The 57,671-nt window shown below is 33.5% G+C and carries 61 protein-coding genes and 3 pseudogenes (2 of these 64 running past the window's edge); 49 read left to right on the forward strand and 15 right to left on the reverse strand.

The window, feature by feature from the left end; all coding sequences use genetic code 11:
• The 20 genes and pseudogenes from essC to MHB74_RS10545 form a co-directional block, all read left to right on the forward strand.
• Nucleotides 1-4,433, forward strand: the 3' portion of a protein-coding gene (essC, locus tag MHB74_RS10455) for a type VII secretion protein EssC (protein ID WP_061678624.1). 79 nt of this gene lie to the left of the window's left edge; 4,433 of the gene's 4,512 nt are visible here — the last part of the coding sequence; its start codon lies off the left edge, out of view; the stop codon is at nt 4,431-4,433.
• A gap of 12 nt (nt 4,434-4,445) precedes the next feature.
• A complete protein-coding gene (locus tag MHB74_RS10460; protein WP_061678623.1) occupies nt 4,446-4,868 on the forward strand; it encodes a YwqH-like family protein in 423 nt (140 codons plus the stop codon).
• Between the two features lie 3 nt (nt 4,869-4,871).
• Nucleotides 4,872-5,174: a TIGR04197 family type VII secretion effector gene (locus MHB74_RS10465; protein WP_000503890.1), complete on the forward strand. Its 303-nt coding sequence runs from the start codon at nt 4,872-4,874 to the stop codon at nt 5,172-5,174.
• A gap of 17 nt (nt 5,175-5,191) precedes the next feature.
• A complete protein-coding gene (locus MHB74_RS10470; protein WP_061678622.1) occupies nt 5,192-6,772 on the forward strand; it encodes a T7SS effector LXG polymorphic toxin in 1,581 nt (526 codons plus the stop codon).
• 33 nt (nt 6,773-6,805) lie between these two features.
• Complete coding sequence (locus MHB74_RS10475) at nt 6,806-7,600, forward strand: hypothetical protein (RefSeq protein ID WP_048538776.1); 795 nt, start codon at nt 6,806-6,808, stop codon at nt 7,598-7,600.
• Nucleotides 7,601-7,687: 87 nt separating this feature from the next.
• Nucleotides 7,688-8,152 (forward strand): DUF5085 family protein, encoded by a 465-nt coding sequence (locus MHB74_RS10480; protein ID WP_046959244.1) that lies wholly within the window; start codon nt 7,688-7,690, stop codon nt 8,150-8,152.
• The gene (locus MHB74_RS10485) at nt 8,146-8,592 is read left to right on the forward strand and encodes a DUF5085 family protein (protein ID WP_046953662.1); all 447 of its coding nucleotides are present in this window, start codon (nt 8,146-8,148) and stop codon (nt 8,590-8,592) included. Before MHB74_RS10480 ends, MHB74_RS10485 begins: the two co-directional genes overlap by 7 nt.
• Before the next feature lie 289 nt (nt 8,593-8,881).
• A complete protein-coding gene (locus MHB74_RS10490; RefSeq protein WP_017657489.1) occupies nt 8,882-9,127 on the forward strand; it encodes a hypothetical protein in 246 nt (81 codons plus the stop codon).
• Between the two features lie 179 nt (nt 9,128-9,306).
• Entirely contained in the window at nt 9,307-10,101 is a 795-nt protein-coding gene (locus MHB74_RS10495) for a hypothetical protein (protein WP_061678621.1), read from the forward strand.
• Between the two features lie 27 nt (nt 10,102-10,128).
• Nucleotides 10,129-10,926, forward strand: coding sequence for a hypothetical protein (locus MHB74_RS10500; protein ID WP_061678620.1), 798 nt, complete (start codon nt 10,129-10,131; stop codon nt 10,924-10,926).
• A gap of 87 nt (nt 10,927-11,013) precedes the next feature.
• Nucleotides 11,014-11,292, forward strand: coding sequence for a hypothetical protein (locus tag MHB74_RS10505; protein ID WP_046959248.1), 279 nt, complete (start codon nt 11,014-11,016; stop codon nt 11,290-11,292).
• 92 nt (nt 11,293-11,384) lie between these two features.
• Nucleotides 11,385-12,173 carry a hypothetical protein gene (locus MHB74_RS10510; protein WP_061678619.1) on the forward strand — a complete coding sequence of 263 codons (789 nt, stop codon included), beginning with the start codon at nt 11,385-11,387 and terminating at the stop codon, nt 12,171-12,173.
• A 32-nt stretch (nt 12,174-12,205) separates the two neighbouring features.
• A complete protein-coding gene (locus MHB74_RS10515; RefSeq protein ID WP_061678618.1) occupies nt 12,206-13,003 on the forward strand; it encodes a hypothetical protein in 798 nt (265 codons plus the stop codon).
• Nucleotides 13,004-13,097: 94 nt separating this feature from the next.
• Nucleotides 13,098-13,376: a hypothetical protein gene (locus tag MHB74_RS10520; RefSeq protein WP_061678617.1), complete on the forward strand. Its 279-nt coding sequence runs from the start codon at nt 13,098-13,100 to the stop codon at nt 13,374-13,376.
• A 92-nt stretch (nt 13,377-13,468) separates the two neighbouring features.
• A pseudogene (locus MHB74_RS10525) lies at nt 13,469-14,263 on the forward strand (hypothetical protein).
• Between the two features lie 199 nt (nt 14,264-14,462).
• A pseudogene (locus tag MHB74_RS29200) lies at nt 14,463-14,534 on the forward strand (DUF3952 domain-containing protein); the annotation flags it as partial.
• A gap of 127 nt (nt 14,535-14,661) precedes the next feature.
• The gene (locus MHB74_RS10530; RefSeq protein WP_061678616.1) at nt 14,662-15,423 is read left to right on the forward strand and encodes a hypothetical protein; all 762 of its coding nucleotides are present in this window, start codon (nt 14,662-14,664) and stop codon (nt 15,421-15,423) included.
• 62 nt (nt 15,424-15,485) lie between these two features.
• Nucleotides 15,486-16,244, forward strand: coding sequence for a hypothetical protein (locus MHB74_RS10535; protein ID WP_061678615.1), 759 nt, complete (start codon nt 15,486-15,488; stop codon nt 16,242-16,244).
• A 61-nt stretch (nt 16,245-16,305) separates the two neighbouring features.
• Nucleotides 16,306-17,082, forward strand: a complete 777-nt coding sequence (locus MHB74_RS10540) for a hypothetical protein (RefSeq protein WP_061678614.1) — start codon at nt 16,306-16,308, stop codon at nt 17,080-17,082.
• A 141-nt stretch (nt 17,083-17,223) separates the two neighbouring features.
• Complete coding sequence (locus MHB74_RS10545) at nt 17,224-18,018, forward strand: DUF3952 domain-containing protein (RefSeq protein ID WP_081110288.1); 795 nt, start codon at nt 17,224-17,226, stop codon at nt 18,016-18,018.
• 286 nt (nt 18,019-18,304) lie between these two features.
• Here MHB74_RS10545 and MHB74_RS10550 read toward each other — a convergent pair whose 3' ends face one another.
• The gene (locus MHB74_RS10550) at nt 18,305-19,090 is read right to left on the reverse strand and encodes a GNAT family N-acetyltransferase (protein WP_061678613.1); all 786 of its coding nucleotides are present in this window, start codon (nt 19,088-19,090) and stop codon (nt 18,305-18,307) included.
• Nucleotides 19,091-19,222: 132 nt separating this feature from the next.
• Between MHB74_RS10550 and ytfJ the strand changes: the two genes are divergently transcribed.
• The 4 genes from ytfJ (at nt 19,223) to MHB74_RS10570 (ending at nt 21,239) form a co-directional block, all read left to right on the forward strand.
• Entirely contained in the window at nt 19,223-19,648 is a 426-nt protein-coding gene (ytfJ, locus tag MHB74_RS10555; RefSeq protein WP_000349987.1) for a GerW family sporulation protein, read from the forward strand.
• Nucleotides 19,649-19,808: 160 nt separating this feature from the next.
• Complete coding sequence (locus MHB74_RS10560; protein WP_061678612.1) at nt 19,809-20,585, forward strand: hypothetical protein; 777 nt, start codon at nt 19,809-19,811, stop codon at nt 20,583-20,585.
• Nucleotides 20,586-20,636: 51 nt separating this feature from the next.
• Nucleotides 20,637-20,957, forward strand: coding sequence for a hypothetical protein (locus MHB74_RS10565; protein ID WP_061678611.1), 321 nt, complete (start codon nt 20,637-20,639; stop codon nt 20,955-20,957).
• 69 nt (nt 20,958-21,026) lie between these two features.
• The gene (locus MHB74_RS10570; protein ID WP_000798748.1) at nt 21,027-21,239 is read left to right on the forward strand and encodes a hypothetical protein; all 213 of its coding nucleotides are present in this window, start codon (nt 21,027-21,029) and stop codon (nt 21,237-21,239) included.
• A gap of 31 nt (nt 21,240-21,270) precedes the next feature.
• On the opposite strand, the gene MHB74_RS10575 is transcribed toward MHB74_RS10570, so the two are convergent.
• Nucleotides 21,271-21,609 carry a hypothetical protein gene (locus MHB74_RS10575; RefSeq protein WP_001253201.1) on the reverse strand — a complete coding sequence of 113 codons (339 nt, stop codon included), beginning with the start codon at nt 21,607-21,609 and terminating at the stop codon, nt 21,271-21,273.
• Nucleotides 21,610-21,795: 186 nt separating this feature from the next.
• Between MHB74_RS10575 and MHB74_RS10580 the strand changes: the two genes are divergently transcribed.
• The 5 genes from MHB74_RS10580 to MHB74_RS10600 all read left to right on the forward strand — a co-directional run bounded on the left by MHB74_RS10580 (nt 21,796) and on the right by MHB74_RS10600 (nt 26,590).
• Complete coding sequence (locus MHB74_RS10580) at nt 21,796-22,494, forward strand: class I SAM-dependent methyltransferase (RefSeq protein ID WP_141658066.1); 699 nt, start codon at nt 21,796-21,798, stop codon at nt 22,492-22,494.
• Between the two features lie 94 nt (nt 22,495-22,588).
• Nucleotides 22,589-24,277 carry a formate--tetrahydrofolate ligase gene (locus MHB74_RS10585; protein WP_012644371.1) on the forward strand — a complete coding sequence of 563 codons (1,689 nt, stop codon included), beginning with the start codon at nt 22,589-22,591 and terminating at the stop codon, nt 24,275-24,277.
• Nucleotides 24,278-24,367: 90 nt separating this feature from the next.
• The gene (locus MHB74_RS10590; protein ID WP_061678609.1) at nt 24,368-24,895 is read left to right on the forward strand and encodes a hypothetical protein; all 528 of its coding nucleotides are present in this window, start codon (nt 24,368-24,370) and stop codon (nt 24,893-24,895) included.
• 19 nt (nt 24,896-24,914) lie between these two features.
• On the forward strand, nt 24,915-26,084 hold the full coding sequence (locus MHB74_RS10595) for a DEAD/DEAH box helicase (RefSeq protein ID WP_061678608.1): 1,170 nt from the start codon (nt 24,915-24,917) through the stop codon (nt 26,082-26,084).
• A gap of 122 nt (nt 26,085-26,206) precedes the next feature.
• Nucleotides 26,207-26,590, forward strand: a complete 384-nt coding sequence (locus MHB74_RS10600; protein WP_061678607.1) for a VOC family protein — start codon at nt 26,207-26,209, stop codon at nt 26,588-26,590.
• A gap of 44 nt (nt 26,591-26,634) precedes the next feature.
• Here the strand turns inward: MHB74_RS10600 and MHB74_RS10605 are convergent, their stop codons facing one another.
• On the reverse strand, nt 26,635-27,273 hold the full coding sequence (locus tag MHB74_RS10605; RefSeq protein ID WP_061678606.1) for a zinc dependent phospholipase C family protein: 639 nt from the start codon (nt 27,271-27,273) through the stop codon (nt 26,635-26,637).
• Between the two features lie 29 nt (nt 27,274-27,302).
• Nucleotides 27,303-28,289 (reverse strand): quinone oxidoreductase family protein, encoded by a 987-nt coding sequence (locus tag MHB74_RS10610; RefSeq protein ID WP_061678605.1) that lies wholly within the window; start codon nt 28,287-28,289, stop codon nt 27,303-27,305.
• Between the two features lie 208 nt (nt 28,290-28,497).
• On the opposite strand from MHB74_RS10610, the gene MHB74_RS10615 reads away from it, so the two are divergent.
• On the forward strand, nt 28,498-29,076 hold the full coding sequence (locus MHB74_RS10615) for a sigma-70 family RNA polymerase sigma factor (protein ID WP_061678604.1): 579 nt from the start codon (nt 28,498-28,500) through the stop codon (nt 29,074-29,076).
• Nucleotides 29,073-29,753 (forward strand): DUF3600 domain-containing protein, encoded by a 681-nt coding sequence (locus MHB74_RS10620; protein WP_061678603.1) that lies wholly within the window; start codon nt 29,073-29,075, stop codon nt 29,751-29,753. The genes MHB74_RS10615 and MHB74_RS10620 overlap by 4 nt, the downstream gene beginning before the upstream one ends.
• 43 nt (nt 29,754-29,796) lie before the next feature.
• Here the strand turns inward: MHB74_RS10620 and MHB74_RS10625 are convergent, their stop codons facing one another.
• The 4 genes from MHB74_RS10625 to MHB74_RS10640 all read right to left on the reverse strand — a co-directional run bounded on the left by MHB74_RS10625 (nt 29,797) and on the right by MHB74_RS10640 (nt 32,033).
• Entirely contained in the window at nt 29,797-30,042 is a 246-nt protein-coding gene (locus MHB74_RS10625; RefSeq protein WP_061678602.1) for a hypothetical protein, read from the reverse strand.
• A 193-nt stretch (nt 30,043-30,235) separates the two neighbouring features.
• Nucleotides 30,236-30,670 carry a hypothetical protein gene (locus tag MHB74_RS10630; protein ID WP_061678601.1) on the reverse strand — a complete coding sequence of 145 codons (435 nt, stop codon included), beginning with the start codon at nt 30,668-30,670 and terminating at the stop codon, nt 30,236-30,238.
• Between the two features lie 85 nt (nt 30,671-30,755).
• Nucleotides 30,756-31,727: an MBL fold metallo-hydrolase gene (locus tag MHB74_RS10635; RefSeq protein WP_061678600.1), complete on the reverse strand. Its 972-nt coding sequence runs from the start codon at nt 31,725-31,727 to the stop codon at nt 30,756-30,758.
• Between the two features lie 96 nt (nt 31,728-31,823).
• Entirely contained in the window at nt 31,824-32,033 is a 210-nt protein-coding gene (locus tag MHB74_RS10640; protein ID WP_002127081.1) for a DUF3925 family protein, read from the reverse strand.
• A 223-nt stretch (nt 32,034-32,256) separates the two neighbouring features.
• Here MHB74_RS10640 and bsaA point away from each other — a divergent pair, with 223 nt between their 5' ends.
• The gene (gene bsaA / locus MHB74_RS10645) at nt 32,257-32,736 is read left to right on the forward strand and encodes a glutathione peroxidase (RefSeq protein WP_061678599.1); all 480 of its coding nucleotides are present in this window, start codon (nt 32,257-32,259) and stop codon (nt 32,734-32,736) included.
• Nucleotides 32,737-32,974: 238 nt separating this feature from the next.
• On the opposite strand, the gene MHB74_RS10650 is transcribed toward bsaA, so the two are convergent.
• From MHB74_RS10650 to MHB74_RS10670, 5 genes are all read right to left on the reverse strand, one after another.
• Nucleotides 32,975-35,203: a transglutaminase TgpA family protein gene (locus tag MHB74_RS10650; RefSeq protein ID WP_061678598.1), complete on the reverse strand. Its 2,229-nt coding sequence runs from the start codon at nt 35,201-35,203 to the stop codon at nt 32,975-32,977.
• Nucleotides 35,200-36,414 carry a DUF58 domain-containing protein gene (locus tag MHB74_RS10655; protein WP_061678597.1) on the reverse strand — a complete coding sequence of 405 codons (1,215 nt, stop codon included), beginning with the start codon at nt 36,412-36,414 and terminating at the stop codon, nt 35,200-35,202. Before MHB74_RS10655 ends, MHB74_RS10650 begins: the two co-directional genes overlap by 4 nt.
• Complete coding sequence (locus MHB74_RS10660) at nt 36,414-37,376, reverse strand: AAA family ATPase (RefSeq protein WP_000553993.1); 963 nt, start codon at nt 37,374-37,376, stop codon at nt 36,414-36,416. Before MHB74_RS10660 ends, MHB74_RS10655 begins: the two co-directional genes overlap by 1 nt.
• A 379-nt stretch (nt 37,377-37,755) precedes the next feature.
• Nucleotides 37,756-38,463 (reverse strand): iron-sulfur cluster repair di-iron protein, encoded by a 708-nt coding sequence (gene ric / locus MHB74_RS10665; protein WP_061678596.1) that lies wholly within the window; start codon nt 38,461-38,463, stop codon nt 37,756-37,758.
• A gap of 202 nt (nt 38,464-38,665) precedes the next feature.
• Nucleotides 38,666-39,622: an excalibur calcium-binding domain-containing protein gene (locus MHB74_RS10670; RefSeq protein ID WP_061678595.1), complete on the reverse strand. Its 957-nt coding sequence runs from the start codon at nt 39,620-39,622 to the stop codon at nt 38,666-38,668.
• Nucleotides 39,623-39,830: 208 nt separating this feature from the next.
• Between MHB74_RS10670 and exsG the strand changes: the two genes are divergently transcribed.
• From exsG to MHB74_RS10685, 3 genes are all read left to right on the forward strand, one after another.
• Nucleotides 39,831-39,983 (forward strand): exosporium protein ExsG, encoded by a 153-nt coding sequence (gene exsG, locus MHB74_RS10675; RefSeq protein ID WP_000395675.1) that lies wholly within the window; start codon nt 39,831-39,833, stop codon nt 39,981-39,983.
• 162 nt (nt 39,984-40,145) lie between these two features.
• The gene (locus tag MHB74_RS10680) at nt 40,146-40,355 is read left to right on the forward strand and encodes a hypothetical protein (RefSeq protein WP_061678594.1); all 210 of its coding nucleotides are present in this window, start codon (nt 40,146-40,148) and stop codon (nt 40,353-40,355) included.
• A gap of 237 nt (nt 40,356-40,592) precedes the next feature.
• Nucleotides 40,593-42,176 (forward strand): esterase/lipase family protein, encoded by a 1,584-nt coding sequence (locus tag MHB74_RS10685; protein WP_374702079.1) that lies wholly within the window; start codon nt 40,593-40,595, stop codon nt 42,174-42,176.
• 164 nt (nt 42,177-42,340) lie between these two features.
• Here MHB74_RS10685 and MHB74_RS10690 read toward each other — a convergent pair whose 3' ends face one another.
• Nucleotides 42,341-42,898: a hypothetical protein gene (locus MHB74_RS10690; RefSeq protein WP_061678592.1), complete on the reverse strand. Its 558-nt coding sequence runs from the start codon at nt 42,896-42,898 to the stop codon at nt 42,341-42,343.
• A 483-nt stretch (nt 42,899-43,381) separates the two neighbouring features.
• Here MHB74_RS10690 and spoVS point away from each other — a divergent pair, with 483 nt between their 5' ends.
• The 5 genes and pseudogenes from spoVS (at nt 43,382) to MHB74_RS10720 (ending at nt 47,942) form a co-directional block, all read left to right on the forward strand.
• Complete coding sequence (spoVS, locus tag MHB74_RS10695; protein ID WP_061678591.1) at nt 43,382-43,654, forward strand: stage V sporulation protein SpoVS; 273 nt, start codon at nt 43,382-43,384, stop codon at nt 43,652-43,654.
• Nucleotides 43,655-44,187: 533 nt separating this feature from the next.
• Entirely contained in the window at nt 44,188-45,594 is a 1,407-nt protein-coding gene (locus MHB74_RS10700) for an SMEK domain-containing protein (protein WP_061678590.1), read from the forward strand.
• A gap of 746 nt (nt 45,595-46,340) precedes the next feature.
• Nucleotides 46,341-46,565 carry a hypothetical protein gene (locus MHB74_RS10710; protein WP_061678589.1) on the forward strand — a complete coding sequence of 75 codons (225 nt, stop codon included), beginning with the start codon at nt 46,341-46,343 and terminating at the stop codon, nt 46,563-46,565.
• 391 nt (nt 46,566-46,956) lie between these two features.
• Nucleotides 46,957-47,391, forward strand: a pseudogene (locus MHB74_RS10715) (YfbU family protein); the annotation flags it as partial.
• Complete coding sequence (locus tag MHB74_RS10720; protein WP_061678587.1) at nt 47,391-47,942, forward strand: hypothetical protein; 552 nt, start codon at nt 47,391-47,393, stop codon at nt 47,940-47,942. The pseudogene MHB74_RS10715 and the gene MHB74_RS10720, both read left to right, overlap by 1 nt.
• Nucleotides 47,943-48,368: 426 nt before the next feature.
• On the opposite strand, the gene MHB74_RS10725 is transcribed toward MHB74_RS10720, so the two are convergent.
• Entirely contained in the window at nt 48,369-49,145 is a 777-nt protein-coding gene (locus MHB74_RS10725) for a hypothetical protein (protein ID WP_061679545.1), read from the reverse strand.
• A 109-nt stretch (nt 49,146-49,254) separates the two neighbouring features.
• On the opposite strand from MHB74_RS10725, the gene MHB74_RS10730 reads away from it, so the two are divergent.
• From MHB74_RS10730 to MHB74_RS10770, 9 genes are all read left to right on the forward strand, one after another.
• The gene (locus MHB74_RS10730; RefSeq protein WP_061679546.1) at nt 49,255-49,902 is read left to right on the forward strand and encodes an HD domain-containing protein; all 648 of its coding nucleotides are present in this window, start codon (nt 49,255-49,257) and stop codon (nt 49,900-49,902) included.
• Complete coding sequence (locus MHB74_RS10735; protein WP_061679547.1) at nt 49,899-51,794, forward strand: ABC-F family ATP-binding cassette domain-containing protein; 1,896 nt, start codon at nt 49,899-49,901, stop codon at nt 51,792-51,794. Before MHB74_RS10730 ends, MHB74_RS10735 begins: the two co-directional genes overlap by 4 nt.
• A 75-nt stretch (nt 51,795-51,869) precedes the next feature.
• Nucleotides 51,870-52,601 carry a Bax inhibitor-1/YccA family protein gene (locus MHB74_RS10740; protein WP_001260655.1) on the forward strand — a complete coding sequence of 244 codons (732 nt, stop codon included), beginning with the start codon at nt 51,870-51,872 and terminating at the stop codon, nt 52,599-52,601.
• 156 nt (nt 52,602-52,757) lie between these two features.
• Nucleotides 52,758-54,821, forward strand: a complete 2,064-nt coding sequence (locus tag MHB74_RS10745) for a hypothetical protein (protein WP_061679548.1) — start codon at nt 52,758-52,760, stop codon at nt 54,819-54,821.
• 238 nt (nt 54,822-55,059) lie between these two features.
• Nucleotides 55,060-55,395, forward strand: coding sequence for a single-stranded DNA-binding protein (locus MHB74_RS10750; protein ID WP_061679549.1), 336 nt, complete (start codon nt 55,060-55,062; stop codon nt 55,393-55,395).
• Between the two features lie 132 nt (nt 55,396-55,527).
• Nucleotides 55,528-56,655 carry a conserved virulence factor C family protein gene (locus MHB74_RS10755; protein ID WP_061679550.1) on the forward strand — a complete coding sequence of 376 codons (1,128 nt, stop codon included), beginning with the start codon at nt 55,528-55,530 and terminating at the stop codon, nt 56,653-56,655.
• A gap of 3 nt (nt 56,656-56,658) precedes the next feature.
• On the forward strand, nt 56,659-57,042 hold the full coding sequence (locus MHB74_RS10760) for a thiol-disulfide oxidoreductase DCC family protein (RefSeq protein WP_061679551.1): 384 nt from the start codon (nt 56,659-56,661) through the stop codon (nt 57,040-57,042).
• An 83-nt stretch (nt 57,043-57,125) separates the two neighbouring features.
• Nucleotides 57,126-57,560, forward strand: a complete 435-nt coding sequence (locus tag MHB74_RS10765; protein WP_061679552.1) for a BrxA/BrxB family bacilliredoxin — start codon at nt 57,126-57,128, stop codon at nt 57,558-57,560.
• Nucleotides 57,561-57,609: 49 nt separating this feature from the next.
• Nucleotides 57,610-57,671 carry the beginning of a class I SAM-dependent methyltransferase gene (locus tag MHB74_RS10770; RefSeq protein ID WP_061679553.1) on the forward strand. It continues 715 nt past the right edge of the window, so the window shows 62 of its 777 coding nt (coding positions 1-62); the start codon lies at nt 57,610-57,612; its stop codon lies beyond the right edge, outside the window.

Consider the following 57,671-nt stretch of genomic DNA (forward strand, 5'->3'; position numbering starts at 1 on the left):
CGATTGGAAAAGAGTGGACAAATGATATTACGAATCCAAGTTTAGAACAAGAAGTAGAGTTAAAGTGGAATAATGAAGTAAACGCTTGGATGGTACAAAATCAATTAATAGAGTTCAATAAGGAATTTGAGATTGAAAAAACTAAAGATGCGAGCTTGAAAATCTTTATATCTATTATTGGTACAACTAAAGTGTTTGATATCGGAACGAAACATTCTCTTACATTGAGTCAAAACAGTTATGATGATATTTCTATTACTGGGACAAATGTAGATTTAATGCTATCTCGTGAAACGTTGTACGATTCTTTTAAAGTGAACGTATATGACGGAGATGTATTTCATAATTATACGAAGATAAAAGATAGCGTTATGTTAGAAGCTGGAGACGTATTATATTTTGATGGTGTTTTAGTAGAAATAGGCAGTGAAGATATTCAAGTATTGTCTTCAGAAGAGAACCTTAAATCTACGTTACCTATTTTAGTAGAATCAGAAACAAATTATCAAAGTGGTTATCCAGACTATCATCGTTCACCACGTATTATTTACCGTGAACCAGAAGAGAAAATGACAATTGCAAAACCTTCAAGTATGCCGTCAAAACCGACTGAGCATTTGGCAAGAATCATTGCACCATCTCTTGTCATGATTGTCGTAACAGTATTACTTGCTATCTTTATGAAATATGGAATGTTTATTATTGCATCGATTGCGATGACATTAGTAACGATTATTGTTTCTGTCACATCTTATATAAAAAATTTAAAGCAATATAAAATTGACATAGTTGAACGTGATAAAAGTTATAGAGAGTATATAAAACAAAAAACGAAAGACTTACATGCAGAAAGTGAAAAACAGCGTCATGCATTACAATATCATAATCCAAATGTTGAAGTGATACGTAATATGGCTGTGCAAGTAAATCCACGTATTTATGAAAAAACAATGCTACATCATGATTTCTTAACATTTAGCGTTGGGACAGGACAAGCTAATACGAGTTTTGAAATCCAATTTAATGAAGAAGAATTTAGTCAAACGAAAGATGAATTAATTGATATAGCACGTGAACTAAGACAGCGTTATCTTACTTTGGAAGATGTACCCGTTGTAACAGATTTAATTAATGGACCGGTTGGCTATATTGGACAACGCTCTTTAGTGTTAGAACAATTACAATTATTAGTTGTACAAACCGCGTTATTCCATAGTTATTATGACTTGCAGTTTATTACTATTTTTCCTGAAGAAGAAAAAGAAAAATGGGATTGGATGCGCTGGTTACCTCATGGAAGTGTTCGCGATATAAATGTACGTGGATTTGTGTATCATGATCGTAGCCGTGATCAAGTGTTAAATAGTTTGTATCAAATATTGAAAGAACGAAAATTAAAACTAGATGAAAAAAGTTCAACGAATGAAAAAATGTACTTTGCACCGCACTACGTCGTTCTCATTACGGATGAAAAACTAATACTAGACCATGTTGTTATGGAATTCTTTAATGATGATCCGAGTCAATTAGGTGTATCACTTGTATTTGTACAAGATGTTATGCAAAGTTTACCGGAGCATGTGAAAACGGTAATTGATATAAGAGATGCAAAACAAGGGAACATCATCTTAGAACAAGGAGAGCTTGTTAACCGTCAATTTAAACTCAATCACGTACCGAAAGGGTTCAATTTAGAAGATGTTTCACGAGCATTAGCACCGTTAAATCATTTGCAAAACTTAAAAAATAGTATCCCAGAAAGTGTAACATTTTTAGAAATGTACGGTGTTGAGAAAGTAAAAGAACTGAATATCACAAGTCGCTGGGAAAAAAATGCAGCGCATAAATCTTTAGCTGTACCACTTGGATTACGTGGTAAAGAAGATATCGTAAACTTAAACTTACACGAAAAAGCACACGGACCACACGGGTTAATAGCAGGTACAACAGGTTCAGGTAAGTCGGAAATTATACAATCGTATATTTTATCTCTAGCAGTCAATTTCCATCCTTACGAAGTAGCCTTTTTACTAATTGACTATAAAGGCGGCGGTATGGCGAATTTATTCAAAAACTTACCGCATTTATTAGGAACAATTACGAACTTAGATGGAGCGCAAAGTATGAGAGCGCTCGCATCAATTAAAGCTGAATTACAAAAAAGACAACGATTATTTGGGGAAAATGATGTAAACCATATTAATCAGTATCAAAAACTGTATAAAGAAGGTTTAGTAAGTGAACCGATGCCACATCTATTTTTAATTAGTGATGAATTCGCGGAACTGAAGTCAGAACAACCAGAATTTATGAAAGAGTTAGTTTCAACAGCACGTATCGGTCGTTCACTCGGAATCCATTTAATATTAGCTACGCAAAAACCGAGTGGTGTTGTAGATGATCAAATTTGGAGTAACTCGAAATTCAAACTAGCATTAAAAGTTCAAAATACGTCAGATAGTAATGAAATTTTAAAAACGCCAGATGCTGCTGAAATTACATTACCAGGACGTGCTTACTTACAAGTTGGGAATAATGAAATTTATGAACTATTCCAATCAGCTTGGAGCGGAGCAGACTATGTAGAAAACAAAGAGGATAAAGAACATTTAGACGCAACAATCTATGCAATAAATGATCTAGGACAATATGAAATATTAAGTGAAGACTTAAGTGGACTTGGTAGCAGTAAAGAAGTAATAAGCGTACCATCTGAACTGGATGCTGTTATTGACTACATTCACGATTACGCAGAAATAAATGAAATTGAAGCGTTAGCTAGACCGTGGTTACCACCACTTCCAGAAAGCGTATATTTACAAGATTTACACGCTATTCAGTTCAAAGAATCATGGACGAAAGAAAAGAAACCATTAAAAGCAACAGTTGGTCTATTAGATCAGCCTGAATTACAATCACAAACACCGTTAACATTAGATATTAGTAAAGACGGGCACGTAGCAGTCTTCTCAAGTCCAGGTTACGGAAAGTCAACATTCTTACAATCAGTCATTATGGATGTAGCTCGTCAGCATAGTCCGGAGCATCTGCATGTGTATTTATTAGATTTCGGAACAAATGGTTTAATGCCATTAAAATCTTTACCGCATGTGGCAGACATCATTACATTAGACCAAGTTGAAAAATGCGAGAAATTTCTTCGTCGCATAGAAGACGTATTAAAAGATAGAAAGCAATTGCTAAGTAAATATGGCGTTGCAAGTCTTGAAATGTATGAGAGAGCTAGTAAAGAAGTATTACCAACAATATTAATTACGTTAGATAATTATGATGCTGTTAGAGAAGCTGGATTTGTCGAAGACTTTGAACGCATTATTGCACAAATTGTACGTGAAGGGGCAGCGGTAGGAATTCATTTAATGCTTACGGCTACACGTCAAAATGCATTGAGAGTACAAGTAAATACAAATATTAAACTACAAATTGCTCTATATATGATAGATGAGGCAGAATCTAGAGCGATTGTAGGAAGAACAGAGTTAAAAATTGAAGAATTAGCAGGCCGTGGTTTAGTTAAAATTGACGAACCAACAATCTTCCAAACAGCTTTACCGACAAATGGAGAAGATGTCCTTACTCGAATTGAAAATATACAAGCTGAAGGAAAAGAGATGGATTCCTTCTGGGATGGAGAAAGACCGAAAGCAATCCCTATGGTACCTGAAGTTCTGGAATACAAGGAATTCATTGCATGGCCAGAAACAAGAAAAATTATTGAAGCGGGCAAACTAACATTTGGTGTAGAGACAGAAAACGTTACGCCTCTCGAATTAGATTTAACGGAAGCGTCTAATATTGTTGTAGGGGGAATCAAGAAAGATGAAGTTGAAAATGTAGTTCATCAATTCCTTCAACAGTTAGCTGACAGTGGACACTTTGACCTAGGTTTAATTGATACAAGAACACGCAATTTCTCAAACTATAGAGAGAGTGCTGCTTTATATGTAGCTGAAAAAACAGGAATTGAGAAAACGATTAAACAAGTTACAAATGCTTATAAATCGAGAGAATCAGCGTTTAAAGAGGAGCAGGAAGCATCAAGTGAAACAGTGAACCCGGCAGAATTTATTAAGAAATTTAAGCCGATTGTAATCGTAATTGCAGATGTAAATGATATTTTAAGTAATTTAGAAGATAGCGATATATATAGTTTAGCGGAATTAATAACAAATGGTGCATTTATGGGCATCCACTTCGTAATTGGCTGTGATGTTGATTCAATTGACAGTCGATACGATTTAGTTTCAAAAACAATAAAAACGCAATCTCATGTTATTTTACTTAGAAAATCATCAGGCCAAATGGTCTTTGATGTATCTAATAAAGATTTAAGTAGTACCAAATTAAATCCATTTGAAGGGTATTTTGTTGAAAATCGTTTTGCTACTAGAATTAAAGTGCCAACTATTTAAGGGGGGATTTGCATGGGGATAGAGGAATTAAATAGTCAAAAATCTGGTTTATTAAGTAGTATAAGTCATCAACAAGGGCAATTGGCTGAACTACAAATGAAACTAAGAAGGCTAATAACTGCTAAGGGGAAATTTGTAAATAATCTTGAAGCAATTAAACAAAATCAAGAGCAGTTTAAGTCTTTAGAAATAAACGAGAGTAGTTGGAAAGGGCAAAGAGCAACTACTTTTAAAGAAACGTATGAACAACAAGTCATTTCTAATTTAGGGAGATTTATTGGAGAACTAGGGAGAGTGCAAGAAGACATCGATCAAGCTATACGGCGACTTGAAAGAGAAATCGCTACATGTGAGTCTAGTATTCTTGCTCTAAGTAGAAGTGTTTCAATGGTTGACGCTAGTATTCAAGTAGAAGTACAGAAGGCGGGGAAATGATAAATGGGGGAAATTAAATTAAATAAAGGGGTATTTGACGCGAAAGTAAGTGATTTGAAAAGTGGTGCTAGTGATTTAGGTAAGACTAAATTTAATGGTATGCAGTTGAGTCGCACGAATTTGACTAGGCTGATTCAATATTGTGAAGCAATTGAAAAGTTATCTCAAAAGGTGCAGCAATACGAACAGATATTGGAAAATGACTTAAATAAAATACAACAAACTGGGGAGAAAATAGTCGAAAAAGACGAACAACTTGAGAAGCAATTAAGGATCGGTTCAATTCATCATGCTATGAAAAATTAAAATAGGGTGGGAGAAGCGTGGATAAAAATATAGAGTTACAAGAAGTAAAAGAACTTCAAAATAGATTTCAAGCAAGTGCCACTGAGTTGAATCTACAATTTGAATGTTTGATGCAAAAAATACTTGATTTTACAGAGATTAACTCTTTTCAAGGGAAAGCTGCTTCTGATATTAAAAATTATTTATCTACAGTTCATGGAAATGTTATTTTTAAGTATATGGAAGCAGTGGAATTATTAAAAGAACAATTTCAAAAAAGTATTAATGATTTCAATAGTACTGTTGACAGTGATGCTGATACGAAAATTTATGGAATTTACTTGGATGATGTAAAGAAAAAAATTAATGGGTATAGTGAAGGATTTAATCTATCTAATGACCAAGCAAGACAAACTGTAGGGTCTGTTAGCGACATCATCGCAATTCAATATCCATCATCAGCAGGGATCATGGAAGGGTCTATAAAAAGCCAAAAGGAAATTAGTGACACTTTAGAAAAATTAGAAGCTTATAATAGTAACCAAAGTGATCTACAAACGTTTCAAGAAATGATACGTGAGTTAGAGGATGGAATGAATCGAGTACAAGCTTATGGCGGGGATTTTTCTAGTGATTCAATAGAAAAAATAATGCCCGAAGAATGGGTAGCAGCAACAGTTGTGACTTCGAAAGCTTGGATAGGCGGTTTTAATAAAGGAAATAAATGGGGAAAAGGAGTGGTATCTTCATTTTTGCGCTACCATTATATGAAAAAAGTTTTAGGGTTTGGTACGCAGTTTGACATTATAGATGGTGAGGGACAATATTTATTAAAAACAACCAAACCGAAACAAATGGTAGAAGCTCTTGAATTTTTAAAGGCTGATAAGAACGAGGATCATATTTTTAAATTTCTTAAAGGTAGAGTAGAAGAGTATTTAACTGGTTGGATGAGGCCAACTGATCCAAAAGTAACCGATAGAGAAGTAAGAATAGCGAAAAGAGAGATTATGGAATTACCGGAATTCAAAGCGTATAAAGATTTCAAACTAGACTGGAAGAGTAATGGGCTTGTAAAAGCTGTTGGGAACAAATCTTGGAGTTCACTCAAAACAGAACTTGGAAAAGGTGTTACTGATTTGAAGCCTTGGAAATGGAAGGATACACTTAAAGAATTAGGTGGAGTAGGGAAAACGATGAAAAGTTTTGGAATAGCTGGATCTGTTCTTTCCGTTGCAAATAATGTTGTAGAGGCTAGTAACGATGGGTGGCAATTACATGACGTTTGGGACATTGCAACAGATTCAGCGGTAGATGTAGGGGCAACTGCTGGAGCAGCTGCAACTGGTGCTGTAGTAGGTTCATTTTTCCTTCCGCCTATTGGTACTGCAGTTGGAGCGGGTGTTGGGATACTTGCTTCGGAAGCATTGAACTACAAAGCGGATATGTTTGGAGGAGAAAGTATAGTTAGCGGTACAAAAAAAGGCATAAAATCGGTGACTAGGAAACTTGAATCTGAGGTTGTGAAACTTGGATCTGTGGCTAAGGAACAAATTGAATCTGCGGCTAAGGAACAATTGGGATCTGTGACTAAGAAACTTGGATCCTTGTTCTGGTAATATAATAATTCAAAGTGAAGGTGAAGCAATCAAATGTGGAAAATTAAAGAAGATGATTTAGGAGAATTTAAAATTACATGTAGAAATCGCTTAAGCCCAGAAGATTCTATGGGGTTTATGTTTGGAGGAATAGTTTATAGCTCATTATTCATGCTTTTTATTTTGGTAGCATTAATTAAGCTTGGCTGGGGTTACTATCCAACTCTCTTTGACAAAATAATTGTTAGTATTGAATTAGTGTTATATGGTTTGCAAGTAATCTTTTTCATTCTATATCTAATTCCAAAAGCTCGTTTCAAATATCAAAAGTTGCAAGCACTTGTGATATTATTATTTGCATTCCAGCTAGGAACTATAGGATTCACATTATTTATACTTCCAGCAATTTCGAATTACTCTATTGATCAAATTACATTATTGTATGTGGGTTTATTGTTTCTAGGAGCAGTTTTTGTTCATCTGGTGACAACAATTGATACCTTTAAACAAGCAGAGAGTGGAGCCTTTAGTACCGATGAAAGAGCAACTTCATTTTTTAGTAAAATAAAAAACAATACAATGATTGGTATTACGATATATGTACTAACCCTTCTTATTTTAATTTATTTTCATAATAATTATGAAACAGGGGTTTTAGTGGGGTATATGGCAGGAACCCTTGTAATGTACGCAGTAGCCATAGGTGCAGCAGAGTTCCAATTATTAGCCTATTGTAGATTCAAATTCCCATCATTTTACATTTCGTGGGAAGAACATGAAAGAGAACGCCAGGAATTCTTAAAGCGTTATAAAGAGAGAGAGAAAGAGAAAGAGAAAGAAATAAAATAATTTGAAAATTGTTCAAATCTTAATAGGATATATGTTATAAACTTGATGACTATTTATGAATCCACAAGTTGAAAAGGGGGAGATTTTGTGAAAGTTCAGCATAAAGCATTGTCACTTTTAAATTTAATAAGCATTACTCAAATTGTAAAAAAAGAAGATTGGTTGTTACCCGCAAGAGCACTTAGAAATCAAGTAGTTCGTAATGGGATATATGCAGTAGGACCTGTTCTATATAAATATTCACAGTTAGAAAATGAACCAGAATATGGGGAATATACGTATTGTATTCCTGTCAACGGAAGAGTTGATTTAGGTGAGAGCTCTGCATATGAGTATTATGATGCTTTAATTATTAAGAGTGCTCTATGTGTGCGATTTACAGATGAAGATGGTGATATTGAGGAGGCTTATAACCTAATACGTGAGGTTGCAGAGCAGCATCATATGAAATTAGATAGTAGTTTTTATCACGTATGTTTAGATGTATATGGTGATACATGGTTAGATATTTATGCTCCTATTATAGAAGTAGGTGAAACAGTGAAATGCTAATTGAAAAACAAAGTATTGCATATACAAATGTTGTTTCAAGAGAATACATTTTTCATTACCCAGATATGAAAGAAGCAATTGAAGATTTTATGTCAGAAATTTCAAAAGCGAATTTAACGATAAAAGGTCCTATGTTTTACGCTTTGAAAAATATACCGTCTGATGGAAATATGTATATTGAATTATTTATGCCGGTAAATGAAGATAAAATTCCAACGTCAGAAACACTTCAATTTAGGAGCTATTATTATGTTGATGAGATGCTCATGAAACGATATACGGGAGATTATGAAAAATTAACAGAGCAGGTATATGGTGAAATGCTCCAATATATGGAGGATAATAATCTGAATTTAGCTTCGCCAATTTATCATGTGTTTAGCGGTGATGAGTCTTTACAGTATGTTGAAGTGAAAATCGCGGTATATAGTGAAGTATAATATTTGAAGCTTGAGATTTTTAAAATATGGAAGCATCATGAAATATCTTAAAAGAGATAGTTTTGAATAGTATATGGGGATGTGACATAAATAAAACCTTCTCTTCTCGTTAGAATGAGGAGGTTTTTCGTTCTCAAATCTATATATAATTAACTTAATATTTCGACATGTGATTTTCAGTTAGATTATTCTGAATTGGTAGTAGTTACGTTCTATAGTTTACTTTGTTGCTATTTTGAAGGAGAAAGTTTATTCAAAAGTCAATTTGTAAAGAGAGGAAGGTGTTACTTTGAATAAGGAGCAGAATGTTTTGAAAACAGAGAAAAGTTGTTTTGAGAGGACAATAGTATCTATATATAAAGCGTTAGAATTTATAATGAAATATACAATGATTCTAATAATAATAATGTCAATATTTGTGATAATTGCTGCTGTTTATTTTAAAATATATGAGGGTATAGGGGCAGGTGTATTCCTCTTAATCTCGTCATTATTTGCATATTTGGTGTTTTTTAAGAAAAATAAAAATGTCTAAATTAATAGCGGAAATAAAATTTCAAAGATTAACTATAATACGTTATTTGAAGAGGGAAAGCTTTAAATATGGCATGAATGTATAACAGCAAGAAAACCTTCTCTTTTCGTTAAAATGAGAAGGTTTTTATATTTAATCTACATGATTTAAGTAAAGGTAGTTAAAGGTGGGAAACTTGGATGTGGGATATAAAAGAAAAAGATTTAGATGAATTTAAAATAACATGTAGAAATCGTTTAAGTCCTGAGGCTGCTGTAGGTTTTATGTTAGGTTCAATCATATACACCTCATTAATAATGTTAGGTGTAATTTATGGTTTGGTGAAATTTGGTTGGTCCGTATATCCTAGTTTACTAGAGGAAACAATTATTAAAATAGAGTTATTTTTGTATAGCTTACAAATCATTTTTCTTATTGTATATTTATTTCCCAAAGCCCGTTTTAAATTTCAAAAGTTACAAGCTATAGTTATATTGCTATATGCACTTCAACTTGCGACTATAGGATTTGTAACAGTAGTTGTTTCGAGTATTTTCAGTTATTCAAATGATCGTGTTACATTGACTTATGTAGTCTTATTGTTGTTAGGAGCCTTTATTATTCATATTTTTACAACAATTAATACCTTTAAGCAAGCTAGCGAAGGCGCATTTAGTAAGTGGAAAAATTCAGTTTCATTTTTTAGTAAGACAAAAGATTTTTTTATGATTGCTTCTATATTATATGTATTAACTCTCCTAATCTTAATTTATATTAATAATGATTATACGATGGAGCAAATAGGTTGGTATGCCGTATTGACCCTTATACTATATTCGGTAGCCATAGGTGCAGCAGAGTTCCAATTATTAGCCTATTGTAGATTTAAATTTCCATCATTTTATATTTCGTGGGAGGAACACGAAACGGAGCGTCAGGAATTCTTAAAGCGTTATAAAGAGAGAGAAGAAAAGAAAGAAAAAGAAATAAAATAAGTTTTGCATCGAAATGAGGAAAGATGAATGCTTAAAATAAAGGAAGAAGATTTAGGTTTTTTCAAAATTGCAAATAAAAATGGATTAAGTCCGGATTATATAAGAATCTTTTATGTAGGAGTTTTTGCATATACTTCTATACCCATGCTCATCATGTTTTTAGGTGTTTTGCTGAACGGTGATAAGATTTCTTTAACACCATTTGAAACATTTTTGGTACGATCTGAGGTAAAGTTATACATTTTGGAGTTGATTTTTTTAATAATTTTCATGTCTTCAAAGGTTGCTTTTAAATTACAGAAACTCCAAGCCATCGTGACTTTATTTTATTCTTTTCAATTAGCAACATTACCATTTATCGTTATGATGGTTGAAGGAATGTTTGATTTTCCAAGTAATAATAAAACGTTAGTTTATATTGGTTTAATAATGCTAGGGGCGCTTTGTACTCACATTGTAACTACAATTGATGTTTTTATAAAGGCAAAACATGGAGGATATAAATCGGAAGGACCAGCTGTCTCATTTTTTACTAACGCAAAATTATATTTATCGATTGGAATGACAATTAGTGTAATGGTTCTACTTATATTAATTTTTCTAAATCTTAATTATACATTTAGCCAAATGGCAATTTATGTTGTACAAACAATAATATTATATATATTCGCTGTAGTATCAGCAGAATTCGTCCTATTGGTGTATTGTCGCTTTAAATTTCCATCATTTAATATTACGTGGGAACAACATGAAAAGGAACGCCAAGAATTTATAGCAAATAGAAAAAGAATCAGAGAGAAAGAACAAAAGAGAAATAAAAACTGAAATGAAAGTTGTAAATGATACTCGTAAACTTATATAGAATAAATGCATTATTCATAAGTTAACTAGTAAAGGGAGGGATGTAATATCTTGAATAAAGATCCCAAAACTGTAAAAGCAGAAAAAGGTTTATTTGAAAGTGTAATAGCACCTATTATCGTTGGGATTATGTTTATCTTTTTAATTCTATATAAAGTAGCAGAGTTTCTAGGGAAGTGGATTGTTATCTTTGGAATAATATTTTTTATTGGTAGTATATTTCTTTGCATATATCTAGAAGAATATGGAGGGGTGTTGGGCGGCGGGATAGGGTTAATATCGATGTTATTGTTATATTTTATGTTTATTAGAAAAAGTAAAAAAGACTAGTTTAATATGAAATACTAAAAACATTTATTTACTCTCAGTTTGTCTACAAAAATAGAGTTATTACATGTTTTTAGAAAAGGTGGTGTAATTATATGTGGAACATAAAAGAAGAAGATTTAGATGAATTTAAAATAACATGTAAAAATCGCTTAAGCCCAGAACGCTCCATGGTGTTTATACTTGGCGCAACTGTTTATAGTTCATTATTCATGCTTTTTATTTTGGGAGCATTAGTTAAATTTGGCTGGGGTTATTATCCAAATCTCTTTGACAAAATAATTGTTAGTATTGAATTAGTGTTATATGGTTTGCAAGTAATTTTTTTCATTCTATATCTATTTCCAAAAGTTCGTTTTAAATGTCAAAAGTTGCAAGCGCTTGTGATATTATTATGTACATTTCAGCTAGGAACTATAGGATTCACATTATTTATACTTCCAGCAATTTCAAATTATTCGATTGATCAAATTACATTATTGTATCTAGGTTTATTGTTTCTAGGAGCAGTTTTTGTTCATCTGGTGACAACGATTGATACCTTTAAACAAGCAGAGAGTGGAGCATTTAGTATGGATGAAAGGGCAGCTTCATTTTTTAGTAAAACAAAAAACAACGTAATGATTGGTGTTACGGTATATGTACTAACCCTACTTATTTTAATTTATTTTCATAATGATTATGAAACAGAGATATTAGTAGGGTATATAGCAGGAACTCTTGTAATGTATGCGGTAGCCATAGGTGCAGCTGAATTCAAATTATTAGCCTATTGTAGATTTAAGTTTCCGTCATTTTATATTTCGTGGGAGGAACATGAAAGAGAACGTCAGAAAAGACTAAAGCTTTATGAAGAGAAGGAAAAAAGAAAACTAAAGAAATAAAATAAGTTTTGTGTCGAAATGAGGAAAGATGAATGCTTAAAATAAAGGAAGAAGATTTAGATTTTTTCAAAATTACAAATAAAAACCGATTAAGTCCTGATGGTGTAATGGCCTTTTTAGTTGGAGTTTTTGTATACGCTTCATTACCGATGTTTTTTATTGTTTTGGGTTTTTTACAACTTGGTTGGGAGGCTTATCCAAAATCTTTTGAACGAATATTTGTTTCTGTAGAGTCAGTATTATATATTCTGCAAATCCTTTTTTTGATTATCTATTCATTTCCGAAATTAAGATTTAAATTACAAAAGTTACAAGCCATTGTAATTGTGTTTAACTCGTTTCAGGTTGCAACGGTAGGGTATGCTTATGTATTAATTGAAGCGATATTTGGATATACTTGTGAAAATCTAACCGTATGTTATATAGGTCTATTATTATTAGGAGCGATTACTACTCATATTGTAATTACAATCCATACTTTTAAAAAAGCAAAATATGGAGGTTATAAGTTGGAAGGGGAATCAGTCTCATTTTTTACTAATACAAAACTCTGGATGTTAATTGGAATGGTAATTTATATAGTTGTCCTATTGATATTAATCTTTGCAAGTATTCGTTTTGCGCTAAAGCCGATGGTGTTTTATTTTTTACAAACAATTATATTATATGTATTTGCCGTTGCATCAGCAGAATTCGTCCTGTTAGTGTATTGTCGCTTCAAATTCCCATCATTTAATATTACGTGGGAACAACATGAAAAGCAACGCCAAGAATTTATGGCAAATAGAAAAAGAATAAGAGAGAAAGAACAAAAGCGAAACAAAAACTGAAATGAAAGTTGTAAATGATACTTGTAAACTTATATTGAAGATAGAATGAATACATTATTCATAAATTAACTAGTAAAGAGAGGGATGTAATGTCTTGAATAAAGATTCAAAAACTGTAAAAAAAGAAAAAGGTTTTTTTGAAGGTGTAATAGCACCTATTATTGTTGGGAGTATGTTTATCTTTTTACTTCTATATAAAGTAGCAGAGTTTCTGGGGAAGTGGCTCATTATTTTGTCAATACCGAGCTATATTGTTACTATGTTTATTTTTTTATACCAGAAAGAATATGGAGGTGTATTGGTTTGTGGAATAGGCTTAATACTAATGCTATCGCTGTATTTTGTGTTTGTTAAAAAAAGTAAAAAAGGCTAGTTTAATATGAAATACTAAAAACATTTATTTACTCTCAGTTTGTCTACAAAAATAGAGTTATTACATGATTTTAGAAAAGATGGTGTAATTATATGTGGAATATAAAAGAAGAAGGTTTAAATGAATTTAAAAGTACTTGTAAGAACCGCTTAAGTCCCGACTGGGCTACAGGGTTTATGTTTGGAACGATGTTTTTTATTTCATTAATAATGTTTTTTCTTATTGTAGGGTTAATAAGGTTTGGTTGGAGTTATTACCCGACTCTCTTTGATAAAATAATTGTTAGCCTTGAGTTAGTACTTTATAGTCTTCAAGTAATTTTTTTAATTATTTATCTGTTTCCTAAGATGCCATTTAAATTACAGAAACTACAAACACTTGTGGTACTATTATATGCATTTCAGCTAGGCACTATAACATTTACAATGTTGATAATTCCAGGAATGTAAAATTATTCAATTGATCAAAGTACATTAATGTATGTTGGGTTATTATTTTTAGGTGCAGTCATTTTACATATTTTAGCGACTATTGATACTTTTAGACAGGCAAGTAAAGGGGCATTTAATAAGGGAGAAGAATCCTCTTCATTTTTTAGTAAAACAAAGAGGATTACAATAAAGTGTGCTGTAATTTATGTGCTAATTCTTCTCATTTCAATTTATGTGCATAATGATTATACACTGAAGATTTTAGGATTGTATGCGGGAGGAACTCTAATCATGTACGCGGTAGCCATAGGTGCAGCAGAGTTCCAATTATTAGCCTATTGCAGATTTAAATTTCCATCATTTTATATTTCATGGGAGGAACATGATAGGGAACGGCAGGAATTCTTAAAGCGTTATAAAGAGAGAGAGGAAAAGAAAGCGAAAGAAATAAAATAAGTTTCGGATTCTGAAAATTCGAACAGAACATATAAGCAATTAAGGATTGTATATAAATCAATGCTATTAAAAATTAAAGCATCTTCAATATAATCTGTATGAGTAAATAAATAGCAGTAAGTAAAGGTGAAATGTATTACTTTCCAAAAAGGAACATAATGAACTTAAAAATGCCTAGAGAAATCAACGGGGTGTCAGTATGAAGTTAAAGAAGAAAGCTAAGATGATGATAGTTCTGTCAATAGTATCAAGTTTATTAAGTGGATGTGGTAATAATATACCTAAAAGATTATCTGAATTTAGTTGTACAAAGATCTATGTATTTAAAAATGTTAAGAATGTAATGGGATTTTAGTGCCTGAAAATTATTTAAACTGTATAGAAGGTGAAAAGTCAGGATGTGGAATATAAAAGAGGAAGATTTAGAAGCATTTCGGATGACATGCAGAAGCCGTTTAAGTCCAGAAGGTGCCGCGGGTTTTATGCTTGGAACAATATTTTATATTTCAATATTTATGTTTATTATTTTTGTAGGGGATTTGAATTACTACAATAATTTTTTTGATAGAACTATTGTTAAAACTGAAATTGTGTTATTTATTATTCAAATTATATTTTTAATTATATATCTATTTCCGAAAGCATGTTTTAAATTTCAAAAGTTACAAACGCTCGTTATATTATTATATGCGTTTCAGCTTGGAACGATATTATTTGTAGTTTCGATTGTTTCTGAAATGGCTGACAATTCAATTGGTAGGATGTATACTGGGCTACTATTTGTAGGAGCAGTTATTATTCATATTGTAGCAACGCTAGATACATTTAAACAAGCAAGTGAAGGTGCATTTAATGGTGATGAAAGATCCACCTCGTTTTTTAGTAAGACAAAAGGAGCTATGATAAAGGGGGCTATAATATATATATTCATACTACTTATTTTAATGTATTTTCAAAATGATTATTCAATTGATTTTTTTGTTATGTATGGAGTAGGAACTGTTTTAATGTATGCGGTTGCAATCGGAGCGGCAGAATTTCAACTATTGGTGTACTGTAGATTTAAATTCAAGTCATTTCATATGTCATGGGAAGAGAATGAGAGAATGCGTGGGAGAATTCGAAAGCGAAATATAAAATCCAAATCGAAAAGTAAATAAGAGTGAAATAGAATTGAAGTGAATGAAAATTATTTAAACTGTATAGAAGGTGAAATGTCAGGGTGTGGAATATAAAAGAAGAAGATCTAGGTAAGTTTCGAATGACATGTCAAGGGCGTTTAAGTCCTGAAGGTGCTGCGGGTTTTATGCTCGGAACAATATTTTATACTTCATTGTTCATGATTATAATTCTTTTTGGGGGAATAGATTATTATACCACTGTGTTTGATAAAGTAATTGTTAGGGTTGAATTAGTGTTATATGGTTTGCAAGTAATGTTTTTAATACTATATTTATTCCCTAAAGCTCGTTATAAATTTCAAAAATTACAAACGCTCGTGATATTATTATATGCATTTCAACTTGGAACTATCGGATGCACGTTATTTGTTCTTTCTGGGATGATAGAGCATTCAATTGATCTCCATACACGTGTTTATGTAGGTCTATTAGTATTAGGTGGAATTATTGTTCATATTGTGACAACAGTTGATACATTTAAACAAGCAAGCGAAGGTGCATTTAGTAGTGGAAACAAATCAGATTCGTTTTTTAGTAAAACAAAGGGACATGTTATACAAGGTGCTGTAATTTATGTGTTAATTCTTCTTGTTTTGATTTATATAAATAATAATTACTCATTAAACACAATGTTTGGTTATGGTATGTGTAATGTTGTTATGTATGCGGTAGCAATCGGAGCAGCTGAATTCCAGCTCTTAGTGTACTGTAGATTCAAATTCAAGTCATTTCATATGACGTGGGAAGAGAATGAGAGAATTCGAAAGCGAAATAAGAAATTCAAAACGAAAAATAAATAATATATTAATAGAATTTTAGTGCTCGAAAAATAATTGAAACGTATAGAAGGTGAAAAACTGGATGTGGAATATAAAAGAAGAAGATTTAGATAAGTTTAGGATGACATGTAATGATCGTTTAAGTCCTGAGGGTGCTACAGGTTTTATGTTTGGAGGAATACTTTATAGTTCAATAGCCGTTTTTTCTATTATTGTATCAGGTGATTGGGATTACTGTATGGTTCTCCTTAATATAGGAATTGTTAAGTTGGAAGTGTTGTTATATGCTCTGCAAGTAATTTTTTTCATTCTATATTTATTTCCAAAAGCTCAATTTAAATTTCAAAAGCTACAAACACTTGTTGTATTATTAAATGCATTTCAAATGGCAATAATCTTACTCGTAGTTTTGATTGGTACTAAAATGGCTAATAATTCAATTGACCAGATTACATTACTGTATGCAGGATTGTTATTTTTAGGAGCAGTAATTTTTCATGTTTTGACAACAATTGATACGTTTAAACAAGCGAGTGAAGGTGCGTTTAGTATGGATGAGAGGTCTGCTTCTTTCTTTAGTAAAACAAAAGGGAAGATGATGAAGTGGGCTACACTATACGCAGTAACTATTCTTATTTTGCTATATTTTCATAACGATTATGGGTTTGATGATTTATTTATGTATGTAGTAGGGACCTTTTTAATGTATACGATAGCAATCGGTGCAGCTGAATTTCAGCTATTAGCATATTGCAGATTTAAATTTCCATCATTTAATAAAACGTGGGAGCAACATAAAAGAGAGACTCCAAGATATCGAAAGAAAAATAAAAAAGGTAAATCGAAACGTAAGGCATAAAGAAAGTGTGTATTGTAAGTTTTGATGGTGAAAAGAGTAGTGGTTTAAATGAGAGTATTTTAACTACTGAAAAAATTCAAATTATGTAATGTGATTAAAAGATTATCTGGTTGAAAATGTAGAGAGTAGTGTGATGATGAAATGAATAAAAAAAGGGTTTCTAAAATAATTCCGATCATAATAGCAATCAGCCTATTACAAGCATGTAGTTTTTTTGAAGAAAAGATAGAGTATGAGCCATTTGTTAAGGCATTGGATGAAGGTGACATGAAAAAGGTTATGTCTGCGAGTGATGATGGGTATGCTTTTGTGGCACAAAGAGGCATATATAGTACATATGAACAAAAAGAAGATGGAGAGCATAGAAAAACAATCTACCAAACTTCGATAGGCGTATATAATATAAAAGATAAAAGTTTATATGGGAATACAACACAAGAAATTACCTCAGAAGTAGATGATAAAAATTATAAAGAAAAAGTTAATTATAGTACAAATATTATGTATAAAAATGAAAAGGTGCAAAGTCCGGATTCAAATCTAGATGTTTCATACGTGAACTTAATTGTAGATCGTTTAAAAGGGATAGGGAAACTAAAGATGAAGCCCGGGGATGATATAAAAAAGTTTGATCAACCTAGTACAGTTGGATATAAACTAAATGAATTAGAGTTTCAGAGTATCGTTAATGATAAGTTGAAAATACAATATGATGAGTATGATGGTGGATCGATTGTACTGCATATTGATTCTAAAAATGGTTCAAAGCAGATATTGGAAGTAAGTATTGTAGTGGATTATAAGAAGAGAAATGATGAGGGCAAGTTAGTAAAATATATATCACAAATACATACATCTTTTGATAGTCACCAAGGTAATAATCAGGACGCGAAACAGGAATATATTGATTTTAAAGCACAGTATAATAAGAAGTAGTAATATTAAGAAAGGAATTTGCACGTAAAGATAATAGCGACATAAGTGTGATAAATGTTTCATAAATATAGTGGAAAGAATTTGAGGATAAATGCCCCAATTGCTGGAGTAGATGCAACAATTGGGGCGTTTATCTATCTAAATTTAGCTTGAATACATAACATGTTTTAGTTAGAGTCATTGCTTCGCAAGTAGCTTCTTTATCTTCATAATAACAGTATGAAATTGTGTATAATCTGCTTTTATTGTTAAGTTATAACTATTTCTGCTTATAAAGTACCTCTTATTACCGATACATCGTCCACATCCCAATGTCTTTAAACCCTAGACGTTTATAAATTCGTCCAGCAGCTGGATTGTTATAAAATAAACAAAGTGTTCGGCCTTCTTTCGTAAAGTCTTGAATCATTTTTTGTAGTATGAGTGAAGCGTAGCCATTTCCACGATAATTCGGGTGTGTACATACACCAACTACCATAGCGGATAATGAATTTTCAGCGGAAGTAGAGGCGGATGCGATGATTGCACCGTCTTTTTCAATATAATATGTACGTCCTGTATTTGTTTCGATAGATTGTCGTAAAATTTTTTCTGATTCATGAGCAGTTCGGAATTCAGTGATGTTACTTCGTAAGTGCATAATTCTCTCTACATCATCTAGTGTGGCAAGTTTAATGGTTTCTTGGGCAGGCGTACTAGGTAAGTTGTCGGCATCTAGACATTCACAAAAATGCATTTCATTTTTAGTACCTAGTTGTATACTTGAAACGGTTTCAAATCGTTCAACAATAGTTGACTTACCAGAGAGTTTCAGCGGCTTATATGCGGAAAGAAGTGCCTCATAATCAGTGGTAACAAATTCTTCTTTACTATAGGGTATAAATGAATCGTAGAATCGGAGTAGAATTGATTTTAATGTTCCATCCTCTTTAAATACTCCCCATAATTCTTGAAAATCTGTGTCATAACCGAAAGCTTCAATATCTCCAATAATAAATAAGTTAAGGGCTGCTTCTTCTTTTAGGTAAGCGAATACTTGTTCATGATCTTTCTTTGTTAATTTTCGCATCATAACGAATCGACCTCTTTTTTTATTTTTCTAAATATTACAACTTAATTTTTTTGAAATCAATATAAAATTTTATGTTTAGTTCACAAACTTTCGGAAAAACTAGGAAAGATATGACAAAGGAGGTTATGAACGGTGGATCATCCAATTCAAGGGTTAATGAAAGCAGCAATGGAAAATTTAAAAGAAATGGTCGATGTAAACACGATTGTTGGAGAGCCTGTTCAAACGGCTGACGGTGGTGTGGTGTTAACGGTTTCTAAAGTAGCGTTCGGGTTTGGAGCAGGAGGTTCTGATTTCCAAACGAATGATGGACAAAGAGCGAACGGTAACCCTGCATTTGGTGGCGGTAGCGCGGGTGGTGTTTCTATTACACCAGTGGCATTTCTTGTAGTGAATAAAGATGGAGTAAATATTCTTCATTTACAAAATGCGACACATTTAGCAGAAAAAATGATTGAATTAGCTCCACAAACAATTGATAAGATTCAATCGATGTTCCAAAAAGATGAAAAGAAAGAGGGAAATCATCATCCTCAAAATCCAGATGAAATCCTTTAAAAACGCCTGCTTACGAGCAGGCGTTTTTTCTTGTAATCACTATGTAATAAAACACATGAAATTGTAAATAGTTTTTGAATTTTTTTCTATGTTTCTAAAATTTTTCATGTTAAAATATGCTATAGAATTGAAACATATAAAACGAAGGTGGCTAGGTGCTTTGTCTGGAGGATCTGACCAAGTAAAGAATATGATATATATTAATGGTAATCGTCGAGGTCATTGTTTTATTACATCAGGAATTACGTTTAAAGAGTTTGCAAGTAACATCCCTTCACCGCTTCATCAAGTGTTGCTTTTAAAGCATAATTTTGAATGGACAGATTTTCACTATCATACTTTATTTGAATATGTTGAGGAAGAAAATATACATAAGTTAATTCAAGCAGAGATTGATGAATTTGATGAATTTTGTTGGGTAGATTTTGATGATGCAAGCGATTTAGATGAACTAGAGCCAAAAGAAATTGCAGAGCTTTTATATTTGGCTCACAAAAAAGAACCACTTGCAAGAACATTCTTTCCGCTATTGAAAAATAGATTTGTTTATTTTTCACATGATGACGGATGGTACAACAAAGTGTATTATCGCAGAATTGCTGACTTTGTAGGGATGTTAAGTAAAGTCATTCCTTATAAACTCGGTGCTTTCGGTAAGAAACGTTTTTCTTTGTTCCAAAAATCAAAAATTTTCCCAGCAATTTCAAAAGAATTGATCATGGGGCTTATTCCATTAATGGAAGATGGTCTTTATATTGATCTAGCAGGGAAAATTGAGTCAAGAAGGGGTCTTGAAATTCCGGTATATGTAGTGGGTTCGTATGAAAGTACGGATGAGGTACTAGATAATATCGATGAATTGAAAGAAGAAGCAACAGAGACAGGTTGGCTCATTTTTGATAAGAAAGAACAAGAATGGCAATGGGTTGTGGACTAAGAAAACTTGGCGCATGAAGTCAAGTTTTCTTGTCATTTGAAAGGAGTACAAATGAAGAAATATTATACAATTGTGGGTATTGTAAGTATTATTCTCGTGGCGATTTTACTTATTACTTGTCCGAAAGAATCAGATTTTAAAGTGTATGTAGAGGATAAGTATGCATTGAAATGTGATGAGAGTAGTTTTGAATGCACACAAAATGTAGATGGTAAAAAAGAAAAGTTAAAATTTGAAAGTACAGATGCACGAAATGGTGTATTCTTTATGACTGTAAAGCAAACATTTAAAACAGAAGCTGATGTTACGAAAGAATATAGCGGAGTAGGAATGTTTGGTACATTTCTTTTTGTTTCAGAGAAGACTTTCTAGTAATAGAAGGTCTTTTTCTTATGCTTATGTTCATATAGATGAAGTAAGACAAGCATAGGAGGGGTAGTAATGAAGAATACATGTATCGTTTGCGGTGGTGAGGAGTTTTTTTCCTCCACTTTGTATGCACGTACGAAACAAGATTGGGCATATGCACAAAATATGTATCGATTTGAAAAGGTGTTTATTGAGCATCGGGATGAAGAGAATTATCCCGTGTTTCAAGAAATTACAGCGAAACATTGCTGTGGATGCGGTCATATTATGTTGTATCACGAATGAACACACCAAGTATAACTTGGTGTGTTTTTTTTTAAAACGCTGACAAAGCAAGCGGATAGAGTAAAGTAAATAAAACAGAAAAACTTCCAAAACCAATTGCAGTATATCCAAGTGTTCTTGCTCCGAAATTGACAGCTAATAAGCCGACTAAAATCGCAAGAGAGCCGAGTGTAACCGGATAAAATGCAATTGAGAAAAGCGAAAGAAATAAAGCGACATAGCCTACCATTGCACCGGTATTTGTACCTTCTATTTCATTTGCAATTTCTTTACGCTTATGTCTAATCGGAATGCCAGCTGGTGATATTTCAGCTGCATACTCTTCGTTTTTTTCACCACTTTTAAAATGATGATTTCTCTTTCTTCGCATATACATCCCTCTCTTTCAATTGGGTGTACCTATAGTATCTTACATAAAGAGAAGAACATGAGTATGAGTTAAACCCAAGTAAAGCAAAAATTGGAGAATAAAGATTCCATTATTAGCTTGTACATCTCCTAATGAAGATAAACAGGAATTTTGGAAAATGATGTAGAATGAAATGAGTGATAAAACGTGAAGGCAGGGGAATGTATGACGAAATTTAATTGGCATGAATCAGCAGAGAAAAAATGGGATAGTAGTGCAGAATTTTGGACTCAGAATAGTCAGGAGATGTGGGACAGTGGGAGTAGGAGTACGATTATTCCATTTTTTGAACAATACGTGAAGAAAGAAGCCAAGGTGCTTGACGTTGGTTGTGGAGATGGATATGGTACATATAAATTAAGTCGCGCAGGCTATAAAGCAGTTGGAGTGGATTTATCAGAAGTGATGATTCAAAAAGGGAAGGAGCACGGAGAAGGACCGGATTTATCCTTTATAAAAGGAGATCTTTCTTCCTTACCATTTGAAAATGAGCAATTTGAATCAATTATGGCAATTAACTCTTTAGAATGGACCGAGGAGCCATTACGAGCATTAAATGAGATAAAGCGCGTTTTAAAAAGCGATGGGTATGCATGTATTGCAATTTTAGGACCGACAGCAAAGCCTCGAGAGAATAGCTATCCTCGTTTATACGGCAAAGACGTTGTTTGTAATACGATGATGCCATGGGAATTTGAACAGCTAGCGAAAGAACAAGGTTTTGAAGTGGTAGATGGCATCGGTGTATATAAGCGCGGAGTAAATGAGAAGATGCTAGGTCAACTACCTATCGAGTTACAACAATCGTTAACCTTCTTATGGGTATTTATGTTAAAAAACGCATAAAGAAATGAAAGAATTTTTAGGAGGTAAATAAGTGCAGAAAATACAAAAAACTGATACAATATCATCAGAACCAATTAAAGGGGGACTAGGGTATATGACAACTACTACAACAGTTAAATCCGACATTGAAATCGCACAAGAAGCGAGTATGAAGAAGATTCAAGAAATTGCAGCTGAATTAAATATTTTAGAAGATGAATTAGAGCCATATGGGCATTATAAAGGTAAGTTATCTCTTGACATTTTTAAGCGCTTACAGAACGAGAAAGACGGTAAAGTTGTTTTAGTAACAGCGATTAACCCAACTCCAGCTGGAGAAGGTAAATCAACAGTAACAGTTGGTTTAGGTCAAGCTTTTAATAAAATTGGTAAGAAAACAGTAATTGCACTTCGCGAACCATCTCTTGGACCAACGATGGGACTAAAAGGCGGGGCAGCAGGTGGTGGTTTTTCACAGGTAGTACCTATGGAAGACATTAACCTTCACTTTACTGGAGATATCCATGCGATCACAACTGCCAATAACGCGTTAGCGGCGTTTATTGATAATCATATCCAACAAGGAAACACACTTGGAATTGATACACGTAAAATCGTTTGGAAACGCTGTGTTGACTTAAATGATCGTGCCCTTCGTAACGTAGTAATTGGTCTTGGTGGACCAGTTCAAGGTGTACCACGTGAAGACGGTTTTGATATTACAGTAGCATCTGAAATTATGGCGGTATTCTGCCTTGCAACAGATATTCAAGATTTAAAAGCGCGTCTATCTCGCATCGTAGTTGCTTATAACTTTGCAAATCAACCTGTAACGGTTAAAGATTTAGGTGTAGAAGGTGCGTTAACATTATTATTAAAAGATGCATTAAAGCCAAACTTAGTACAAACGTTAGAAAATACACCAGCTATCATTCACGGCGGACCATTTGCGAATATTGCTCACGGTTGTAACAGTGTTATCGCTACAACAATGGCAGCAAAATTAGGTGATTATGTTATTACAGAAGCTGGATTCGGTGCTGATTTAGGTGCAGAGAAGTTTTTAGATATTAAAGCTCGTGCAGCTGGCATTAAACCAGAAGCAGTTGTTATTGTTGCGACTATTCGTGCGCTTAAAATGCATGGTGGCGTAGCAAAAGATCAATTAAAAGAAGAAAATGTAGACGCATTAGCAAAAGGTATGGAAAACTTACAGAAGCATGTTGAAACAATTCAAAGCTTCGGTGTGCCTTTCGTAATTGCAATTAATAAATTCATTACAGATACAGATGCAGAAGTTGCATACTTACAAGAGTGGTGCAATGAGCGTGGCTATGCAGTATCCTTAACGGAAGTTTGGGAGAAGGGTGGCCAAGGCGGAGTTGACCTTGCTGAAAAAGTGTTAAAAGAAATCGAAAAAGGTGAGAACAACTACGCACCACTTTATGAATTAGAATTACCATTAGAAGAAAAAATCCGTACAATTGCTCAAAAAGTGTACGGCGCAAAAGATATTGAATTTGCTCCGAAAGCACGTAAGCAATTAGCTCAATATGAAGGAGAAGGATGGAGTAACCTACCAATTTGTATGGCGAAAACACAATACTCTCTTTCTGACGATGCAACAAAATTAGGTCGTCCATCAGACTTTATCGTTACAATTCGTGAGCTGAAACCATCAATTGGTGCAGGATTTATCGTTGCGTTAACAGGAACAATGCTAACAATGCCAGGCCTTCCAAAACAGCCAGCAGCACTACAAATGGACGTAAATGAAGATGGAAAAGCAGTAGGTTTATTCTAAAAGGTTGTAATTCATCTCGTTTATCTGTAAACTATATATACATCAAGTGGCGCCTTTCCATCGAAAGGCGCCTGTTTTTTGGAGGAAATTATGTTTGATCCAACTGCTTTTGATAATTTAAAAGTAATCGTAGAAGGTGCTGTATATGATTTTGATTTACATGGAGATATTCTTGTAACAGATCGAAAAGATATGATGGACCTTGCCTCATTAAGTCGTATATACAATATTTCATTTCAATTAACAGAGCCGTTCGAACAGTTAGTAGAAGCAACATTTTCACTATCTGTAGATGCAAAGAACTTATCTGGTGAAATATTGGAAGTACCACAATTTACACCAGGTTGTGAAATGAAATTAGCATTTTCATTCCCGATAGAAAAGCCAGAGGTAGTGTGCGAAGAAATTGAAACTTTCATGCATTCTATATGGGGAAAAGAAAGAATGATTACGCAAAAACTTTCATACGAATATAATAAGCAAGCGATTTCATATCATAATAAGGTAGAGGTTCTATTTCAAAAAGCGATTACAGAAGACCATGTTGATGATTTAATAGCTGTTATTTCACACATGATAGAAACGGTGCGAACAATACAACATTTTCTTCAAAAATAGAGATAAAGGAGAAAAACAAATGATAAAAGATATGCAACCATTTTTACAACAAGCTTGGGAGAAGGCTGGTTTTAAAGAATTAACTGAAATTCAAAAACAAGCGATTCCAACTATTTTAGAAGGACAAGACGTTATAGCTGAATCTCCAACTGGAACAGGAAAAACATTAGCGTACTTATTACCCCTTTTACATAAAATTAATCCTGAAGTAAAACAACCACAAGTTGTTGTTTTAGCGCCAACACGTGAGCTTGTTATGCAAATTCACGAAGAGGTTCAAAAGTTTACAGCAGGGACTGAAATTTCAGGTGCATCTTTAATTGGTGGTGCAGATATTAAGCGTCAAGTTGAAAAATTAAAGAAACATCCGAGAGTAATTGTCGGTTCACCAGGACGTATTTTAGAATTAATTCGTATGAAAAAGCTAAAAATGCATGAAGTGAAAACAATTGTATTTGATGAATTTGATCAAATTGTAAAACAAAAGATGATGGGCGCAGTACAAGATGTAATTAAATCAACGATGCGCGACCGTCAATTAGTATTCTTCTCAGCGACAATTACCAAAGCTGCGGAAGACGCGGCACGTGATTTAGCAGTTGAACCACAAGTGGTACGTGTAACACGTGCAGAGTCAAAAAGCTTAGTTGAGCATACGTATATCATTTGTGAGCGACGCGAAAAAAATGATTACGTAAGAAGAATTATGCATATGGGCGATGTAAAAGCAGTTGCTTTCTTAAATGACCCATTCCGTTTAGATGAAATTACTCAGAAATTGCAGTTCCGTAAAATGAAAGCAGCAGCTCTTCATGCAGAAGCAGGTAAGCAAGAGCGTGAAGCAACGATGCGTGCTTTCCGCGGCGGGAAATTAGAAATTCTACTTGCTACTGATATTGCAGCACGCGGTATTGATATTGATGATTTAACACATGTAATCCATTTGGAGTTACCAGACACAGTAGACCAATATATTCACCGCTCAGGACGTACAGGACGTATGGGTAAAGAAGGAACAGTCGTTTCTCTTGTAACACAACAAGAAGAGCGTAAATTACTTCAATTTGCAAAAAAACTAGGTATCGTATTTACGAAGCAAGAAATGTTCAACGGATCATTTGTAGAAACGAAACCAAAAGCACCAAAGAAAAAGAAACCAGCGTTTACTGGGAAGAAAAAGCCTAGATAAAGAATGGGAAAGACGTAACTATTTGTAGTTACGTCTTTTTGATTGTAATTGAATGAAAAAGGAATAATAATAGTACCTGTAGAAACCTACATAGAATATAAAAACCATTAGGGGGAAATACAATGATTCATAAAGTCGGACAAATTATGTTATATGTAAACAATCAAGATGAGGCGGTCAATTTTTGGACTGAAAAGGTAGGGTTTCATGTAGTAGCAGAAGAAGATAATAAGCAAGGAATGAGATGGATTGAAATCGCTCCGAAAAGCGGTGCAGAAACGAGCATTATATTACATAATAAAGAAGTGATTTCTAAGATGAGCCCAGAATTAAATCTTGGTACACCGTCCCTAATGTTCTTCTCAGAAAATCTTGATCAATTATATACAGATTTAAAAAATAAAAATGTTACTGTTGGAGAAATGGTAACTATGCCTTTTGGTAAAGTGTTTAACTTTGCTGATAGTGAAGGGAATTATTTTGCGGTTATGGAAAAGAACAAATAATAATATTGCTATGTGAAAATCCCCCTCAAATATATTGAGGGGGATTACATGTTCGAAGGGGATTTTTCATTAGAGAGTTGATTAATATAAAATACGCCTTTTTCAATAGCTGTCTCAATATAACCAACGATTTGATTAAACGTAAATACTTGTAAGTCTTCATGCAAATGTTGCTCTGGATATAACATATCTTCAAAAAGATACTTTCGAAAAGCTAGTACGTTTTCTTTAGAAACCTCTTCAATATCCATAATGTGAACCTCTTGATTGAGAAGGAAGAAGAGTTGTTGTTCTTTATCGTAATGATGAAGCAACTTTGCATTTAACAATTTAAAATCGTTATAGTACATAGGTGCGATAGTTTCGTCATTTTCTATTCTATTTTTTAGCCAAGGTAGAAAAAAGCCACTTAGCCAATTATCATCGGCAATGAGATGGGTGTAATAACCTAAGAGAAAAGGGGAATCCATATGAACTTTATATTTTTGAAAAAAAGAATTGAAATCTATCCTTCTCGTATAGTTTTTCGTTGTGCCAGCGTAAAAGTGTGAAGCGCCTTTTTCTTCTGCTGAATGAACAGCATCAGGGGCTACACCTCCAAGTATGAAAGAAGTTTTATCTTGAATACATAATTTCTCGGCAATCCTGTTAGCGATAATAGCATGCATAATTCGTGATCCCATGAATGACACCTCGGTTTCAAGTATTCATTTCAGGAAGAGGACTGGACAGTTAGTATTACTTTCCCTGTACTTTTTCTACTTTCGACCCATTCATGTGCTTTCCCTGCATCTTGAAGTGGAAAAGATTTCGTAGCCTTAATTTGCAAACGTTCGTCACGTAAATAACGGAAAACTTTATTTGCAGTTTCTTGGAGTAGTTCGGGACGTTTTTTTCGTGTAGTACCAAAGCTAAAACCGAGTATAGAGCGACAACTTGCGTGTAAATCTTTCGTTTGAAAGTTACCAATTTTACCGCTTGCATTTCCGAAATGAACGAGGCGACCATAATAAGCAAGACATTTTAAACTGTTTTCCGAAACTGTTCCAGAAATAGAATCTAAAATTACATCGACCCCTTCACCATTTGTCAGCTCATTGACTTTCTCTACAAAATCTTCATCTTGATGACAAATAACATAGTCAGCTCCAGCATATAAAGCAATTTCTTTTTTTGCTTCACTTCCGACAGTACCGATGACTTTTCCAGCCCCTAATAGTTTTGCAAGTTGAATCGCTGTAGTGCCAATTCCGCCAGCTGCTGCATGAATGAGTACAGACTCACCTTGTTGAACCCTTGCAACATTTGCGAGTAAATTATAGCTTGTAAAAGATACGATAGGGCAAGCAGCTGCAGTTTGGAAATCAACTTCATCAGGTAATACGAAAGTAAGATTTTCATTTGCAACAACATATTCAGCGTAAGATCCATTTTGAGGAAAAGCGATGACACGCTGTCCAGGATGAATATTCGTAATTTGAGAACCGACACGTTCTACAATACCAGCAGCATCTATACCTGGGATAAAGGGAAATGCTTTATTTCCTTTTTTACCATAACGGGATTTAATATCGGCGAAATTTATACTAGTAGCAACAACGCGAATCAAAACTTGATCCTCTGAAATAGCGGGCATATCCACATCTGTATATTTCATCACTTCAGGACCACCAAACGACGTTACAACGATAGCTTTCATCATATATCCTCCTAAATTTGACTATATAAATCATTTTAAATCTTCATTAGGAATTGGAAAATTATATAATTGTTATGCATGGTTATAAGTGAAGCTTATGAACCCATTGAATTATTATATTAATTTATATGAAAAACTTTTTTGAAAAAATCGAACGAAATATCAATTACTTGCCAATATATAGTGTAAGACAAAGGAGGGATGGTATATGAAGGATGAAACAGTGTATACAGATTTAATCCATTTAACTTTATCAGGCAATAAAGAAGCATATAGCGAGTTGTATGATAAAACGATTCAAGAAGTATATAAAACATCACATTTTTTAATAGATGATAAAACAGATGTAGATGATGTCGTTCAAGAAATATACATACAGCTATATGAATCGCTTCGTAAGTATGATAGCAAGAAACCATTTCGCCCTTGGCTAATTGGACTTGCGATTAAACAAATTCACTCTTATAGAAGAAAGAGGTGGATGCGACTACGAATTATAAAAAAAGCAGAAGAGCAAAGAAAACCAGTGCAAATTGATTTTTCAAACGATGTTGTAAGTAAAATATCAAACCAAAAACTAGTCGAACTCATTCATAAATTACCGTATAAATTGAAACAAGTAATTATTTTAAGATACTTACACGACTACTCACAAGAAGAAGTAGCAAAAATATTACATATTCCACTTGGTACTGTGAAATCTAGAATTCATGCGGCCTTGAGGAAACTACGTCAAAAAGAGCAAGTAGAAGAAATCTTTTTAGGAGAGGTAGGGAATGTGAAATGAGTTTAGATTGTAGAGTTAGAGAATCTATACAAGAAGAAGCGAAGGGGATTGTTGCCCCGCCGGAATTAAAAGAAAAAATAATCATTCAAATAAAAATGAATCGAGGGGGGCGTAAGAGAAAGAAACATCTTATTGCAGGAGTGCTTGCAGCAGCATTTTTAATCCCTACGACGGGTTTTGCGTATCAATCTATTATGGCGGATGGTATATACGGATCTTTTGAGAATTTAAAAAAACATGCCGGAGCGATGACATTAGAAGCGTATATGCGTTTTAATGCAAAGTTATCACAAGCGAAAGATGAAATGGGTGCAAAGGAATATGAAGAGTTTACAAAAGAACTAAAAAAATTAACAAATGCTAAGCTTGAGTACGGAGATTCGAACGGTAATATTGATTACGATCAATTATCACCAGTTAAAAAAGAAGAAATGAAAAAAGTAGAGATGGAGCTTCAGCCATATTTTGATAAATTAAATGGCCATAAATCTAGTAAAGAAGTATTAACTCCTGAAGAGTATGAACAATATATGGAAGCATTAATGTCATATCAAACCGTATTAGTAAAAACGAAATCAAGTGGTGGGATAACAGTAAGCGAAGTACCTGAGGCATACAAAGAAAGATTTATTAAAGCGGAGCAGTTTATGGAGTATGTAGACGAAAAAGTACGATAAGTAGGAAAGCTCATAGCTTTAGCTGTGAGCTTTATTAATTGTATTAACCACCTATTCCTTTTGCTAGCAATAGAAAATATACAACTACTAGTATTACGCCATTTAATGCAGTGCCAACTATTCCGAATAACCAATTTTTTGATGCTATCGCAAAAATAATTCCGAGTAATGAAAGTAAACTTAGTATAGCAATAATTAACGTTAAATTCGCATTGGGTCCTCTTAAAATAAAGAAAGAACATACACTTGCGATAAACGTTAGAAATGAGAAAGCCCCTAATTTATACATAGTAAGTCTCCCTTGGTTAAAATGCATTTTGATTTAATGTACGATTTTCCTTAGTTTAACATAAATTTCCTATTGTGTATTAAATATATGAATAATAAAAAACGAGTAAAAAATCTAAGTGATTTCATACTCGTTTTTGCTATTAATTAATATAAATAAAGCGCAGTAACCAATGACATTTAAAAATTAATCATCAATCATATTTTTTCATAGTTGCAGTATCTTTTTGTATAAAACAATCTAAAAGGGAATAACCAGCTATTAAACTAATTATCGTAACAAAGGTTGTATTTATAAGAATAATATTAGCTAAATAAGGTAGATATTGGCCAAGCGGTGAAAAGAGTAGAGCTGGAGAAAAGGAAATTAATATTGTAGGCACTGTAATTGCGATAAACTTATCTGGTTGAAAGCTCCAGCTTTGTTTATTCGTTTCGCGATTAATCGATTGAAGGAATCGTAATAATATGCCGACTATAAGAGGGAAGAGTGTAAAGTAGAATAATCTTGGATACACGTTAAAGTTTGCCTGCGCATCTGTATCTAAATAAAATTGAATTTTCACTCCGACAAATAATAATAAGACGATAAATAATGTAAAACAGAGGTATAACATCAATTTTTGCATTGCATTCCACCATCCTTTATTAAAGATATATTCAAAGAAAAAAGAGATATACAATAACTACTGTTGTATATCTCTTCTTTTACGGTTAGTTAATAGTGGAGTTTGTTTTTTCTTGCTTCGTGAAATAATCAATAATGCCCATCGCGCTAATTTCTATGTCTAGATGTAAAATGTTATAAACAGAATGATCTGATGGAACGTTTAACTTTGTAAGGTGGGAAGAGATCTTATCCATTAATACAGTTTGTAAAGCTTTAGTCGCTTCATCGAAATCATTATACTGTTCAAAGACCTCTTTACCAGTATGAACGAAAATAGGTAGCCAATGTTCAAGCTGGTTATATACTTCTGTAACATTGGATGATGCACCGTAATGACCGAAATAAATAGTATCTACATTCATACTTTGAATGTGATTTTTAGAAGCAATCATCGCATCTGGTTCGAATTGTGAAGGAGATGTTGATGGGAGATATAGTTCTATACCAACGTCTGCGAGTTCTCTATAGTAAATGCCAATTGTATCGCCAGTAAAAATGCCGTTTGTTAATGAATCGTGAATGCTAATATGGTGTTTAGCATGTCCCGGTGTATCGTAAAATGTAAGTGTACGGTCTTCGGCAATTTGTAATGTATCACCATGTTGTACAATACGAACACGTTCTTCTTCTATAGGAAGAATGGGATCAAACAGTTTATCGAAATCTTCTTTGTATACGGCTTTTGCGCCTAAAATGAGTTTTGTTGGATCAATCATATGACGAGCACCGCGAGAATGCACATATAAAGTAGCATTTGGGCACCTTTCCATCATTAAACCAGCAGCCCCGGCGTGATCTAAATGAACATGTGTTACGATAATGTTTTTTACATTGTCTAAATCAATATGTAATTGTTGTAAGCCGTCTAAAATATACGGAAGAGAAGGGGCTGCACAAGTTTCAATTAAAGTAATATCGTCACCTAATAAAACGTACGTACCAGTTCGTTCATTATGTTGTAAATCGAAATCATCAATAAGATATAGGTGAGAAGATAATTGCTCTACTTTTTTCATCATTACCACTCCTTATTTACTGTATGTTTCTATTATACGCTAAAATAGAAAAAAGGCAGAAAACGAAAGCTCGTCTTCTGCCTTTTTAAAGTGTTATTATTTCGTTTGTTCTTTATTGATAGACATAACGAATAGTCCAACTATGCCACCAACGATTGGCAGCATAATCTCTCCTGCTAAATTAAAGTAGGAGCTTAAAAATAAACCATTAACATCGATTACCCAGCCGATCACATACAATAACATCATATATAGTACGAAATAAAACTCGCGATTTGAAATCGTTTCATGTTGTGCAGTTTTCATAATGAACACCATCCTTTTCTTTTATAATGGAATATAAACTGTCACAGTTTGTTCACAATTCAATTGTAAAACTTTCCAACATAAAAGTCTAGTAGTTTGTGTCGAATTTCCGAACAGAAATAAAGCGCTGTCATTTTGGAGGAGAATACGTAATAAGAGCTGTATATTCACGAATGTAGTATAGTATAAACATAGAATGATAGTGAAGAGAGGGGCAAGGACCATGACAGTTTATGATTTTTCAGCTAAAACGATAACAGGAGAAGATAAGTCGTTAAAAGATTACGAAGGAAAAGCGCTTCTTATTGTAAATGTAGCTAGCAAGTGTGGTTTTACACCGCAATATAAAGGGTTACAAGAAGTATATGATAAATATAAAGACCAAGGACTAGAAATACTCGGTTTCCCTTGTAATCAATTCGGAGGACAAGAACCAGGTACAGAAGCAGATATTACTAGTTTTTGTGAGTTAAACTACGGTGTGAATTTCCCGATGTTTGCAAAGGTTGATGTGAAAGGTGATAAGGCACATCCGCTTTATACATACATGACAGAACAAGCACCAGGTTTACTCGGTATGAAAGCAGTGAAATGGAACTTTACGAAGTTTCTAATCGGAAAAGACGGGAAAGTAGTAGGGCGTTTTGCGCCGCAAACGAAGCCGGTGGATTTAGAGGCTGAGATTGAGAAGGTACTTGGGTAATAACTAGAAGATTCACTTTATCCCGCATTAACGGGCAGTAAGACCCCCAGCTCAAAATTCAGTGAAAGCAAAGAAGTTAGGTGGGGGATCAACTGCCCGTAAAAGCCCGATTGGTTCAACTAATAATCAGTGGGGGATGAACAAAACCCCCACTGATTAAAGTTTCACTTTATTAAAAAAAGCCTCAAAGAACAATGTTGTTCTTTGAGGCTTTTTCTTTTAATTCACATTATCAAGATTAAATCGCTGAATGGAAGTCATTTGATTTAGGCGGAGAAGCTGCTTTTTTCATAAGCACTTCCCATAAGTGTACGGATTTTTTCCATTCTACTGCAGCCTGTCCCTTTTGATACATAGCGTTCTCATAACTGAAAGTAAGTTGTTGCATATCATTCGAGTTGTAAAGTGTATCGATGTGGAGAGCATATTCTCGGAATGTTTGACTTTCACCTCGTCGTATACCGATTCGCGCAAATTGTTTTAAAAGTGCGCCATAAGCTTTGCTATAAACAGCATCATCTTTTCGGTATTTATAGAAAAGAATGATAAAAAATGTAATCCATTTCATTCTAGTAGCGAAGAGAGTGTATCCTATAATACTAATTAGTATCGAAGAGAGGAATAGGTACCACCAAGAAAATCCATTTTTAGCATTTGTAATCTTTTTAGTAGGAGCTTCTTCTGTATCCTCTATTAAACTTTTGAGCTTTGCTTCATTGTTTCTTTGTTGCATTTGCGCGTTTTGAGAATTAGTTTCTTCACTATTTTGTATAGTAGGAGCAGGCGTATTATTTGTGAAATTATAGGGATTAGTAAATCCTTTTGTTGGTTCGAATGGAATCCATCCGTATCCAGGGAAATATACTTCGACCCAAGAGTGTGCGTTATCGTTCGCGATTTTATAAACATCCTCACCTTCTGCAGAGGCAAGCGTATTATCAAGAGTTCCTTCCGTGTACCCTTTTACCCAGCGAGCGGGAATCCCAGCAGAACGAAGTAACACGATCATAGATGTTGAGAAATTATTACAGTAGCCGCTTTTTGTATCAAAAAGAAATTGATCTACATAATCTTGTTTTTTGGCAGGGAACGACACATTCGTTGTTTCATATACGAAAGAATGGTCGGTAAAGTAGTTTTCAATAGCTAATACTTTCTCATATCGGTTGTCTTTATCATTTGTTAGATTAGCAGCTAAGTCTTTTACTCGCTGCGGTAATGATTCGGGCAGTTGCGTGTACTTTGTCATGAAGTAAGGATTTGTTTCTTGGCCTTCATTCGTTTTTACAGCTTTCAATTTTTCTATGGAAAACTCGGGGACCTCATACGTTACTTTATATGAATGTAAAGTAGTGGAGGAGTCTCCGTCCATCGTATAGATTTTTTCAGAAAATGGATCAACGCTGTATGATGCATCTGAAGAAGCCTCAACAGATACTAATCCCGCTGGATAGGTAAGGTGAGGATAACTTTTTTGCATGTTGATTGTTGCCCCTGTTGTCTCCGTTTTTGTATTTTGTTCGTACCAGCTCAAGACGTCGTTTTTATTTTTAAAAGAAACCTTTTTTTGATTTTCAGAAACCTCCCATCCTTTTCCGGTATAAAAATCTTTCGTTTCGACTCTCCAATATTGTTTGTTTTGCGTTTGTGCTGTGAAAACAATTGTAGGATCAGCCTTAAAAGGACCACCTAATCTCGAGTCATCTAAACCATACCCAATTTTAGAAACTTCTTGCTGTTTACTTGCTTCGGATGTGTTGAATTTTAAAAAATCCATTGGGTTGGGCCATTGAGGACCAAATTTTGGTGCGAAGTATGCGATGGTTGCTGACAATACAATAAACACTGTAAGAGGTCTAAGTAATTTTGAGATTTCTCTAGCATAATTTTGTAAGTGTTCCATCTCTTTTATTCGTTCTATGCGAAGAAGGCTAAGCATAAAAAAGCCGATGACAACAGTACGAATAATAGCGAAGTTTGCATCGTATAAATGTAAGTTATGAAAAACGGTGATATAAATAATAGTCAATATAAGAAATAACAACCCACGTTTTTTATGAATCATCCAAAAAGAAATGAAAGCACTCAAAAACCAAAATGATAAAAAAAATAAAAGTGTTGGAAAAACTGGAGAGATATCTAGTAAATTTCCCTGAAATAACAGGGAGGAATTTAGAGAAATATCAGTGAAAAATTTCGTTAGCCAAGATGGATTTATAAAAGCATTTTTATAATATAGGAAATGAATGATGAATAAAATCGTGATGATCTTTATTGGAATCTGCCACTTTGTTTGAAAAAAAGAGAGAGTGAAGCAAATCCCTATAAATATTACAAAAATATCTAATCTACCTACGTTTGTAATACCTATGAGGGGTCTTAGCCATTCTAGTAAAAATAGAAATGCGCATGCATGCATGAAAAATCTGTTCATATCCCATTGTTTTTTTGTTTGTAATGTTATCATTTGCTCACCTCAAAAAATACGTTTGTATAGTGGTTTTCATAAACCGCTTTTACAAATATTTTTCGTTTTTGTAGAGTTTCTAGAATACTGAGTTCTCGATGTGAGAGTTGATTTGCTTTTTCTTTTACGACAAACACCATTAATTTTCTATTTTTAATAGCAGCAAAGTCAGCCGCCTTTTGAATATCGGGAGAAAGATCGCTTGTTACGAGTATAATCGTGACGGGCTCATAAATTTTTCTTAATTCCATTTCTACACTCCGGGAGAGCGGGAATGCACTGTCCGCTTGTACTTTCGCTAAATGACAAAAGATTTGATGCAACTGACTATCTCCATTGTCTAAAGGGAAAAAAGTTCGTTCTTTTCCGACAGATACGAATGACGCTGGTGAATTTTGCTTCAAGACAGACCTGACAATAGAGGCGGTAAATGTGACGACTGATTCGAATAGAGGGGATGGGGTTCTGTCCATGAATATCATAATATTATGGCTGCGCTGTTGTTCAAACTCTTTCGTCATAATGTTGTTTGTTCGGGCAGTTGCTTTCCAATCAATCCATGAAAAGCGGTCACCAGGTTTATAGTCTCTCACACCGACAGAAATGGTAGAGTCTTTTACTAAATTTATATTTGCTGAAAGTGCTCCTTGTTCGAAATGATTTTCCATTTGTCGATATGTTATATCTACATACTGGGGATAGACTAAAAATGTATCTGGAACTGAAAAAGTTATTTCTTTCTCCATCATACCGAATAAATCACCAGTTTTGACACGTACGCTTGAAAAAGAGTGCTCTCCTCTAGGAATTTTATCAATTGCATATTGAAACGAAATATTTCGTTTCAATCCTGGAAAGAGTATTACCTTATTCATCTTTATTTGTTTACAATTTGTAAATTGTGATGGCAGTACATCTTCTATAATTAAATAAAGTAAGGGAAAAGGAAAACTTCTTTTTATTGTAATCGTACTTAAAAATGGTTCTCCTGCTACATATTCGTCTTGATTTGTTATTCGTTTTACCTCGGCGTTCCGTAAAGCATAGAAGGGAAGCAGTAGTGAATAAAGTCCAATAGGAATCATACTGTAAAACAAAAACCAACTTACAAATCCTCCTTGAAGCATAGCGTATACAAATGTTAAGACTAGGCATAACGGAATGAGTGATAACTTAGTAAAATGATAGAGTGCTCGTAGTATCCGTTTCATCAAAGGTTCATCTTCCTTTGAGTAGGTACGGTAGTTCGCGCAACGATTTTTGTGATAACTTGTTCTCCTGTAATTCCTTCAAATTTTGCTTCCATTTTTAGAATGAGTCTGTGAGCTAATACGTAAGGAGCTAAAAATTTAACATCGTCTGGAATAACATAATTTCTGCCATGGATGAATGCATATGCTTGTGAAGCTTTCATTAAAGCAATCGAGCCACGTGGACTTGCACCAAGCTGTATAGAACTATAAGAACGAGTCTGACTAACAAGCTTTACAATGTAATGCTTGATTGCTTTGTCCATACTTATTTCCCGTACGCTCTGTTGTAAATAAAGTAATTCTTCTATTGTAGTAATAGCTTGTAAATGGGAGAGGGGATTTGTTTTTTCCATCCTGTTTAAAATTTCAAATTCTTCTTCTTGTGTAGGATATCCCATTTTTAGTTTCAATAAGAAACGATCGAGCTGTGCTTCTGGTAAAGGATACGTTCCTTCATATTCGACCGGATTCTGTGTAGCCATTACAAAGAACGGTTTTGGTAACGGTCTTGTCCTGCCATCTATTGTAATATTGCCTTCTTCCATACTTTCAAGTAAGGCAGATTGTGTTTTGGGAGATGTACGATTAATTTCATCAGCAAGTATAAAATTCCCCATAATTGGTCCAGGTTTGAACTCAAATTGGAGCTCTTTCGGATTATAAATAGAAACACCTGTTACATCTGACGGCAGTAAATCAGGTGTAAATTGAATGCGCTTGTAATCAGCATCAATAGATTTAGAAAGAGCACGTACTAACATTGTTTTCCCAACGCCAGGAACATCTTCTAATAGTACATGACCTTCCGCTAACAGAGCTGTCAAAGCTAAGATCGTTTCTTTTCGCTTTCCGACCATTAACTTTTCAATATTATTAATTATTTTTTCTATAATGGGATGTAATGAATCAAGCTGGTGCATCGTAATCCTCCTAATGTTATTATCGTTTTTTAATCTATTTAGTGGAAAATAGAGTTTATCTTTAATTCTAAGAATATTCAGATTATTTATCTGATTACATCTAGTATAATTGTTTCCGTAACTTAGAGCAATATGGTAAATAATGATTTGTAGTTTTATATGAAAAGAGAAGCGAATAGAATAGGAAGCTTGGTTATATGGGTAGGGAGAGTTGAGAAGTATAAATATTTTTCACACAATGAAAAAGAGGGACATGAGTATTGCTACTCATGTCCTACGACTTATTTATTCGGGGAGTAAAACTTTCACCTCAAAACTCGGCTGGAGCAAAGAAGTTAAGTGTGGGATGAACAAAACCGCCACTCATTATAGCTTCACTTTATGCTCTCGTAATGGCACGTGGAAATAAAATATTATTTTCTAAATGAATATGCTCAAATAAATCAGACTCTATAGCTTCAAGACGTTGATACACAAGTCGATAAGTGCCGCAAGCTCCTTCTGGAGGAGTAAAGTCATTTGTCACTTTACGAATCTCTTTTATAATATTTCCGGCATGATTGTGTTCATTTTCTAGTTCATCTACTACTTTACGTAATTTTGTATAGTTTTCATCGGTTGGATTTTGTTCAAATTCTAAAATTAATGGGAAATCTTCCGTTTCTTCTTTAATTAAATGCTGTTCTAATTCCATTTTAAGTTCATGAAATAGCTTATGAATTTGAGCTAAATGAGGCTGATTCGCTCCATGAACGCGTAAGACTTTCGCCACATATGGACTCAACTGTGGTAACTCTTCATTTAAATAACGATGATGCTTATGAATTACATAATCAATCAATTCACGATAAGAAGCATTTTTCCAATCAATTTCAGATTCATTTAATCGTTTCGTATTATGATAAAGCGTATTTAACTCTGTAATTACTTCAGAAGCTGATAAATTTCTTTCATGAATTGCATCAATAAGTGGCTTATTACCGCCACAACAAAAATCTATTCTATACGATTTAAAAAGATCACTAGCTTTCGGGAACTGTGTAACAATCTCACCAACAATTGAAGTTTCAGTAAATGTATGTTCCATATGAATGCCTCCATAAAGTTTTAATATAGTATCTAAATTAAGAATAGCGATAAATGAAAATCAATGTGGTGATTGAAATCACTTATAGTGTGTCAGTTTTGAGAATAATAAAATGAGTTTTATAAAAGGAAGAGAGAGGAGATAATTAGTCGCAATACTATGTAATAACAAAGAAGCTTACTAGAAGCTTCTTTGTTCATTACTATTTTTCACATGCAATTCCATCGCCATCACGATCGAGATGAGAGCTATATCCTGGTTGATCTCTATATAATGGAGCTTTTCCTGCAGCTCTAACTGCAGCACAATTTTTGTAGTATGTATTACTAGTATTTCCAGAAGCTGGTTGTGTTTGAGCTGGTTGTGCTTTTTTCTGCTCTTCTTGTTGTTTACGAGCTTGCTCACCGGCCTGTCGTTTTTGCTCTTCTTGTTGTTTGCGAGCTTGTTCATCAGCCTGTCGTTTTTGCTCTTCTTGTTGTTTGCGAGCTTGTTCATCAGCCTGTCGTTTTTGCTCTTCTTGTTGTTTACGAGCCTGTTCATCAGCTAGATGTTTTTGTTCTTCTTGTTGTTTACGAGCCTGTTCATCCGCTAGACGTTTTTGCTCTTCTTGTTGTTTACGAGCTTGCTCATCGGCTTGGCGTTTTTCATCCTCTTGCTTACGAGCTTGTTCATCCGCTAGACGCTTCTCATCTTCTTGCTTTTGAGTTTTTTCGTCCGCTTCTTTCTTTTCTAGTTCTTTTTTCTTCTCGTTCTCTTTTTGTTCTGCATTGTTAGAAGAAACTTTTTTACTAGCTGCTGTCGTTTTTTCAGAAGTAGGGTTTGAAATACTTGATAATGTAACAAAAATGACAAATAAAATAGCAGTGATAATAAATTGTTTTTTTGCTACACCCGTCTTTTTAATTACAGATAAGATTGCTAAAACAAGGAAAAAAATAAATAAAATTAAACTTAAAGTAGCAAAAAAATCGATGACTGGGTGTTCAGATTTTGTAGTGCCCATTCCTGTTAAGAGAATTGAAATCATAAAAAGAATAACGGTAGGACGACCGTATTGTTTTGTTTTTCCATTTTTCTTAAAGAATGAAATGATACATAAAATCAAAAGAATAAAAGCAATAAAAAATAAAGCTGCACCAATATTACTCAAAATCGCCATTTTTATACCTCCATTTGTAAGATTTTCACTATTGATTATATAGGAACTTATTGGTAATTACACGTTTTATATAAATTTAGAAAATTAGTATTTTTAATAGACTTATAAACAATTATTTTGTATATAAGGAAAAATGGATGTATTTCCTATTACGTTTTTAACGATATTTCATAAAGTATAGTATATCGATTGAAAGGAGGAGATTTGAATGGAATTTCAATTGTTAGTGAATTGTGTGTTACAAGAAGGTAATGCTTACTTTTTAGTAACGAAAGTAGACGATGTAATTACTTTGAAAGTACCGATTACAGCAGGAGTAGCAGGTTTATTCTTAGCTTTCGGTGTACCAAGATGTTCTTAATTTAAATCTCTACAGTAGAAAGAGGAGGACAAGCCTCTTTCTACTGGTACATAATAATTTTATGTAAACTAAAATTATGTTTTATTAATAGCACATTTAAAATGGACATGCATATACTATAATGTTTTTTAAGTTATGAAAATTAAAGAGGTGCTATTATATATGAAAAGAAGAACATTCGATATTCCAGTTACATTGCGAAGAGAGTGGTTTTTAATAGAATTAGCCCATTTAACGAAAAAATATGGAATTGAAATTGCAACTAACAAAATGGAAACTGCACCGTTTTTAAGAGATCAAGTTACGGAATCGAAAATAGGGTCAGGGCTCCAATATGATAAATATGATGATGAGTATATCATTGATTTATAAGAAAGAAGCTGCGTATAAAAGGTTATGGTATAAACCTTTTATACGCAGCTTTTTTAGTTAGAAATATATTGAGAAATTTTTAATGAGCTTAATAGGAAAAGGAATGAATACAAGTTGAGAGAATATCGTTTCATAAGAAAGGACAGTTACTATTTATCCACCTATAAAATAACTAGAGTAAAAATAGTACTTCCTTTCAAAAAAGGGGGAATGTTAATGAGGATTTTGAAAAGGTGTATGTTATTACTTCTCGCATTTTTTATTATGACTCCGATGGCTGTTAGTACAAAGGTAGAGGCGGAGGAAGTAAAAGAAATTAAAACAGGATTTCCAGATAAAGAAGTAGCTACACCTGGAGAATGGTTTTTAGGTCAAAAACCTGCAAATTATGATGAGAATAAACCTCCAATTCTTTTTGTACAAGGAAGGAATGGGAATGCTGATAGTTGGTATGGAAAGACAGTGTATCATGATATAAATGATATGTATGATTATGCTTTGAAAGCAGGCTATCAAACAGTATTTATACAATTATATGATGCTGCTGGAAAAGGCTCAGCTAGTCAGTGGGACAACGGAAAATTGTTAGCACAAAAATTAGAAGAAATATATAATCATTTCGGTAAAAAAGTTAATATTGTAGCACATAGTAAAGGCGGTATCGATACACAGGCTGCATTAGTAGGATATGGCGCAAATCGATTTGTCGGAAATGTTATTACGCTTGCGACGCCACATCATGGATCAAACTTGGCGGATTTATCATATAGTTGGTGGGCGGGATGGCTTGCTTCTATATTAGGTCAAAAAGATGATGGTACGTATTCATTACAAATGGGGGAAATGGCAAAATTTCGTTCAACGATTGATAATAATCCAGCAGCTAAATTAAACCGTTACTATACGGCTACCGGGACTAGCTGGGGACCAGTATTTTCTGCTTTATCTATGGGCGGGCTCTATTTGTCATCATACGGTTCAAATGATGGATTAGTAAATGAGTGGAGTGCTAAGTTACCGTATGGAACGCATTTATTTACAGATTCCAAATTTGATCATGATAATATACGAAAAGGATCTGCTGTTTTCTCTCGAATTGAACCATATTTACGTACATCAAATGTAGCTGTACCAGCTTTAGTAGCATCCAGCACTAGTTCAAATGAAAATATAGAACAATTAAATACAACTTCAAATCAAAACATACTAGGAGGAGAATTGCCACAAAATCAGTGGATAGAGCAAACTGTTGCGGTGGATAAAAAAGCTGAAGGAATCGTTTCTATCTTAACAGCGTCTTCTGATGTAGAAGTGCAAATGATATCTCCAAAAGGAAAAATGTATACAAATAAAGATAGCGTTATAACTGCTGGTGAAGGTGAATCTTTCTTTAATGGTGCAACAATTAGAACATTTAAATTTGATAAAATGGATGTAGGAGAATGGAAAGTTAAAATGATGGCGAAGCAGTCGAAAGATGCATATTTAGTTGTGAGCGATTACAATAGTGGTGCGCCATTTGTTCTCCAAATGCCTACAAAAGTTAAAGTGAATAAATCTGAGTATAAACTGAAAAAATCACCTGTGGCGCCTGAAATGAAAGGGGATCTTTCCATAACAGTAAGAGTAGTTAATAAAGAAGGAAAACTAGTCTCTGAATATAATGAATTACAAAATGTTAATAATACTACATTTTCTGGTGCTTTAAAGGACATAAAGCAACCAGGAGTATACAACGTTACGATGGATATAAAAGGGATGAATAAAGAAGGACAACCATACAATCGTACAATTGTTAAGTCGGTTTATGTGGAGAAGTAAGAAAGAATGAGGGGTTTTAATATAAAAAGTACCGAACTTTTGTAATAGAAAAGTTCGGTACTTTTTTCATGTTATTAGATTAACAGAAAAGCATAATGGGAATCAAAAGAACAGTATTCAATAAAAAAAGATGCTGAAATAGCATCTGAATGTGAAGATGATTATTAACTTAGTTTTATAACTGTTAATTCAACTGAATTGATACCATTATCACAAGTTGCAATACTTTGACGATTAAAACCACTATTATTTTTCAGTTGAAGAGTTGAATTAGCGGTAACTGTAACGATCGTTTCGCCTGCAAGTTGTAGGCATTCGTTATTGGATGAAGTATTCATTTGAAAAGCAAAGTCACCTTGACTATTAGCAAGTGGATTGTCATTTAGAAATATAGTCATGACTGGAATATGTGGAAACACAGGATTTACAGTAGTGTTAATCGTTGAAATGAAAGAAACTCTATAATCACCCGCTTGACTAAATTGTATCGTAGTAGGATTTAGTAAGGAAACGCCTCCTGCTATAGGGCCAACGTGATTAAACGGAAAAGGATCTCCAAAAGGAACAGTTATAAACTCTGTTTGCCAAAAAGTGCCGTATGCCGGACAGCTTTTTTTACAGGAACTAGAAGAGGAATTGCAGGAGCATTTTTTATATGAGCTAGAAGAAGATTTACATGAACATTTTTTATTGGAGTTTGAAGAATGATAGTAAGAACCCAATATATTACCTCCTATTATGAATGAAGTGTATACTCATAGTATTTTATGCCTGTCTTATATAAAAGGTGATAGATTTGGAGTATAAAGTGCTAATACGATGAAATATAGTAATAGAATAGAAGATGTAACCATTTTTGAAGAAGACAAGGGTAATAATTTGATGAAAATATCAGTGGAATATATTAGGATGTCGAGGTGGAGCGGGAACGCATATTTTACTTTCACATGTAAAAATAAAACCAGTACCCTCAGTTGCAATGATGTGATTGTTAAAGCGAATGTCTGTCTTTTAAAATGTTTGTATATTAGAGTTTACGGTTGTTTGCCTTTATTTACGTAGTGGGGCAGGAAGAAGACGAAAAGTATCGAATGAATGTACATATGTAGCATTGTTTGCTTTTGGTGTGAATAGTAGTAAAAGATACGTTGAAATATTTTAAACGGTAACAAAAGAGCGATTAAATAATAGAGGGAGCAACTTACATGGAAAATATATTAAAGGTATCTTCAAAATCAAAACCAAATTCAGTGGCAGGTGCAATTGCAGGTGTACTAAGAACAAGTGGTAATGTAGAAATTCAAGCGATTGGGGCTGGCTCTTTAAATCAGGCAATTAAAGCAATTGCGATCGCGAGAGGATTTGTTGCTCCAAGTGGTATCGATTTAGCCTTCGTTCCAGCATTTCAAGAGGTTACTATTAATGATCAAGAAAGAACGGCGATTAAATTAATTATTGGTCCTAGAAAGAAAAGGTAACTGCAGTAATATAGTATTGAAATGACATTTAACATAACAAACAAAAAGTGTCACAAATGCTTATAAAACAGGCATTTGTGACACTTTTTTTATTTAAATTGAAACGAACAACCCTAAAACTGCTCATTCTTCTCCCAAGCTTTTACGATACAGACTTATAAATCTGTAATATCAAAGTTTAAAATCTCTGGTTGTTATTAATGCTCATATTAAGGGATTACTTTTGTTATTGTGTATGTTCATAAGATTTTATAAGTGGATATAGAGAGTAAACCTTGTTTATCAATCGGGGGAAGTTATTTGTATGGATGAACCGACTGTTCAGGAATTCTAAGTTTATGTAATTACAATAAGAGCAAATAGTCTTTTGGTAAATTAATCCCTTTATAAATGAATAGAAAATACATAAGTATGTTATTTAATGTGGATTTTTTAAGATGAATAATCTAATATTTATCTTAAAAGAACTATTTATTTTAATAGTTAAAATCATAACTTAATCATTTTTGATTAGTATTAGGGGTGTTACACATATGGAACATAAAGAGTATATGAGTAAAGTTTACAGGATGTTGGCGCATTGGAAAACAGAAGTTGAAATTTATAATGAAAATTCACTCTATGATATTAATAGAGAATCCCAAGGGTTAGCAGTTGTTTTGTTAAATGAACTATTTGATTTGAATTTAATTGATTTAGATCGGGTGGAAAAAAATTTTCCAGGGATAGATTTGGGAGATATCGATAATGGTATTGCATTCCAAGTGACTTCTCGAACAGATGCAACTAAATTTAAGGAAAGCCTTGAAAAGTTCGTAAAGTATAATTTAAATGAGGATTTCAAAGGTGGGATTAAGTTTTTTATAATTTCAATTAATGACGTTGTTTTAAAAAAAGATTATAAAGATATCTTTGACAAATTTGATAAAGAGAAGGACATACTTAACTGTACGGATATAGCTGATAAAATGGACAGTTTGTATTATACAAATCGAAAAAAATTTATGAAAGTATATGAGATTTTGGAGAATGAATTCCCTATTGGTTATAGTTTGATAACTAAAGTTGAAACTAAGGATGACCGTATTAAAAATAATTTAAAAGAATTATGTGAATTAAGTATGAGAAAATTGGCATATAGAATTGAAAGTCTAGGTAAATTCTTTAAAAGTAGTTGGGTTCTAAACTGGAGTGCAAAAAAAGAGGATAATGAAAATTTTAAAGAGATATGGATAAAAATCAATAATTTTGAAGAGCAAATAGACGGAAAAATTGAAAGGGTTTTAAAAAGTATAATCTCTAATCCAGAAATATCGATATTAGGAGTATGGATAGAGGATTATCTAGATATTGAGAGTAAGTATATTAAAAGCATTGAGGATGGTTTACGTAAAACACCTGAAGAGTATTATTTGCAGAAAGGAGAGGTTTTTCATAATACTTTGAGGGATAATATTGCAAGTCTAATAGACATCTATAATGAAACTCTTAAAAATACGCCAAAGGGGTATAATATAAACCTTAATTATATAGAAAATAAATTTAAAGTAGAGAGTGAAACGATATTTTATACAGATTTAGAGGAGAAAAAATGTAAGTTTAAAGAAGTCATTGAAATCGTAAATAATAAAATTTCACCTAAAGATTGGAGTTATGTTTATATAGTATATGAAAAACAAGATAAGGATATGATAAAAGAAGTGAGTCTTCCGGACTTGGTAATGCCGTTAGACGTAGGTTCTTATACAGAAAAGGAGATAGGTGATAAATTATTTTTTGGTTTAGAAGTAATTGGAGAACCTGGTGAGGTATTTTCAGCTCAATTAAGTTCAAATTATGTTCTTTTTTTATCTCAATTTAGTAACGAATTTAAAAATGATATGGATTTATTAAAAAAGAAATCTAATTTAAAAATATATTATTTTGAGAGCAAGGTATAAACGATACTTCATCAAGTAAAGTAAAAGAATTTATAGATTCGGGTATTAATAAAATACTATCAGAAAAACTTGCGGAAATAGGAGTATAAAGGAAAGGTCCCCAAGTGTCTTTATTTCCACTTTTTCTTATTAATAGGAAATAAAGTGTCGATGTTATTATAAGAAAAAATGATGTAAAATATGGAAAATAAGTAGGAGAGTCTGCGAATGAAGAGTTAATTACTTTTTTACCAATTAATCAAAAGTGTACAAATGCTGGTATAACATGCATTTGTACACTTTTTTTGTTCGATATAACATAAAATAAACATAGCTAAAACTTCCCATTCTTTCTCACGATTCGACGGTATAGGCTCTGCTATTTTTAATGCGCACATTAAGTTTATTCTTTTTTATCAGGTGTTTTCATTATATTTGATTACGTTCTCGAAGTTTTCCACTACTTGTTGCTGTATGTTTTGTCTAATGTAGCTATACTCGTTTAAGGTCATTTGAATTGATGAATAACCTAAATAATTCTGTCCGATTTTAGAGTGTTTCCTAGCCTGAAGCATGGGTATGTCATAAGTTGTGTATACGAATTCAAGGAATACGAGTTTTTTATAGTAATTACATGAGGGATTGACAAAAGGGAAACCGATGCATAGTTAATCTAATGTGAAAATCATCTTATTCAAAACATCTTTTGGTAAAAGGAAATAATTTTATTTTGTCGAAGTATAAAAAGTTGGAAAGGTGGTGACAGCATGAGTAGCAAAACAAGAATTAAAGTTTATCTTACAAATGATAAATCGTATGTATTTGAAATGGATTTGAATGAATTCGATATTATATTGAAGGATTCGGATAAATATTTTGCAAAAAATCTTATTCGTATTGGAGATATTTTAATTAATCCAGAACAAATTACTTCAGTTGTGCAATTCAGAAAGGGTGAATCAGGAGTGGAAAGTTTCGAGAGAATTTTTTAATTTTATTATTAAAGCATTCCTTATGGAGTGCTTTTTACTGACTAAAGAATCGTAACAGAATATTAATATTATAATAAATAGATTTAAAGGATTGAAACACCTTCTTTTATTGTATTATTATGGGAGGGGTGGTAAGAGAGTGAGTCAAATTTAGGAGTTAGCTAATGTCCTCAATCCAATTTTGATTATGGCAGGCGGAGTAGCGTTTGTATCTATTTGTATTTCGAAAGGAATACCATATTTAATAAATAGTATTAAAGACATGTTTTAGTAGCGATTTTATATTAATAAAGGAGTTGGAGTTGTGAAATTTACAAAAGTCGAAAGATTAATATTGTCAAATCAATATAAAATTTTAGAAAAGTTATATCCTTAAGAACAAAAATATTATGAAGTAGATAGAAAAGCCATTGAAGAAGAATATGAAATACACTATGAGGAAATTGGTGGGCATATTTATGATGGTTTAAATTCGGATGAGTGCCGAGAAGTATTAGATATTTTAGGTATGTATAGATCAATTGTTTTTTCTACGAATAATTTAGGTGAGGAGGAACAGAAAGAGGTCAAAAGTAAACGAACAATTTACTTTGAAGGTTTTGATGCTAATGATGAATATGAAGTGAAACTGTTAATGTATGCAAGGTACTTTATTGTTGATAAAGAAAGGTTTCAAGAGTGTAAAGAAAGTGAAGGTTATCCATATTTTAACATTCATACACCTATGCTAAAAAAATATAGAAAAATGCTGGAGAAGTACAATAAATTAGAAAGAAAACAAAAGCTACCAAAAAAAGATATTCTTGCTTTATTAGGTACATATTGATGAGTAATTGGATAGTTTTTGTACAAGCTGCAACACCGGTAATTGCACTTTTAGCTGCTGGTACTACTTTATATAACGCTAGAAGTGCTAAAAAGGCTCAAGAGAATGCCGCTACAAGTGAAAAGAATGTAAAAGGAATTGAAGAAAGAATAGAAAAGGAAACAAACAAAATTTTAGAAAGTATAAATGATAAAACAAGGATTGCTACAATAATAGAGATTAGAAGTAAGACTGAGGGGTTTCAAAAATTAATTACTCCATATTACGTAAAACCTGATAACTATAATAGCTTGGGCCTCGATATTAATATAGTTGTTAGTGAATTAGGTAGTTATATTTCAATTGTTAAAAAAAATAATTGGATTTTTGATGGAGAACAAGAAAATTATAACGATAATCTTTGTAACCAATTGAATATCCATTTTGGTCGATTAGGTGCAGGGATAGAAAATGAAGAAGTACATAATATTGTAATGCAGTTAAAACTATTACTGGATACTTATCATTCAATGCTTAATAAGAGTGTAAATCAAAAAACATTCAATGGATAATCATAAATAGAATGTAAAATAAAAAATATGAATTATCAGTTTAAATGGTATCCATTTGGATGCTTTTTACTTTGCAGAAGTATGAAGCTACTAAATTAACAAAACACGAACAATCAGTTACGATTGATACACTCATAGTATTATTGGAGAACAATTAGTGAATGAACGTATATATTTCGTACATAAGTTCAACAATGGCAACGGTAATAACTATTTATCAAGTTAATTGTAATACAAGGTTTATTGTAGAAATGTATTTTAAATGAAAATAATCTAATACAGTTTAATCAAAAGGACATTATTTGCTCACAAAAAATATGAAATTCTTTTTTGAATAGAATATAACATAACAAACAAAAAGTGTCACAAATGCTTATAAAACAGGCATTTGTGACACTTTTTTTATTTAAATTGAAACGAACACCCCTAAAACTGCTCATTCTTCTCCCAAGATTCTACAATATAATGTGCAATCGTTGGATTGAATCCTTTCCCAACTAAAAACATAATCGCAGCAACTTCTGTTAAAGCATGTTTGTGTGATGTATGTTTTGCTTCATTTAAACCGTAATCTACCCAAGGTTTTACGAAATCTAGTACAGGTTTCTTTAAAGGTAAAAACTGTGTACCGACAACTTGTTGAATTTGTTGTTGTGTTGGTTCTGTAATTGGTCCAGGCGGTAAGATTTGAGGTTGTGTGATATCAAATGTTGGTCCTGGTGGTAAGATTTGCGGTTGTGTAATATCGAGTGTTGGTCCTGGTGGTAAAATTTGTGGTTGTGTCGGATCAATTGTTTGTGGTGCCGGTGGTGAAACACGTGCGCCATAGTTTGGTTGATACATTTGCGGCTGAGTTGCGTATGGATTTTGTTGGAATTGTTGTTCTTGATTTTGTGGTGCTGCATATGGATTTTGTTGATATTGTTGCTCTTGATTTTGTGGTGCTACATATGGATTTTGCTGAAATTGTTGTTCTTGATTTTGCGGTGCTGCGTATGGATTTTGAGGGTAATCATAATTTGGACGTGTGTCGTATGCGTTTTGCTGAAATTGTTGCTCTTGATTTTGCGGTTTTTCGTATGGATTTTGTTCATATTGTTGTTCTTGTTCCCCATATTCCTCATATTGTTCTTCATACCGTTGTTCCTGTTGCTGAGGGTAAAATGGTTGTTGTGGATAAGGCGGTTGATTATTATAGAACATAGTTATTCCTCCTTCATGATGATGCTTACCACTCAGTGTATGGGCGGACAAGAAAATATGTGATGAAAAAATGCGGGCGTGTTACAATAAGTAACTGGGTGAAGATAAAATGACAAAACAAGAAAAGATTCAAAAAACAATTACTTTTGTAAAACATATTTTAGAAAAAGATGCGAGTGGGCATGATTGGTATCATATTGAACGCGTACATAAACTGGCGATTTCTTTATCCGAGCAAGAAGGAGGAAATCGTTTTATAATTGAAATGGCAGCATTACTTCACGATGTGGCAGATGAGAAGTTAAATGAAAGTGAAGAAGCAGGAATGAAAAAAGTTTCTGATTGGTTAGAAGAATTACATGTGGAAGAAGAGGAAAGTAAACATGTTCTTCATATCATTGCCAATATGTCTTATAAAGGTGGTCATGGCGGTAAAGTGGATTCACTTGAAGGAAAGCTTGTTCAAGATGCGGATCGTTTAGACGCTCTTGGAGCAATTGGAATAGCTCGCACATTTGCGTATGGTGGGGCGAAAGGGAGATTAATGTATGATCCAACTATTCCTCCGCGTGAAGTGATGACGAAAGATGAATATAGAAAAAATAACGATCCATCTTTAAATCATTTTTATGAAAAACTTTTGAAACTAAAAGACTTAATGAACACGGACGCAGCAAAACAAGAGGCTGAAGTTCGACATCGTTATATGGAACAGTTTATTGAACAATTTATGAAAGAGTGGAATGCACAAATATGAAAATGTTAACTGTGGAAAACTTATCGAAATCATACGGAGAAAAACCGTTATTTGATGGATTATCATGTAGTATTACAGAAGGACAACGTGTCGGAATTATTGGTGTAAACGGTACTGGTAAATCGACATTATTAAAAATTATTGCAGGATTAGAAACTCCTGATACAGGTGATATGACGCATTCACGTGGGTATACAATTAGTTATTTATCACAGCAACCAGAGTTTGATGAAAAACTAACAGTATTAGAGCAAGTGTTCCATGGTGATACACCTTTAATTCGACTTCTTCGTGATTATGAACAATCGTTATTAAATATCGAAAAAGATCCAAGTAATGAAAAAGTACAGGAACAATTATTTGCAGTGCAGCAACGTATGGATGCGATGAGTGCATGGGAAGCAAATGCGAATGCAAAATCGTTATTAACGAAATTAGGAATTACTGATTTTACAGCAACTGTTGGGAATTTATCTGGTGGACAGAAAAAACGTATTGCGATGGCGCAATGTTTTATTGAAACACCGGATCTATTAATTTTAGATGAGCCTACGAACCATCTTGACCATGAGACAGTGGAATGGTTAGAGGAATATTTAGCACGATATAATGGTGCCGTATTACTTGTAACCCATGATCGTTATTTCTTAGATCGTGTGACGAATCGTATTTTTGAATTAGACAATGGTAAACTATATAGTTACGAAGGAAACTATAGTACATTTTTAGAAGCGAAAGCACTTCGTGAAGAACAAGAAATTGCGCAAGAATCAAAACGTCAAAACTTATACCGCCGCGAACTAGCATGGATTCGACGTGGTGCAAAAGCTCGTTCGACAAAGCAAAAAGCACGTATTCAACGATTTGATGAGTTAAAAGGTCAAGAAGGACCGGCTGCAAAGCAGTCAGTTGATATTGCGCTTAGCGGGAGTCGCCTTGGCAAAAAAGTACTTGAGTTAAAAGATGTAACGAAAAAATTCGGTGATAAAACGGTATTACACAACTTTAATCATATAGTGAAGCCGGGCGATCGCATCGGGATTATCGGAGCGAATGGAAGCGGGAAATCTTCTCTTTTAAATATGCTTGCAGGTAAGCTATCTCCTGATAGTGGTGAAGTTGAAGTAGGACAAACTGTAAAAGTTGCTTATTATACGCAAGAAAATGAAGAGATGAATTTAAATCAGCGTATGATTGAATACATTAAAGAGATTGCAGAAGTTATTCATACGACAGATGGAAAAGTAATTGGTGCATCTCAAATGCTAGAACGTTTCTTATTCCCGACGCATTCACATGGTACACCGCTTGGTAAACTATCTGGTGGTGAAAGAAGACGTTTATTTTTATTACGTATTTTAATGGGAGAACCAAACGTACTATTACTTGATGAACCTACGAATGATCTAGATACACAAACATTAACAGTACTGGAAGATTATTTAGAAGATTTCCCAGGTGTCGTTTTAACTGTATCGCATGACCGTTACTTCTTAGATAAAGTAGTAGATGAATTATTCATCTTTAGTGGCGGAGGCGAAGTGCGTGAATTCCTAGGTAGTTATACGGACTTTTTAGAAATGGAAAAGACGAAAGAACTTATTGAGAAGGCGGAAGTTCAAAAAGAGAAAAAAGTGGTAGAAGAAGCGCCGAAACAACAACGTAAACGTAAACTTTCATACAATGAGCAGCGTGAATGGGAAACAATTGAAGATACAATTGCCGAACTAGAAGAGAAAATTGAGTCAATTGGAGAAGAACTTGCGAAAGTTGGATCTGATTTCACAAAGGCACAAGAATTATCTGAAGCACAGCAGAAAACAGAAGAAGAGCTAGAAAAAACGATGGAAAGATGGAGCGAACTATCAGACATCGTTGAAGGATTAAAATAAAAACAAGCTGCATATATTGAAAAGTAAAGAGAAAAACTTTACACTATTGGTAGAACCTATTTTAGGAGGGAAAAAATGAGAACATCTAATCCAATGTTGAAAAAAGAGGCATTTCGTAAAGAGGGAGCAAGCGCTTCTGCGATGACGATTGGCGGAACAGTAGGCAAAACGTTTATTATGCTTATCTTGCTACTTGCAACGTCTGTCTATTCATACATACAGATGATGCAGGGGACGATGAAGATGCCAGTATTAATTGGTGCTTTAATCGTTGCGGCAATCATCGCATTTGCGTCTATGTTCTTCCCGCGTATTTCACCTTTTGGTGCACCAATCTATGCGGCGGTAGAAGGGGTTGTATTAGGTAGTATTTCAGCTGTTTATACAATGAAGTTTGGCGATTCTATCGTTTTAAATGCTGTATTACTAACAATCTCAATTCTATTTGCAATGTTAGTGTTATATGCAACGCGCGTAGTAAAAGTAACGGATAAATTCCGTACAGGCGTGATGGCAGCAACACTTGGAATTATGGTTATGTACTTAGTCGTATTTCTACTAAACATGTTTGGTGTAACGGTTCCGTACATTCACCAAGGCGGTACAATCGGTATTATTATTAGTGCAGTTGTTATCGTAGTTGCTGCATTAAACTTATTACTAGATTTCGATTTAATCGAAAATGGTGTACGTAGTCAAGCTCCGAAATATATGGAGTGGTACACTGCAATGGGACTAATGCTTACATTAGTTTGGTTATACTTAGAAATTCTTCGTTTCGTTTCTTACTTTACGAAAAATGACTAATAAAAAATCCTGCATGAAAAATGCAGGATTTTTTATTTTTGAAGAAAATTATAAAAGTAGAGTAATAAATATTTTTATATTTTCTGTTTATATAGATAAATTAATGTTATTAAAATGAAAAATAGTTTTTACAAGATTAGAGAGGTGGGATCTTATATGTATGATATTGAAGTGTCGTGTTATCCAAAGAGCAGAGAGTGGGATATAAAAGTCTTTTCAATACCTAAAATTCCTCGCAGTTCAAAAGGTTACCCTGAATCGCTAAAAACTATATTAAATGCATTAAAAGAAAATAAACCTTATAACAAACCTATTAACATTGAAGGAAGTAGTAGGAAAGATACATTGGAAAGATTATTTACTTTTTTACGTCCTATTGGTATTGTAAAAAAAAGTTTATCTGGATGGGAAATGTCCGATGAAATTATTAAATGGCTAGATTCGAAGGACAATTTATTCTTAGCAGCAATAATAAATGCAAATATAAGATTTTTTTCAGAGATTCTTTATATTTTATCTGAAAACCCTGCTCAAATAAAGATGATTAGGGATATTGCTTTATTTGATTATAAATTACCGTGGAAAGGAAAGTCTGAAATATTTAACAGATTAGCTTGGCTTCAAGATCTAGGGCTAATTAAATATGAGGATTTTTCATATACCTATAGCATTACTGAATTGGGTGAAAAATTTTTAAATACGGTAGGTTATTTTAATTGTGAAGATATGGTAGTTGATGTAGATAGTACAACCAGTGAAACAAAGGTGCCTATATCAAAGTGGGCGTTGGAATTGTGTGAGTTTAATGAAGAGGAAAAGGCACAAAGAAAAAATGGAATAGGATATTTTCCTGGAAATGTACAGGTGATGCATGATACTGCTTATGCCTATTTGCAATTAATGGATAAGCCGATTGAAGTTGAGAAAATAATACAATATTCTAAAGAAACTTATGGTATTAAAGAAAGCTCTGTTAATGCGACTCTGACGGCGTTATCAAATTTAGATTTTATTGAAAGGAAAACTAAAATACACTATCAAACAACCAATTTAGGGAGGGAATTCCCTACTGAAAGTTTTGAGATAGATTTTGCCTGCTGTATTAATAAAAAATATAACTTTGTATTTGAAATATTAGGTGAACTATCTCAAGGAGAGTTAAGTTCCAAACAACTCGCTACACTTGGTCAAGTTTCTTATAACTTTTCGTATAAAGACTTAAGTGAACTGCGTAAAAGGTTACATATATTAAAAAATGCTAAATTAATTCAGGAAATAGGTATGGAGTTATTTGGATTGACGAAACGTGGAATGAATTTTTATGGATTAATAAAAGATTATATTTCGTTAAATTCAATTGAAAAAACTAAAGTTCAAGTTCCTTCTAATTTGAATGGGAATTCTAATTTTGTGGACAAATGTTTAAATAAAATAAGACTGTCCTCAAAAGAATCATCTGCTCCTGAGAATTTTGAAAAAGCCTTAAAAGATGGATTTAATCTATTAGGATTAAACGTTGAACATTTAGGTGGTTCTGGAAAAACTGATATTCTTCTCCATGCACCAACAGCTCCTCAATTTGCCTACTCTGTAACAGTAGATGCGAAAACGACTTATCATAGTGGAGTTACCGAGAGTTCTATTGATTTTGATACCATAGTTGAACATAAAAAGAATCATAAAGCAAACTATGCTGCAATTGTTGGGATAAAATTTCAAGGAGAACGTTTAATAGAAAGGGCAAAAAAACATAATATCCTTTTAATTGATATAGATTCTTTAGAAAGATTGATAAGATGGCATGTACAAGTGCCTATGAATTCAGATTCTTACAAGAAGATATTTATGCAAAATGGATTAGTTAATATAAAAGTACTTGAGGAAGATCGTAATAAAATTATTAGGGAAGGGCTTTTACTTCAAGCGATAATCAAATGTTTATCAGATCAAAGTAATGATCCGTTTACTAAAGGGATTGTTCAAGCTCGTGAAATTTATTTGTTATTGAAATATGAAAGTGGATTTGAAATACCACCTGATTTAAATGAAATAAGCTTTATGTTAAATTTTCTCTCGTCACCATTAATTGGTTGCGTGGGGGAAACCAAAGAGGGATATTATGCATTGGGTTCATTAAATGATGCAGCACAAAAATTTGATTTTTATTTGAAAGCGTGTAATAGTACGGATATAAAAGACGAAGAGATGTTGAAAATATAAATTAAAAAACTATAATGTACGGGAATGAAAAGAGCTCGCCGAGGATATGATATATCGTAGTGAATTAAAATCTTGATATTTAAAGAAACACTAGATGATTGAATCATCTAGTGTTTCTTTTTTTATTTTATTAGGTTTTAAATTACTAGTTTCTTTTACAAAGATAGTGATTTTACCCTTTTTACTTACTCTTTATTTTTCTTTACAATGAAGAAAAATATGTGAGGTGGTATAACCTATGATGAATCGAGTTGTATTAATCGGTAGATTGACAAAGGAGCCAGAATTATACTACACAAAGCAAGGCGTCGCGTATGCACGAGTATGTGTTGCGGTGAATAGAGGTTTTCGAAATAGTTTAGGTGAGCAACAAGTGGACTTTATTAATTGTGTCGTTTGGAGAAAATCGGCTGAGAATGTAACTGAGTATTGTACGAAAGGGTCTCTTGTTGGAATTACTGGACGTATTCATACGAGGAATTACGAAGATGATCAAGGAAAGAGAATATATATAACGGAAGTTATGATTGAGAGCATTACATTTTTGGAGAGAAGGCGGGAGGGGGCATCATAATAAGAAGGGGCTTGAGGAAATTAAAGTATGATGGTGGAAAGAAATCAGCAAAATAAAGCATCGGAGTAGGTTTAGAGAGGTGGAACATGTTACAATACAGCTAAGAACACGCAATAAAGGAGAGTTTTTTACGTGAAGATTAAAGCAATTGAACCGACGCCAAGTCCAAATACAATGAAAGTTATTTTGAATGAAGTATTACCAGCAGGAGCGCGTAATAATTATACAAATGAAAATAAAGAACAAGCACCAATGCAAGTGCAAGAAATTTTGAAAATTGAAGGCATTAAAGGTGTATATCATGTAGCCGACTTTTTAGCAGTGGAGCGAAATGCGAAGTATGACTGGAAAGTTTTATTACAACAAGTTCGTGCTGTTTTCGGTGAAGAAGTAGTAGAAGAAAGTGAAGAACAACAACTTGCTCATTTTGGGGAAGTGAAAGTGTTTGTTCAAATGTTCTTTACAATTCCAATGCAAGTCAAGTTAACTGATGGAACAACAGAAGAACGCGTTGGTTTACCAGATCGTTTTAAAGAATCAATTATGAAAGTACAAATGTCTGCGCCAAACGTTGTAAAAGAACGTAAATGGGTGGAACAAAGTACACGTTACGGTAATTTTGAAGAAATAGGGAAAGAAGTAGTAGAAGAGATTGTTGCTGCTTATTCAGAAGAACGTGTAAATGAAACGGTTAAAGAATTATTAAACCAGGCAGGTGCTGTTGAAGTAACGATTCAAAAGCGTGAGCCATATAAAGTAACAGAAGAGATGATGAAAGATGCTGACTGGAAAAACCGTTTTGCAGCATTAGAACAAATGGATCCTACTGAAGAAGATATGCCAGTGTTGAAGATGGCGTTAGATGATGAAAAAGTTTCGATCCGCCGTTTAGCAACAGCATATTTAGGTATGGTAAAAGGTGATGGAGTATTGCCGTTATTATATAAAGCGCTATTAGATCGTTCAGTAAGTGTTCGCCGTACAGCGGGTGATTGCTTATCAGACGTAGGTGATCCAGCAGCGATGTTCGTTATGATTAAATCTCTGAAAGATTCAAGTAAATTAGTACGCTGGCGTGCAGCGATGTTCTTATTTGAACTTGGAGATGAAAGTGCGATTCCGGCATTAAAAGCAGCGCAAGATGATCCAGAGTTTGAAGTAGCGATGCAAGCGCGTCTAGCATTAGAGCGTATTGAAGGCGGAGAAGAAGCAAAAGGTTCTGTATGGAAACAAATGACGGAGTCTCGTAAAGGGGAATAATGTATGATTGTTTTCTATGATAGTTGGTGCCCGATGTGTACGGCGGTTGCAGAACGTACGAAAAAATTAGATAAAAAGGGTAAGATGAATTTTGTTTCATTTCGAGATGAAGATGTAGTTGAGAAGTATGAACTTTCTCAAGAACTACAAAGTAAGATGGAACAAAGATTGTATATTTTTAAAAATAATAAGTGGTATGAAGGAATTCATAGCATACATGTATTAGCAAAGGCTGTTCCATCTTACTGGTTTGCTGTTCCTTTTATAAAACTATCTATCGTACTCGGATTTGGAAGTAAAGTATACGATTATATCGCTAACAATAGAAAACTTGTTCCAGTTGGACATTGCCGTGAAGGGGTTTGTGAAATCCCTACAAAAAAATGAAATCATCGTAATCTTTCTTTTGCACCTAGTAATAGAGCGTGATATGATGAATTTGGAATGAAAGTTGAAGGAGAGATTACAAGATGTCAAATGCTTATGAAGAATACATGCGCCAAATGGTAATCCCAATGCGTCAAGAATTAGTGCGTTCTGGGTTTGAAGAGTTAACTACAGAAGAAGCTGTAACAGAATTTATGGAAAAAGCATCAGGTACAACTTTAGTAGTTGTAAACTCAGTTTGTGGTTGTGCAGCTGGTTTAGCACGTCCATCAGCAGGTCAAGCAGTTGTTCGTGCTGAAAAACAACCTGATCATCTTGTAACTGTATTCGCAGGTCAAGATAAAGATGCTACTGCAAAAATGCGTGAATACTTCGGAGAAATTCCTCCATCTTCACCATCTATGGCATTGTTAAAAGGTAAAGAAGTTGTTCACTTCATTCACCGTCATGAAATTGAAGGTGCAACTATGGACGAAATTATTACGAACTTAGAACAAGCTTTCGAAAAGAATTGCTAAAGAAGGGGGAGAGTAAATCTCCCTCTTTTCTTTATATAGAGGTGAAAAAATGATTGTAACAACAGCAGGAAGAACAAATAAAGAAATGACAGATTATGCAAACAACGTAGC

The sequence above is a fragment of the Bacillus sp. FSL K6-0069 genome (assembly GCF_038007785.1).
Taxonomy (GTDB): Bacteria; Bacillota; Bacilli; order Bacillales; family Bacillaceae_G; genus Bacillus_A; species Bacillus_A mobilis.

Bases quoted from the DNA above. Each gene is read 5' to 3' on its own strand.
- MHB74_RS10685 (WP_374702079.1), top strand. From the start codon at position 40,593: ATGTTATTACTTCTCGCATTTTTTATTATGACTCCGATGGCTGTTAGT.
- MHB74_RS10570 (WP_000798748.1), top strand. From the start codon at position 21,027: ATGAAGAATACATGTATCGTTTGCGGTGGTGAGGAGTTTTTTTCCTCC.
- MHB74_RS10745 (WP_061679548.1), top strand. From the start codon at position 52,758: ATGTATGATATTGAAGTGTCGTGTTATCCAAAGAGCAGAGAGTGGGAT.
- MHB74_RS10460 (WP_061678623.1), top strand. From the start codon at position 4,446: ATGGGGATAGAGGAATTAAATAGTCAAAAATCTGGTTTATTAAGTAGT.
- MHB74_RS10700 (WP_061678590.1), top strand. From the start codon at position 44,188: ATGGAACATAAAGAGTATATGAGTAAAGTTTACAGGATGTTGGCGCAT.
- MHB74_RS10530 (WP_061678616.1), top strand. From the start codon at position 14,662: ATGTGGAATATAAAAGAGGAAGATTTAGAAGCATTTCGGATGACATGC.
- MHB74_RS10635 (WP_061678600.1), bottom strand. From the start codon at position 31,727: ATGAAAAAAGTAGAGCAATTATCTTCTCACCTATATCTTATTGATGAT.
- MHB74_RS10740 (WP_001260655.1), top strand. From the start codon at position 51,870: ATGAGAACATCTAATCCAATGTTGAAAAAAGAGGCATTTCGTAAAGAG.
- MHB74_RS10670 (WP_061678595.1), bottom strand. From the start codon at position 39,622: ATGGCGATTTTGAGTAATATTGGTGCAGCTTTATTTTTTATTGCTTTT.
- MHB74_RS10720 (WP_061678587.1), top strand. From the start codon at position 47,391: ATGAGTAATTGGATAGTTTTTGTACAAGCTGCAACACCGGTAATTGCA.
- MHB74_RS10630 (WP_061678601.1), bottom strand. From the start codon at position 30,670: ATGCAAAAATTGATGTTATACCTCTGTTTTACATTATTTATCGTCTTA.
- MHB74_RS10610 (WP_061678605.1), bottom strand. From the start codon at position 28,289: ATGAAAGCTATCGTTGTAACGTCGTTTGGTGGTCCTGAAGTGATGAAA.
- MHB74_RS10485 (WP_046953662.1), top strand. From the start codon at position 8,146: ATGCTAATTGAAAAACAAAGTATTGCATATACAAATGTTGTTTCAAGA.
- MHB74_RS10750 (WP_061679549.1), top strand. From the start codon at position 55,060: ATGATGAATCGAGTTGTATTAATCGGTAGATTGACAAAGGAGCCAGAA.
- spoVS (WP_061678591.1), top strand. From the start codon at position 43,382: ATGGAAAATATATTAAAGGTATCTTCAAAATCAAAACCAAATTCAGTG.
- MHB74_RS10540 (WP_061678614.1), top strand. From the start codon at position 16,306: ATGTGGAATATAAAAGAAGAAGATTTAGATAAGTTTAGGATGACATGT.
- MHB74_RS10735 (WP_061679547.1), top strand. From the start codon at position 49,899: ATGAAAATGTTAACTGTGGAAAACTTATCGAAATCATACGGAGAAAAA.
- MHB74_RS10605 (WP_061678606.1), bottom strand. From the start codon at position 27,273: ATGGGATCACGAATTATGCATGCTATTATCGCTAACAGGATTGCCGAG.
- MHB74_RS10600 (WP_061678607.1), top strand. From the start codon at position 26,207: ATGATTCATAAAGTCGGACAAATTATGTTATATGTAAACAATCAAGAT.
- ric (WP_061678596.1), bottom strand. From the start codon at position 38,463: ATGGAACATACATTTACTGAAACTTCAATTGTTGGTGAGATTGTTACA.
- MHB74_RS10565 (WP_061678611.1), top strand. From the start codon at position 20,637: ATGAAGAAATATTATACAATTGTGGGTATTGTAAGTATTATTCTCGTG.
- MHB74_RS10515 (WP_061678618.1), top strand. From the start codon at position 12,206: ATGCTTAAAATAAAGGAAGAAGATTTAGATTTTTTCAAAATTACAAAT.
- MHB74_RS10545 (WP_081110288.1), top strand. From the start codon at position 17,224: ATGAATAAAAAAAGGGTTTCTAAAATAATTCCGATCATAATAGCAATC.
- MHB74_RS10650 (WP_061678598.1), bottom strand. From the start codon at position 35,203: ATGATAACATTACAAACAAAAAAACAATGGGATATGAACAGATTTTTC.
- MHB74_RS10500 (WP_061678620.1), top strand. From the start codon at position 10,129: ATGCTTAAAATAAAGGAAGAAGATTTAGGTTTTTTCAAAATTGCAAAT.
- MHB74_RS10495 (WP_061678621.1), top strand. From the start codon at position 9,307: ATGTGGGATATAAAAGAAAAAGATTTAGATGAATTTAAAATAACATGT.
- MHB74_RS10725 (WP_061679545.1), bottom strand. From the start codon at position 49,145: ATGTTCTATAATAATCAACCGCCTTATCCACAACAACCATTTTACCCT.
- MHB74_RS10615 (WP_061678604.1), top strand. From the start codon at position 28,498: ATGAAGGATGAAACAGTGTATACAGATTTAATCCATTTAACTTTATCA.
- MHB74_RS10625 (WP_061678602.1), bottom strand. From the start codon at position 30,042: ATGTATAAATTAGGGGCTTTCTCATTTCTAACGTTTATCGCAAGTGTA.
- MHB74_RS10730 (WP_061679546.1), top strand. From the start codon at position 49,255: ATGACAAAACAAGAAAAGATTCAAAAAACAATTACTTTTGTAAAACAT.
- MHB74_RS10680 (WP_061678594.1), top strand. From the start codon at position 40,146: ATGAAAAGAAGAACATTCGATATTCCAGTTACATTGCGAAGAGAGTGG.
- exsG (WP_000395675.1), top strand. From the start codon at position 39,831: ATGGAATTTCAATTGTTAGTGAATTGTGTGTTACAAGAAGGTAATGCT.
- MHB74_RS10590 (WP_061678609.1), top strand. From the start codon at position 24,368: ATGTTTGATCCAACTGCTTTTGATAATTTAAAAGTAATCGTAGAAGGT.
- MHB74_RS10510 (WP_061678619.1), top strand. From the start codon at position 11,385: ATGTGGAACATAAAAGAAGAAGATTTAGATGAATTTAAAATAACATGT.
- MHB74_RS10710 (WP_061678589.1), top strand. From the start codon at position 46,341: ATGAGTAGCAAAACAAGAATTAAAGTTTATCTTACAAATGATAAATCG.
- bsaA (WP_061678599.1), top strand. From the start codon at position 32,257: ATGACAGTTTATGATTTTTCAGCTAAAACGATAACAGGAGAAGATAAG.
- MHB74_RS10595 (WP_061678608.1), top strand. From the start codon at position 24,915: ATGATAAAAGATATGCAACCATTTTTACAACAAGCTTGGGAGAAGGCT.
- MHB74_RS10620 (WP_061678603.1), top strand. From the start codon at position 29,073: ATGAGTTTAGATTGTAGAGTTAGAGAATCTATACAAGAAGAAGCGAAG.
- MHB74_RS10585 (WP_012644371.1), top strand. From the start codon at position 22,589: ATGACAACTACTACAACAGTTAAATCCGACATTGAAATCGCACAAGAA.
- MHB74_RS10475 (WP_048538776.1), top strand. From the start codon at position 6,806: ATGTGGAAAATTAAAGAAGATGATTTAGGAGAATTTAAAATTACATGT.
- MHB74_RS10760 (WP_061679551.1), top strand. From the start codon at position 56,659: ATGATTGTTTTCTATGATAGTTGGTGCCCGATGTGTACGGCGGTTGCA.
- MHB74_RS10640 (WP_002127081.1), bottom strand. From the start codon at position 32,033: ATGAAAACTGCACAACATGAAACGATTTCAAATCGCGAGTTTTATTTC.
- MHB74_RS10575 (WP_001253201.1), bottom strand. From the start codon at position 21,609: ATGCGAAGAAAGAGAAATCATCATTTTAAAAGTGGTGAAAAAAACGAA.
- MHB74_RS10660 (WP_000553993.1), bottom strand. From the start codon at position 37,376: ATGCACCAGCTTGATTCATTACATCCCATTATAGAAAAAATAATTAAT.
- MHB74_RS10465 (WP_000503890.1), top strand. From the start codon at position 4,872: ATGGGGGAAATTAAATTAAATAAAGGGGTATTTGACGCGAAAGTAAGT.
- MHB74_RS10765 (WP_061679552.1), top strand. From the start codon at position 57,126: ATGTCAAATGCTTATGAAGAATACATGCGCCAAATGGTAATCCCAATG.
- MHB74_RS10655 (WP_061678597.1), bottom strand. From the start codon at position 36,414: ATGAAACGGATACTACGAGCACTCTATCATTTTACTAAGTTATCACTC.
- MHB74_RS10550 (WP_061678613.1), bottom strand. From the start codon at position 19,090: ATGATGCGAAAATTAACAAAGAAAGATCATGAACAAGTATTCGCTTAC.